53 protein-coding genes and 1 tRNA gene (1 of these 54 running past the window's edge) are annotated in these 57,671 nt (G+C 44.9%); 35 read left to right on the forward strand and 19 right to left on the reverse strand.

The genetic code is table 11. The annotated features are described in order from the left end of the window. Positions 1-128 precede the first annotated feature (128 nt). Both MKHDV_RS16360 and MKHDV_RS16365 read right to left on the reverse strand, forming a co-directional pair. A tRNA-Gln gene (locus MKHDV_RS16360) sits at positions 129-203 on the reverse strand. Between the two features lie 176 nt (positions 204-379). Further along, positions 380-2,092 carry a glutamine--tRNA ligase/YqeY domain fusion protein gene (locus MKHDV_RS16365; RefSeq protein ID WP_160717198.1) on the reverse strand — a complete coding sequence of 571 codons (1,713 nt, stop codon included), beginning with the start codon at positions 2,090-2,092 and terminating at the stop codon, positions 380-382. Positions 2,093-2,751: 659 nt separating this feature from the next. On the opposite strand from MKHDV_RS16365, the gene MKHDV_RS16370 reads away from it, so the two are divergent. The 10 genes from MKHDV_RS16370 to MKHDV_RS16415 all read left to right on the forward strand — a co-directional run bounded on the left by MKHDV_RS16370 (position 2,752) and on the right by MKHDV_RS16415 (position 11,824). Then, entirely contained in the window at positions 2,752-3,873 is a 1,122-nt protein-coding gene (locus MKHDV_RS16370; protein WP_160717200.1) for a branched-chain amino acid ABC transporter substrate-binding protein, read from the forward strand. Positions 3,874-3,999: 126 nt separating this feature from the next. Continuing rightward, positions 4,000-4,908: a branched-chain amino acid ABC transporter permease gene (locus MKHDV_RS16375; RefSeq protein ID WP_160717202.1), complete on the forward strand. Its 909-nt coding sequence runs from the start codon at positions 4,000-4,002 to the stop codon at positions 4,906-4,908. A gap of 60 nt (positions 4,909-4,968) precedes the next feature. Continuing rightward, positions 4,969-6,192 carry a high-affinity branched-chain amino acid ABC transporter permease LivM gene (gene livM, locus MKHDV_RS16380; protein WP_160717204.1) on the forward strand — a complete coding sequence of 408 codons (1,224 nt, stop codon included), beginning with the start codon at positions 4,969-4,971 and terminating at the stop codon, positions 6,190-6,192. Next, the gene (locus tag MKHDV_RS16385) at positions 6,192-6,980 is read left to right on the forward strand and encodes an ABC transporter ATP-binding protein (protein WP_160717206.1); all 789 of its coding nucleotides are present in this window, start codon (positions 6,192-6,194) and stop codon (positions 6,978-6,980) included. The genes livM and MKHDV_RS16385 overlap by 1 nt, the downstream gene beginning before the upstream one ends. Beyond that, positions 6,973-7,677, forward strand: a complete 705-nt coding sequence (locus MKHDV_RS16390; protein WP_160717208.1) for an ABC transporter ATP-binding protein — start codon at positions 6,973-6,975, stop codon at positions 7,675-7,677. The genes MKHDV_RS16385 and MKHDV_RS16390 overlap by 8 nt, the downstream gene beginning before the upstream one ends. 135 nt (positions 7,678-7,812) lie before the next feature. Next, entirely contained in the window at positions 7,813-8,130 is a 318-nt protein-coding gene (locus MKHDV_RS16395) for a DUF6765 family protein (RefSeq protein WP_160717210.1), read from the forward strand. Continuing rightward, a complete protein-coding gene (locus MKHDV_RS16400; RefSeq protein ID WP_216846946.1) occupies positions 8,099-8,929 on the forward strand; it encodes a DUF6765 family protein in 831 nt (276 codons plus the stop codon). Before MKHDV_RS16395 ends, MKHDV_RS16400 begins: the two co-directional genes overlap by 32 nt. Before the next feature lie 119 nt (positions 8,930-9,048). Next, a complete protein-coding gene (locus tag MKHDV_RS16405; protein WP_160717214.1) occupies positions 9,049-10,032 on the forward strand; it encodes an AAA family ATPase in 984 nt (327 codons plus the stop codon). 26 nt (positions 10,033-10,058) lie between these two features. Next, the gene (locus MKHDV_RS16410) at positions 10,059-11,351 is read left to right on the forward strand and encodes a VWA-like domain-containing protein (protein WP_254060502.1); all 1,293 of its coding nucleotides are present in this window, start codon (positions 10,059-10,061) and stop codon (positions 11,349-11,351) included. A 2-nt stretch (positions 11,352-11,353) separates the two neighbouring features. After that, positions 11,354-11,824, forward strand: a complete 471-nt coding sequence (locus MKHDV_RS16415; protein ID WP_160717218.1) for a hypothetical protein — start codon at positions 11,354-11,356, stop codon at positions 11,822-11,824. A 186-nt stretch (positions 11,825-12,010) separates the two neighbouring features. Here MKHDV_RS16415 and MKHDV_RS16420 read toward each other — a convergent pair whose 3' ends face one another. The 6 genes from MKHDV_RS16420 to MKHDV_RS16445 all read right to left on the reverse strand — a co-directional run bounded on the left by MKHDV_RS16420 (position 12,011) and on the right by MKHDV_RS16445 (position 20,163). Further along, positions 12,011-13,009 carry a diguanylate cyclase domain-containing protein gene (locus MKHDV_RS16420; protein ID WP_160717220.1) on the reverse strand — a complete coding sequence of 333 codons (999 nt, stop codon included), beginning with the start codon at positions 13,007-13,009 and terminating at the stop codon, positions 12,011-12,013. 2 nt (positions 13,010-13,011) lie between these two features. After that, on the reverse strand, positions 13,012-13,596 hold the full coding sequence (locus MKHDV_RS16425) for a chemotaxis protein CheB (protein WP_160717222.1): 585 nt from the start codon (positions 13,594-13,596) through the stop codon (positions 13,012-13,014). 19 nt (positions 13,597-13,615) lie between these two features. Beyond that, positions 13,616-14,452 (reverse strand): protein-glutamate O-methyltransferase CheR, encoded by an 837-nt coding sequence (locus MKHDV_RS16430; RefSeq protein WP_160717224.1) that lies wholly within the window; start codon positions 14,450-14,452, stop codon positions 13,616-13,618. 1 nt (position 14,453) lies between these two features. Further along, positions 14,454-18,620, reverse strand: a complete 4,167-nt coding sequence (locus MKHDV_RS16435; RefSeq protein ID WP_160717226.1) for a response regulator — start codon at positions 18,618-18,620, stop codon at positions 14,454-14,456. 489 nt (positions 18,621-19,109) lie between these two features. Further along, a complete protein-coding gene (locus MKHDV_RS16440) occupies positions 19,110-19,730 on the reverse strand; it encodes a TOBE domain-containing protein (protein WP_216846947.1) in 621 nt (206 codons plus the stop codon). Continuing rightward, positions 19,639-20,163: a hypothetical protein gene (locus MKHDV_RS16445; protein WP_160717230.1), complete on the reverse strand. Its 525-nt coding sequence runs from the start codon at positions 20,161-20,163 to the stop codon at positions 19,639-19,641. The genes MKHDV_RS16440 and MKHDV_RS16445 overlap by 92 nt, the downstream gene beginning before the upstream one ends. Positions 20,164-20,313: 150 nt before the next feature. On the opposite strand from MKHDV_RS16445, the gene modA reads away from it, so the two are divergent. Genes modA through MKHDV_RS16465 form a run of 4 tightly spaced genes read left to right on the forward strand, consistent with a single transcriptional unit; the run spans position 20,314 to position 23,178 of the window. Beyond that, a complete protein-coding gene (gene modA / locus MKHDV_RS16450; RefSeq protein WP_160717232.1) occupies positions 20,314-21,048 on the forward strand; it encodes a molybdate ABC transporter substrate-binding protein in 735 nt (244 codons plus the stop codon). A 3-nt stretch (positions 21,049-21,051) separates the two neighbouring features. Beyond that, positions 21,052-21,711: a molybdate ABC transporter permease subunit gene (modB, locus tag MKHDV_RS16455; protein WP_160717234.1), complete on the forward strand. Its 660-nt coding sequence runs from the start codon at positions 21,052-21,054 to the stop codon at positions 21,709-21,711. After that, the gene (locus tag MKHDV_RS16460; protein WP_160717236.1) at positions 21,708-22,472 is read left to right on the forward strand and encodes an ATP-binding cassette domain-containing protein; all 765 of its coding nucleotides are present in this window, start codon (positions 21,708-21,710) and stop codon (positions 22,470-22,472) included. Before modB ends, MKHDV_RS16460 begins: the two co-directional genes overlap by 4 nt. Next, positions 22,456-23,178 carry a Rossmann-like domain-containing protein gene (locus MKHDV_RS16465; protein ID WP_160717238.1) on the forward strand — a complete coding sequence of 241 codons (723 nt, stop codon included), beginning with the start codon at positions 22,456-22,458 and terminating at the stop codon, positions 23,176-23,178. Before MKHDV_RS16460 ends, MKHDV_RS16465 begins: the two co-directional genes overlap by 17 nt. Before the next feature lie 33 nt (positions 23,179-23,211). Here the strand turns inward: MKHDV_RS16465 and MKHDV_RS16470 are convergent, their stop codons facing one another. Continuing rightward, positions 23,212-23,553, reverse strand: a complete 342-nt coding sequence (locus tag MKHDV_RS16470; protein ID WP_160717240.1) for a winged helix-turn-helix domain-containing protein — start codon at positions 23,551-23,553, stop codon at positions 23,212-23,214. Between the two features lie 187 nt (positions 23,554-23,740). Between MKHDV_RS16470 and MKHDV_RS16475 the strand changes: the two genes are divergently transcribed. The 12 genes from MKHDV_RS16475 to MKHDV_RS16530 all read left to right on the forward strand — a co-directional run bounded on the left by MKHDV_RS16475 (position 23,741) and on the right by MKHDV_RS16530 (position 37,156). Next, positions 23,741-24,763 (forward strand): molybdopterin-binding protein, encoded by a 1,023-nt coding sequence (locus MKHDV_RS16475; RefSeq protein WP_160717242.1) that lies wholly within the window; start codon positions 23,741-23,743, stop codon positions 24,761-24,763. Positions 24,764-24,896: 133 nt separating this feature from the next. Further along, positions 24,897-27,614: a molybdopterin-dependent aldehyde oxidoreductase gene (locus MKHDV_RS16480; protein ID WP_160717244.1), complete on the forward strand. Its 2,718-nt coding sequence runs from the start codon at positions 24,897-24,899 to the stop codon at positions 27,612-27,614. Between the two features lie 59 nt (positions 27,615-27,673). Beyond that, the gene (locus tag MKHDV_RS16485; protein WP_160717246.1) at positions 27,674-29,956 is read left to right on the forward strand and encodes a pyridine nucleotide-disulfide oxidoreductase/dicluster-binding protein; all 2,283 of its coding nucleotides are present in this window, start codon (positions 27,674-27,676) and stop codon (positions 29,954-29,956) included. Positions 29,957-29,965: 9 nt separating this feature from the next. Next, entirely contained in the window at positions 29,966-30,181 is a 216-nt protein-coding gene (locus tag MKHDV_RS16490) for a DVU_1557 family redox protein (protein ID WP_160717248.1), read from the forward strand. Further along, on the forward strand, positions 30,178-30,927 hold the full coding sequence (trsM, locus tag MKHDV_RS16495; RefSeq protein WP_160717250.1) for a DVU_1556 family methyltransferase: 750 nt from the start codon (positions 30,178-30,180) through the stop codon (positions 30,925-30,927). Before MKHDV_RS16490 ends, trsM begins: the two co-directional genes overlap by 4 nt. Before the next feature lie 3 nt (positions 30,928-30,930). Beyond that, entirely contained in the window at positions 30,931-31,389 is a 459-nt protein-coding gene (locus MKHDV_RS16500) for a DVU_1555 family C-GCAxxG-C-C protein (protein WP_160717251.1), read from the forward strand. 2 nt (positions 31,390-31,391) lie between these two features. Next, positions 31,392-32,750, forward strand: a complete 1,359-nt coding sequence (trsS, locus tag MKHDV_RS16505) for a radical SAM (seleno)protein TrsS (protein WP_160717253.1) — start codon at positions 31,392-31,394, stop codon at positions 32,748-32,750. Between the two features lie 262 nt (positions 32,751-33,012). Continuing rightward, positions 33,013-34,362: a DVU_1553 family AMP-dependent CoA ligase gene (locus tag MKHDV_RS16510; protein ID WP_160717255.1), complete on the forward strand. Its 1,350-nt coding sequence runs from the start codon at positions 33,013-33,015 to the stop codon at positions 34,360-34,362. Between the two features lie 10 nt (positions 34,363-34,372). Next, positions 34,373-35,407, forward strand: coding sequence for an XdhC family aldehyde oxidoreductase maturation factor (locus tag MKHDV_RS16515; RefSeq protein WP_160717257.1), 1,035 nt, complete (start codon positions 34,373-34,375; stop codon positions 35,405-35,407). 4 nt (positions 35,408-35,411) lie between these two features. Further along, entirely contained in the window at positions 35,412-36,572 is a 1,161-nt protein-coding gene (locus MKHDV_RS16520) for a DVU_1551 family NTP transferase (protein ID WP_160717259.1), read from the forward strand. A gap of 1 nt (position 36,573) precedes the next feature. Continuing rightward, complete coding sequence (locus MKHDV_RS16525) at positions 36,574-36,903, forward strand: histidine phosphatase family protein (protein ID WP_160717261.1); 330 nt, start codon at positions 36,574-36,576, stop codon at positions 36,901-36,903. Beyond that, a complete protein-coding gene (locus tag MKHDV_RS16530) occupies positions 36,824-37,156 on the forward strand; it encodes a histidine phosphatase family protein (protein WP_160717305.1) in 333 nt (110 codons plus the stop codon). The genes MKHDV_RS16525 and MKHDV_RS16530 overlap by 80 nt, the downstream gene beginning before the upstream one ends. A 51-nt stretch (positions 37,157-37,207) precedes the next feature. On the opposite strand, the gene MKHDV_RS16535 is transcribed toward MKHDV_RS16530, so the two are convergent. From MKHDV_RS16535 to MKHDV_RS16545, 3 genes are all read right to left on the reverse strand, one after another. Next, a complete protein-coding gene (locus MKHDV_RS16535; protein WP_160717263.1) occupies positions 37,208-38,071 on the reverse strand; it encodes a patatin family protein in 864 nt (287 codons plus the stop codon). Between the two features lie 296 nt (positions 38,072-38,367). After that, the gene (gene panF / locus MKHDV_RS16540) at positions 38,368-39,852 is read right to left on the reverse strand and encodes a sodium/pantothenate symporter (protein ID WP_160717265.1); all 1,485 of its coding nucleotides are present in this window, start codon (positions 39,850-39,852) and stop codon (positions 38,368-38,370) included. Further along, positions 39,849-40,184 (reverse strand): YhdT family protein, encoded by a 336-nt coding sequence (locus MKHDV_RS16545; protein ID WP_160717267.1) that lies wholly within the window; start codon positions 40,182-40,184, stop codon positions 39,849-39,851. The genes panF and MKHDV_RS16545 overlap by 4 nt, the downstream gene beginning before the upstream one ends. 803 nt (positions 40,185-40,987) lie before the next feature. Between MKHDV_RS16545 and MKHDV_RS16550 the strand changes: the two genes are divergently transcribed. The 9 genes from MKHDV_RS16550 (at position 40,988) to MKHDV_RS16590 (ending at position 50,938) form a co-directional block, all read left to right on the forward strand. Next, positions 40,988-41,428, forward strand: a complete 441-nt coding sequence (locus MKHDV_RS16550) for a MarR family winged helix-turn-helix transcriptional regulator (RefSeq protein WP_160717269.1) — start codon at positions 40,988-40,990, stop codon at positions 41,426-41,428. A gap of 59 nt (positions 41,429-41,487) precedes the next feature. Further along, complete coding sequence (locus MKHDV_RS16555; protein ID WP_160717271.1) at positions 41,488-42,384, forward strand: permease; 897 nt, start codon at positions 41,488-41,490, stop codon at positions 42,382-42,384. A gap of 30 nt (positions 42,385-42,414) precedes the next feature. Further along, positions 42,415-42,579: a hypothetical protein gene (locus MKHDV_RS16560; protein WP_160717273.1), complete on the forward strand. Its 165-nt coding sequence runs from the start codon at positions 42,415-42,417 to the stop codon at positions 42,577-42,579. 76 nt (positions 42,580-42,655) lie between these two features. After that, positions 42,656-42,856: a hypothetical protein gene (locus MKHDV_RS16565; RefSeq protein ID WP_160717275.1), complete on the forward strand. Its 201-nt coding sequence runs from the start codon at positions 42,656-42,658 to the stop codon at positions 42,854-42,856. A gap of 1,070 nt (positions 42,857-43,926) precedes the next feature. Beyond that, a complete protein-coding gene (locus MKHDV_RS16570) occupies positions 43,927-46,782 on the forward strand; it encodes an autotransporter outer membrane beta-barrel domain-containing protein (protein ID WP_160717277.1) in 2,856 nt (951 codons plus the stop codon). Between the two features lie 230 nt (positions 46,783-47,012). Next, positions 47,013-47,696 carry an A24 family peptidase gene (locus MKHDV_RS16575; RefSeq protein ID WP_160717279.1) on the forward strand — a complete coding sequence of 228 codons (684 nt, stop codon included), beginning with the start codon at positions 47,013-47,015 and terminating at the stop codon, positions 47,694-47,696. Positions 47,697-47,976: 280 nt separating this feature from the next. Beyond that, positions 47,977-48,693, forward strand: a complete 717-nt coding sequence (locus tag MKHDV_RS16580) for a LuxR family transcriptional regulator (RefSeq protein WP_160717281.1) — start codon at positions 47,977-47,979, stop codon at positions 48,691-48,693. Between the two features lie 595 nt (positions 48,694-49,288). Continuing rightward, positions 49,289-50,500 carry a hypothetical protein gene (locus MKHDV_RS16585; RefSeq protein WP_160717283.1) on the forward strand — a complete coding sequence of 404 codons (1,212 nt, stop codon included), beginning with the start codon at positions 49,289-49,291 and terminating at the stop codon, positions 50,498-50,500. 45 nt (positions 50,501-50,545) lie between these two features. Next, on the forward strand, positions 50,546-50,938 hold the full coding sequence (locus MKHDV_RS16590; RefSeq protein WP_305794757.1) for a rhodanese-related (seleno)protein: 393 nt from the start codon (positions 50,546-50,548) through the stop codon (positions 50,936-50,938). Positions 50,939-51,732: 794 nt separating this feature from the next. On the opposite strand, the gene MKHDV_RS16595 is transcribed toward MKHDV_RS16590, so the two are convergent. The 7 genes from MKHDV_RS16595 to MKHDV_RS16625 all read right to left on the reverse strand — a co-directional run. Beyond that, positions 51,733-52,308 (reverse strand): LPP20 family lipoprotein, encoded by a 576-nt coding sequence (locus MKHDV_RS16595; RefSeq protein WP_160717287.1) that lies wholly within the window; start codon positions 52,306-52,308, stop codon positions 51,733-51,735. Positions 52,309-52,320: 12 nt separating this feature from the next. Then, positions 52,321-53,355 carry a murein transglycosylase domain-containing protein gene (locus tag MKHDV_RS16600; protein ID WP_160717289.1) on the reverse strand — a complete coding sequence of 345 codons (1,035 nt, stop codon included), beginning with the start codon at positions 53,353-53,355 and terminating at the stop codon, positions 52,321-52,323. Positions 53,356-53,364: 9 nt separating this feature from the next. Beyond that, complete coding sequence (locus MKHDV_RS16605) at positions 53,365-53,964, reverse strand: hypothetical protein (RefSeq protein WP_216846948.1); 600 nt, start codon at positions 53,962-53,964, stop codon at positions 53,365-53,367. A 71-nt stretch (positions 53,965-54,035) separates the two neighbouring features. After that, entirely contained in the window at positions 54,036-55,451 is a 1,416-nt protein-coding gene (locus MKHDV_RS16610; protein ID WP_160717293.1) for a hypothetical protein, read from the reverse strand. Between the two features lie 62 nt (positions 55,452-55,513). Beyond that, positions 55,514-56,209 (reverse strand): hypothetical protein, encoded by a 696-nt coding sequence (locus MKHDV_RS16615; RefSeq protein ID WP_216846949.1) that lies wholly within the window; start codon positions 56,207-56,209, stop codon positions 55,514-55,516. Continuing rightward, positions 56,187-57,164: a hypothetical protein gene (locus MKHDV_RS16620; RefSeq protein WP_160717297.1), complete on the reverse strand. Its 978-nt coding sequence runs from the start codon at positions 57,162-57,164 to the stop codon at positions 56,187-56,189. Before MKHDV_RS16620 ends, MKHDV_RS16615 begins: the two co-directional genes overlap by 23 nt. A gap of 31 nt (positions 57,165-57,195) precedes the next feature. After that, positions 57,196-57,671 carry the 3' end of a hypothetical protein gene (locus MKHDV_RS16625; protein ID WP_160717299.1) on the reverse strand. Its footprint extends 880 nt past the window's final position, so the window shows 476 of its 1,356 coding nt (coding positions 881-1,356); its start codon lies beyond the right edge, outside the window — the gene reads right to left on this strand; it ends in the stop codon at positions 57,196-57,198.

Below are 57,671 nucleotides of genomic sequence, written 5' to 3' on the forward strand. Positions count from 1 at the left end.
AAACTTGCATTTTTTTCTAAAACATACGGCATAACCGCAAATGATAATTCAAATCGAACTAGATATAAACCTAAGTATGATTTGATTATCACCTAGCAACTTGGCCAGTTGCTATTTTAAAAAAAAAATGGTTGGGCCACAAGGACTTGAACCTTGATTAACGGAATCAGAACCCGTCGTCCTGCCAATTGAACGATAGCCCAACAAGTTGTGAGATGTGTATCTATGGAAAACACGGCTTGCTGTCAACGGAAAAACTTTAAAAAAGTACATTTCAATTCATACTTATCAGGCATCCCTTCACAGCACTTTAAAATTACCTATAAAAAAAGCCCCTGTTCCCATGAACAGAGGCCTTAATCGTTTTGACAACCTAACTTTATTTCTGGTTGCGCTCTACACGTTTCCAGCTATCACGCAACGTTGTAGTACGGTTAAATACTGCTTTTTCAGCAGTCATATCGAGATCTGCGCAGTAGTAACCTAGACGTTCAAACTGTACACGCTCACCAGCCTTGCATTCTGCAAGGCGCGGCTCAACGTACGCTGTGATAATTTTTTCTGAATCAGGGTTGATGTAATCAATGAAGGTTTTGCCTTCTTCAACCTTGTTCGGGTTTTCTTTTTCGAAAAGTGGTTCGTACAAACGAACTTCTGCCGGCACCGCGTGCTTTATAGAAACCCAATGCAATGTACCTTTTACCTTACGACCATCTTCGGACCAGCCGCCTTTGGTTTCAGGATCATAGGTACAATGGATTTCAACAATTTCGCCGTTCTCGTCTTTCACAACGTCGGTTGCAGTAATGTAGTATGCGTACCGCAAACGTACTTCTTTACCGATGGCAAGGCGGAAGAACTTTTTGTTCGGCGCTTCTTCACGGAAATCTGCACGCTCAATGTACAGTTCACGAGAAAACGGAACAATGCGCTTGCCGTATTCTTCCAGTTCAGGATGAAGAGGCATATCAAATTCATCTACCTGATCTTCAGGGAAGTTTGTGATCACAACTTTAACAGGATCAACAACGCCCATGAGACGCGGAACAACGGCATTAAGCTTTTCACGCATGCAGAATTCAAGCATTGCTGCGTCAACCATAGAATCAGCTTTTGCTACGCCGATACGGGAACAAAATTCGCGGATAGCTTCCGGAGGACAGCCACGGCGACGCAGACCGGAAATGGTAGGCATACGCGGGTCATCCCAACCATGAACATAATCTTCTTCCACGAGCTGAATGAGCTTACGCTTGGAAAGAACGGTATGTGTCAGGTTCAGACGTGCAAATTCAATCTGCTGCGGACGGTATGCACCAAGAGTTTCGAGCAACCAATCGTACAATTCGCGGTTATTTTCAAACTCGAGAGTACAGATAGAATGTGTGATGTGCTCCTGAGAATCAGAAAGACAATGTGCAAAGTCGTACATTGGGTAAATGCACCATGCATCACCAGTTCTATGGTGAGTCGCTCTGCGGATACGGTACAACGCAGGGTCACGCATGATCATGTTCGGTGAAGTCATATCGATTTTAGCACGCAGAATACATTCACCGTCAGCAAACTCGCCATTGCGCATGCGATTGAAGAGATCAAGGTTCTCTTCAACACTGCGGTTACGGAACGGACTTTCAGTTCCTGTCTCTGTGATTGTACCGCGCATTTCACGGATAGCTTCCAGAGTGGAGTGATCTACGTACGCTTTGCCCATTTCAATCAGCTTTACAGCATGACCGAAAAGCACTTCAAAATAGTTAGAAGTATAAAACGGTTTCTCGCCCCAATCAAAGCCGAGCCATTTTACGTCTTCTTGAATGGACTGAACGTATTCATCTTCTTCTTTCAACGGGTTTGTATCGTCAAAACGAAGATTGCAGATGCCGCCTTCGTGCTCTTGTGCAATGCCGAAGTTCAAGCAGATGGATTTTGCATGCCCAAGATGCAGGTAGCCATTTGGCTCTGGCGGGAAACGGGTATGTACGCGTCCTTCGTACTTTCCGCTCTCACAATCTTCAGCAATAATAGTGCGGATAAAATCCAGACTAGTTCCTTCGTTGTTCTCTTCAGGTGCTACAGGAGCCTTACTCATGAATACGTCCTTAAATCTATTTCTTCGCAATTTTGCGATTATGAACAATTTATAAGCGGATGACATACGGGAAACAACCGCAGCGGTCAATTGGCAGCGATGTGCCTACCTAGTCAAAATACCGATTATTGCCACGTCTAAACATCATTATATACAAGCCGCAACAGTGAACCAAGTACAAATCACGGATTTGATAAAAACACCTCACACCATTGTGCTCGTCAGCAAGTCTGCAGAACATGCGCTCCTCTCCATTTTCTGCAAAAAGAATCAAAATCCTCCTGCCTGATATTTTTTGATATAATCTTGCGTCGATTTTCTGAGAATTTCTGCAATTAATTGAAAAATAAAAATCATATTATCAACTTTTTCGAAAATACTGAGCGCAACATCATTTTTTATCAGTGTGCCACTTTACCTGTTATATCAACAGATAATAAAAAGTATATATAAACTAAATCTGATATATTAAGTTTCTTTCATATATTTTTTACTTTTTTGATAAAAAGAGCAGTTTTCATTTTGACAATTTTAGTATTTTCGGGAACAAAGAATATGAAGGGGACGTTATTTTTTCCCATTCACCCTAGACGACACACGCATCAACAACCATATTGCTAGAATAACAGGCAATACGATTTTCAACGCTGGAGGAACATATGACATTTTCTGGTTTGGTTAAGTCCATCGTAACCGGCCTCGCCGTTACAGCATTGTGTGTACCTGCTTTTGCAGCAGACACTATCAAACTCGGTGTAGCTGGCGCACACAGTGGCGACCTTGCTTCCTATGGTCTGCCAACAGTTAACGCAGCTAAAGTTGTTGTTGAAAAAATCAACGCAGCCGGTGGCGTAAATGGCAAACAGGTTGAACTGCTCATTCAGGATGACCAGTGTAAACCTGAACAGGCTACCAACGTAGCAACCAAACTTATTTCTGACGGTGCAAATGTTGTACTGGGTCATATCTGCTCCGGCGCTACTAAAGCTGCTCTGCCTATCTACACAGAAGGCAAGCTTATCGCCATGTCACCTAGTGCAACCAACCCTATGCTCACCCAGTCCGGTGACTATCCTACATTCTTCCGCACTATCGCATCCGACGATATGCAGGCACGCCTTGGCGTCGACTTTGCTATCGACAAGCTTGGTGCAAAGAAGATTGCAGTACTGCACGACAAAGGTGACTACGGTAAAGGCTACGCAGAATTCGCACGTAAATTTATTGAAGAAGGCGGCAAAGCAGAAGTTGTTATGTTTGAAGGCGTAACACCTGGCGCTCCTGACTACTCCGCAGTAGTACAGAAAATCCGTCGCTTTAAAGCTGACACCGTTATCTACGGTGGTTACCATCCGGAAGCTTCCAAGCTTATCAGCCAGATGCGTAAAAAACGTATTAAAGCAAACTTTGTTTCTGATGACGGCGTAAAAGATGACACCTTTATTAAGGTAGCCGGTAAAAAAGCTGAAGGCGTTTACGCTTCCGGCCCTATCGATGTATCTGACTTGCCTATGTACCAAGAAGCGATTGCAGCACACGTAAAAATGTTCGGTACCGAACCGGGTGCATTCTACCCAGCCGCTTACGCAGCAACCGTAGCAATGCTTACCGCTATCGAACGTGCTGACTCAACAGACTACGATGCAGTAACTGCTAAACTGCGTGGTGAATTTGTTGAAACCCCTATCGGTAAAATCAAATTCAACGAAAAAGGCGACGCGGAAGGCGTTGGCTTCTCCATGTACCAGGTACAAAACGGTAAATACGTAGAACTTAAATAACTCAACAGATTAGCCGCAGCACAACGGGGAGCAATCTCGCATTGTTCCCCGTTTTTTACTCAGATAATTGGCCTCGTACCTGCAACGATTTTTGCAGACAGGCACCTCTCTGACAGGGACATACACATGGATTGGGATTTTTTCATCGAATTGGGTCTTGGCGGATTAACACGCGGGAGTATCTACGCTCTCATCGCGATTGGCTACACGATGGTTTACGGTATTATTGAGCTTATTAACTTTGCCCATGGCGAAATTTACATGCTTGGTGCTTTTACCGGACTCATTGTTGCCGGAGTGATGGGTGTCTACGGATTCCCTGTTTTTGCGATCCTGCTTATGGCAATAGTCATCGCAGTATTGTATTGTGCAGCCTACGGGTACACTATGGAGAAAGTGGCTTACAAACCACTTCGCGGCGCTGCTCGCCTCTCTCCACTTATTTCAGCTATCGGTATGTCACTTTTTCTCCAGAACTACATTATTCTGGCGCAAACATCTGACTTCTTACCGTTTCCAGAATTAATTCCAGATTTCGAATTTATGGAACCAGTTGCACACATCTTTGGTTCTACAGATTTAGTTATCGTAGTTGCCAGCTCCGTATCTATGCTGGCACTGACATTGTTCATCAAATTTACTAAAATGGGCAAAGCCATGCGCGCGACCGCCCAGAACAGAAAAATGGCAATGCTCCTTGGCATTAATGCTGACAAAATCATTTCTACAACCTTCATCATCGGCTCTTCACTGGCAGCGCTTGGTGGCGTGCTTGTTTCTACGCATTCAGGCCAGCTGAACTTCATGATCGGCTTTATTGCTGGTGTAAAAGCATTTACGGCTGCGGTTCTCGGCGGTATCGGCTCCATTCCGGGTGCCATGCTCGGCGGACTATTCCTCGGACTGACAGAAAGCTATGCAGCAGGGTATATTTCCAGTGACTACGAAGACGTTTTCGCCTTCTCACTGCTGGTAATCTTCCTTATTTTCCGTCCTTCCGGCATCTTGGGCAAAGCCCCTGTTGAAAAGGTATAACCGTGTTCACCCGTAACGAAAGAAGGAGTTGCAGAATTTAGTTTCTGCAGAAAAGATACAATGCAAGGACTGAAACAATCCATAATTGCTAGTTTGTGGTTCATGTTCCTTACATTTCCTATCATGGTTGTTCGAGTTAACACTATCGAGAACACCATTGAATGGAGATGGATGAACCTTGCCTACGTCGGCGTAGGAATATTCTTTATATCCTACGTATGGCGCTGGGCCTTGGCTCGTAAAGAAGCCAAACAGTACGAAACTGAATCCACAACTAAACAAAAGAAACAACTCTGGCTCTCCCGTGCAATGGAAGAACCAGCAGTGGCACGCCCTGCTCTTGCAGCAATTTTTGCGCTGAGCGTTGCGTTACCACTTCTTGTAACAACATATCAGACCAACATCTTCATTTCATTTTTGCTGTATGTCGTTCTTGGTCTCGGCTTAAATATTATTGTTGGTGTAGCTGGCCTGCTCTTCCTTGGGCATGCTGCGTTCTACGCAATTGGTGCATACAGCTACGCGCTGCTTAACCACTATTTTGGAATCGGCTTCTGGGTGGCATTACCACTTGGTGGACTATTCGCCTGTCTCGGCGGGATCATGCTTGCCTTCCCTGTTTTGCGACTGCGCGGTGACTATCTCGCAATCGTAACTCTCGGATTCGGCGAGATTGTTCGACTGGTTCTGGAAAACTGGAGTTCTCTGACCGGTGGCCCTTCCGGCATTTCAAACATTGATCGCCCGGGCTTATTCGGTGTGGAACTTTCCGTAGCAGACGCAAACATCTACATTTACTACATCGTTCTCGCGCTTGCTATCATTACCATTATATCTGTGCAGCGATTAAAAGATTCCCGTATCGGCCGTGCTCTTCAAGCACTGCGTGAGGATGAAATCGCTTGTCAGGCAATGGGTATTGACCGCGTTAACGTTAAGCTTATGGCATTCGGGCTTGGTACAGCTTGGGCTGGTTTTGCAGGCGTGATCTTTGCCGCAAAAACCACCTTTATTAACCCAGCCAGTTTTACCTTTATGGAATCAGCAATCATTTTATCCATTGTTGTTCTTGGCGGCATGGGTTCCAACCTTGGTGTGATCCTCGGTTCTGCGTTCCTCGTGCTTATGCCGGAATATCTGCGTGCATTCTCTGAATACCGCATGATCATTTTCGCATCCGCAATGGTACTGATGATGGTATTCCGCCCACAGGGACTTATTGCTCCTAAAGGACGTAAATACCATATTGATGACCCGGATCTTGTCCAAAAAGGAGATTCGTAATGTCTACAGTACTGAACGTTAATGCACTCTCCAAAAGCTTCGGTGGTCTTCGTGCACTCAACGATGTTGATCTGCAAGTGGACAGCGGCGAAATTGTTGCACTCATCGGCCCTAACGGTGCCGGTAAAACAACATTCTTTAACTGCATTACCGGCATTTATGAACCGACTGACGGCGATGTGTTCTTTACTCCTCTCGGAAGTACAGAACGCCGCGTTAACGGCATGAAGCCCAATAAAGTTACTGAACTTGGCATGGCGCGTACCTTCCAGAACATTCGACTTTTTAAGAATATGACTGTGCTGGAAAACGTTATGGTAGCCCGCCATTGCCGCACAAAAGCAGGCATTTTAGATGCACTGCTTCGCCCGCCACATGTGAAGCGTGAAGAAAAAGAAAATATTGATAAAAGCTATGAGCTTCTCAAATATGTAGGTCTAAATCAGCACTACAACGACCTTGCCTGTAACTTGCCGTACGGCGATCAGCGCAAATTAGAAATTGCACGTGCTATGGCGACCCAACCCTCGCTGCTTTTACTTGATGAGCCGGCAGCTGGTATGAACCCGCAGGAAACAGAATCGCTGAAACAGCTGGTGCTTGATATTCGTGACAAGTTCAAACTTGCTATTCTGCTTATTGAGCATGACATGAGCATGGTTATGAGCCTGTCCGATCGTATTTATGTTATGGAATATGGTTGCCTTATTTCTCAAGGTACTCCTAATGAAGTACGTAACGATCCACAGGTTATCAAAGCATACCTCGGGGAGGAAAGCCTTGCTTAAAATTAATGGAATCAACACATTCTACGGCAATATTCATGCTCTGCATGATGTAAGCCTGCATATTGATGAAGGTGAAATCGTAACACTCATCGGCGCTAACGGTGCCGGTAAGTCAACAACCCTCATGTCCATCTGTGGTGGCACACCGCCCCGCACTGGCGAAATTCTCTTTGAGGGAAAACCGATTCACCAAACTAAAATGGATCAAATTGTACGCCTTGGCATCTCACAGGTACCAGAAGGCCGACTCATTTTCCCCGACTTAACCGTTATGGAAAACTTAGAGCTCGGAGCCTTTCTGCGTAACGACAAAAGCGAGATCAAGCGCGATATGGAATACGCCTTCGACCTGTTCCCAATTCTGGAAGAACGCCAGAAGCAGACAGGCGGCACACTCTCCGGTGGTGAACAGCAAATGCTCGCTATCTCCCGTGCCCTGATGGCAAGACCTCGGTTACTGCTCCTTGATGAGCCATCCCTTGGTCTTGCACCTATTATTATCCAGCAGATCTTCCAGATCATTCAAAAGGTTAACGAGTCTGGCACCACAGTATTTCTTGTGGAACAGAATGCTAACCAAGCGCTCAAAGTTGCGCACCGCGGATACGTAATGGAAACAGGACACATTACCATGGAAGATAATGCAGCAACCCTGCTCACCAACGAGGACGTAAAAAAAGCATACCTTGGCTTATAGCCAAACCCATTCGAGAGAGGGCGACAGCTGTTGCTGCGCCCTTTTTTGGTTTCTAATACTCAAAATTAATTACACATATCCCTCTAATATCATGTATGATACGCACAAATAAACATGATACTGGAGGGGTTTCTTATGCAATTAGACATGCATTTCTACGGCACCTACGCACTTGCCCGTGCCGCTGGCATCCCGCAAAAGGATGCATACACCATCGCGTACGCAGCACAGTACGTGGATGACTCCACAAAACAGGATAGCAAGCAGCATGAAGACGGTGGGATTCTCTATGGCATTGCCACATCCCATGAAGGCGGCCAGTACATATTAAAACACCCCAAAGATGTACATGGCGCACGCGAGGAACAACGCCGCGTGTGGGTTCCATTCCACTTCCTTCCCGGTGCGCAAGGCAAAGATTTTGAAGAACAGCTTCTTTGCAAAAAAAAATAGCAAACCTGCTCAGAATATGATGCGTAACCACCTCGCCCTTGCCCAACAAAAAACATATGGTCTAGAGTTGCTTGGCATTGCTGCGCATGTCTATATGGACACCTTCTCTCACTCCGGTTTTTCTGGCGTTGGCTCTTCATTAAACAAAGTTATTGAGGGAAGTATTAAGCCGCTAGATGTCAAAGATCCTAAAATGGCTGATTACGTGCTTACCAAACTTGGACGTTTCGTTAAACGGTTTAAGATTGGCAGTGTGATCAGTTTTTTTGCAGAAGAAAGCACAAGCAGCCTCGGGCATGGTGCCGTTGCAACATTTCCTGACCGTCCGTATTTGAAATGGTGTTTCGAATACGAATATCCGCATGAAAGTTCAGAATCTAATCTTCCGATTGAAGCAGAACAAATAGAAACACGTGATAATAAAATAAACTTCTTTGAAGGATGCGAGCTGCTTTACAGCTATTTCCGCCAACATGCTGAAGACGTATATGACTCGCCGGAATTCATCCCATTTGATGACATTGCAGATGACATTAAAGCAATTATTGCAGTTGAAGAAGACTGTGATGGGCGAGTCGACGAATGGCGCGCCCTGAAATGGAATAATACACCAATCATTGAACCCAAAGTTCGATACAACAAGAGTGATTGGGAAAATCAAAAGTTCGACTTTGAAGACAAAGAAGAAGCAAAAGACAATATTTCAACCAACGTCTATCGATTCCATCAGGCAGCCGCATATCACCGGTACTACGTGCTCAAAGATTTGCTCCCAGCCTATGGGATAGCCGTTTACTAATTACAAACCAATGTCATTCAGCCGCACATATGTGCGGCTTTTTTTATGTGTCCTCATTGTTGCAATTGACTTTGATTATCATCTTCAATACTCTTCGTAAAAACGTAACGGAGAAATGAATGAGACCATCCGAGATTGCATCTGCTTTAGAAACACTGCTCACAGTAAAACAGCCAGCATTCATCTGGGGAGCCCCCGGTGTAGGCAAAAGTCAAATAGTCGCACAGTTGGCAACAAAACAAGGGCTTACCCTTGTGGATATCCGCGCTGTCCTTCTTGATCCTGTTGACCTTAGAGGTATTCCTCGCATTGATGATACAGGTAAAACCGCGTGGTGTGCCCCCTCCTTCCTGCCAACTGAAGGTAAAGGCATTCTATTTTTAGATGAGCTAAACACTGCACCGCCACTAGTTCAGGCCGCATGTTACCAGCTTGTTCTCGACAGAAAACTTGGCGAATACGAGCTGCCCGAAGGTTGGACAATTCTCGCAGCAGGCAACCGCGAATCAGACAAAGCAGTCACCCATAGGATGCCGTCTGCGCTTGCAAACCGCATGGTGCATCTCGATTTTGAAGCAAACCTCGACGACTGGCTCACATGGGCGGACGACAACGAAGTCATCCCGTCACTCAAAGCATTTCTGCGTTTTCGTCCTAAATTACTGCATGCTTTTGATCCGAAAAAAAATGACAAAGCTTTTCCATCCCCTCGATCATGGGAATTTGTTTCCAACATCCTCGCTGCCAACCCTGTAGCCAATACTAAACGCGCCCTGATAACAGGCGCGGTTGGCGAAGGTGCAGCGACAGAATATCTTGCATTCATGACGGCATGTGATGAGTTACCAAGCGTCGAAGCCGTTCTCGCAAATCCTGACACTATTGAACTTCCGGACGATCCTGCTGTTGCATACGCACTCTGCGAATCAGTCGCTCGCAAAGCATCGGACGACGTAATTCCTCAGATTGCTATTTTAGCCGCGCGACTTCCTATCGAATTCAGCGTGCTACTTATGCGTGACTCTGCCGCCACATCACCATCAATTGTGGAAACTCCTTCATTCGCTAACTGGGCATGTGCCAACAGCGATATTCTGGTCTAACTATGCACCAAGCCGCGCAGACAAAAATGCTCAAAGCCCGCATGGAGCTTGTGCTTGATCATCCATTTTTTGCAAACCTCGCACTCCGTTTAGAGTTCCGTGAAGACCCAACATGCCGAACAGCATGGGCAGACGGGCAAACACTTGGGTACAACCCCATCTACATTGATGCTCTCCCATTAGAGAAAGTGAAAGGGTTGCAGTGCCATGAGGTACTGCACCTTGCCTGCTGTCACCATACACGCCGTGGTTTACGGGACGTAAAGCTCTGGAATACATCCTGCGATTACGCAATTAACCCAGTCCTTCTAGAAGCTGGAGTCGAGCTTCCGACCGGCTACCTTGATGATCCTAAACACCACGGAAAAAGCGCCGAGGCTATCTACTCTGCTCTCAAAAACCATAATGAAGAGCTCAAGGGCGGAGCCGACGGTGGTGCAGAACAAGGAGCTGTTGCAGGAGAAGATCTGGAAGGCGGCGGTGACGGCGATGCCATGTCTGAAAGCGAAGACGAAAAATCTGCGCAAGGCAGCGATGGCGAAGCACCGGAAGAAAAAGGAGACGGTGCAGGAGCTGGCGATGATGGTGAGGATGATCAGGATCAGTCAGACGACAGCAACGATCCGGGTATGACTGGCGAAGTACGCGATGCGCCATCAAACGGCGGCGGCACAGATAGTGAATCCACGCAGCAACAGGAAGACGCATGGCGTTCGGCGCTCACTCAAGCTATCCACAAGTCGCTTGAATTTGGAGATCTCCCCGGCAATATGGAGCGCCTGTTTAACAACATCATGTCTCCCACTCTTAACTGGCAGGAACTCTTGCGACAATTTATGTCAGATGCTGCAAAGAACGACTTCTCGTGGGTGCGTCCCAACAGACGCTATATCCACGCAGGCTTGTTTCTTCCCGGTATGCACAGTGAAGAGTTGCCGGAAGTCGCCGTAGCAGTGGATGTATCCGGCAGTATCACACAGCACGAACTAGACATCTTCGCAGCGGAACTTTCCGACATTCTTGAAGAGTTCGATACAACAATCACAGCCATTGCATGTGACACACAAATTTCTGAAGAAAAAAGACTCTCCAAATGGGACTTACCGCTTGAGCTCACAGCCTCCGGCGGTGGCGGGACAGATTTCCGTCCCCCATTCCACAGATTGGAAGAAGAAGGGATCACGCCTGCGTGTCTCATCTACTTAACAGACATGCAATGTAACCTATTTCCAGAAGACCCCGGATATCCCGTACTCTGGGTCAGCACAACACCACAATACAACGCTCCGCCTTTCGGCGAAGTGCTTGTTCTGGAGTAACCATGAATATTGACTGGTCCATCAGTAAAAAGCGAGGCAACTTCCGCCCGATTCTGACCTATGCCATTACCCTTACTGACTTTGAGAAAAGTCTTGCCATGCCGCCAGTGCGAACAACAAGCACCATCCCAAAGCCTCCTGAGGTCGGTTGGACACACTGTTGGCCTGATCAACATGAGCGCACAGACTGGAAGCCTTCAGAGTATTATCAGCTCGCGGCTCCATCACATAAGGAAAAGGAAACACTTGTGACTCTCAAGCTTCCGTGGCGTGAGTCAAACGAGTATCCAGAAGTAGAAGAGTCGCTCGCAATCCTGCGTGACGCGTTCGAAAAAGCACTCATCACTTCTATGAACAGCACCGCAGTCAAGACACAAGGCAGTCTCAAAACCTCTGCATCAGCAAAAGGCATTATCGCCCCTACTTTTGCAGCGGAACGAATTTTACAGTCGGTGGCTCGAAAGACGGCATAATAACTCCTAGCTATTACAACTAAAAAAAGGGCTGTCCTTCGTTTGAAGGACAGCCCTTTTTTCAAGAAAATTTATTTTCTCGGAAAGTCTATTTACGATTCCTCATTGAAAACTGTGAAGAATTCCACACAAAAATATATCTTTCAGAAAGAACAATAAGACCTGATCGGGGGTCAGAACTTACTGTTAGCATTCAAGAACAGCTGAACAACACACGTTACGACCATCGCCTTTTGCTTTATACAAAGCTGCATCTGCGGCTTTTATAAGCGAAAGCGTGTCTTCTTTTTGTGTCGGAACAATAGAAGCAGCGCCAACGCTCACAGTTACATGAGCAGAAACAGGCGAACCGTCATGGGGGATAGCGAGAGACTCAATATTATTACGCACACGCTCTGCAACGTATTGTGCTCCTGCAAGTTCAGTATCCGGCAGGATTATCGCAAACTCTTCACCGCCCACACGCGCCGTTCTATCAACATCACGCTTTACGGTGTCAGCTAACGCCTGCGCGACCTGAACAAGGCACTCATCGCCTTTAGCATGTCCGTAGGTATCGTTGTATGCTTTGAAGAAATCAATATCGATAAGAATAAGAGACAACCAAGATTTGTTTCGGTGTGCCCGCTTCCATTCATAGGAAAAGTTTGTATTAAACTGACGTTTATTCAGTAAGCCTGTAAGACCATCAGTGATGGAAAGAAGAAGGAGCTGTTCGTTTGTCTGCTCCAACTGCTGTTGCAATTCTTCAAGCTCTGCAAGCTTTTGGTCAAGCTCAAGGCTCTTTTTCTCAAGCGCTTCTTTATGATGGAACAGTTCGATAAAAACGCCAACCTTACTTTTAAAGATATGAGCATCAAGCGGTTTAAACAAATAGTCAACAGCACCTGATTCATATCCCTTAAAAACTTGGGCTTTCCCCTTTACCTCTGCCGTTACAAAAATAATCGGTATATGCTTTGTTTTTCTATTACCACGCATAAGTTCTGCAACTTCATAACCGTCCATTCCCGGCATCTGAACATCCAACAAAACTAATGCAAAATCATAATCAAGCATTTGGGCGAGTGCTTCCTCACCCGAGTTTGCCCGAATAATATCTATTCCAGGTTGTTCTAACAGGCCTTCCAACGTAAGGAGGTTTTCTGGCCTATCATCCACTATGAGTACCTTGGCGATTCCCATGGTTATCCTCTATTACTAAGTGAATTCATAAATAGCCCGATTTCATTCAAGGGAAGAATAAAATCTGGACTTGAAGCCGCAAGTGCAGCCCTCGGCATTGTATCAAACTCCGCAGATTTCGGAGATTGAACAATGGTAAGACCGCAGCGTTTTTGTATTGTAGACAATCCATTGGCACCGTCAGAAGTTGTTCCTGTCAGAATAATTCCCACAAGCGATTCGCAATATGCTTCTGACGCAGTCTCAAATAAAACATCAATGGATGGTCGCGATAAATTAACCCTGTCCTGCACAGACAACGCAAGACTTTTGTCCGGCTCCACTAACAGGTGATAATTAGGTGGAGAAATATATACGTTACCTTCTCTAACTTGATCCTTGTCCTCAGCTTCCCGCACTAAGCCCGTGCCGTACTGACTAAGCAAAACTGGTAATCGGCTTTCATAATTCGGACTGACATGCTGAACAATAAGAATAGGCAGTCGAAACTTTTCATCCAGTTGAGAAAAAACACGGTGCAAAGCGGTGAGCCCCCCTGCAGATGTTCCTATAACAATAGCTTCATATTTCCGTGTGCTCTTCTCCATCTACTATCCTAGTGAGTAATTACATGCGTTTTTTACGATAAATTTTCTCACGTTCGGCAACCACTTCGAACTTATGTGCTACGTCTGAAAACTTAATATTTTCCTTTGACCCAAGGCATAGGAATCCCCCCGGACATAAGCTTTCGTAAAACAAGTTCAGCACTCTATTTTGTAGATCTCTATTAAAATAGATAAGAACGTTGCGACAAAAAATAGCGTTCATTTCTCCAAACACGCCATCTGTCACAAGGTTGTGTGAAGAAAAAAGAACCTGTTCTTTTAAAAATCTCTTCATAACAACATTGTCGTAGTCCGCAGTGTAATAATCTGAAAAAGAACTGCTGCCCCCAGCCTGCTGGTAATTTGCGGTATATTCGCGCACCAAATTCATGGGGTAAATGCCATCCTTAGCCTTGGCTAAAATCAGTTCGTTAAAGTCTGTTGCGTACATTTGCACACGCTCTTTCATGCCCTCTTCCCGCAAAACAATGCCCATAGAATAGACTTCCTGTCCGGCGGAGCAGCCTGCATGCCAAACTTTAGCAAACGGGTACGTTTGCAGATACGGGACCACAAACTCCCGAACTTTCTTGTAGAACCAAGGATCTCTAAACATTTCAGTCACATTAATCGACAAATCCAAAAGTAATCTGTTGAAAAATGATTCATCATGTATAAGCAAATGCTGCATTGCTGCCATATTAGGCAACCCTTCAAGCGTACGCCTATGTTCCAGCCTGCGCTTTGTATGGGCACTTGCATATTTTCTAAAATCATACCCGTACTTTAAGTAAATAGCTTCCAGTAGAAGTTTTACCTCTAATCGATCATTTTCAACCTGCTCAATTTCACACATGCTAGTACAACCAAACACGCATCATAGAAAGAAGCTTATCGGTATTAACCGGCTTTGAAAGGTAATCGCTTGCTCCAGAATCAATGCACTTACTTCTGTCACCCTTCATAGCTTTTGCAGTCAGGGCAATAATCGGCAGTTTTGCGTATTCCGGATTCTTACGAATCTCAGTCATTGCCTCGTACCCATCCATTTTGGGCATCATAATATCCATAAGCACACAGTCAATTGATTCGACTTCTTCGAGTTTTTCAAGACACTCGATACCGTTTTTAGCGACAACAACATCCATGTTTCTGTCTTCAAGAACACTGGATAACGCAAAAACGTTACGCATATCATCATCCACAATCATGATTTTTTTGCCATTAAGCACAGATTCTTTATCGTGCACCAGCTTGAGCATCTGCTGTTTGTCATGTGGCAGGTTTGATTCCACCCGGTGCAAAAACAAAGCAGATTCATCAAGTAATCGTTCTGGAGATTTTACCCCTTTGATGATTATGCTATCGGCGTATTTACTAAGTTGCTTCTCTTCATCATGGGTCAAATCACGACCTGTATAGATAATGACTGGAACACGCATAGAAGATTCACTCATTCGGATCTTTTCCAGCAACTCAAAGCCGGACATATCTTCGAGTCCTAAGTCCAGAATCATACAATCGTAATTGCCTCTGGAAAGCTCTTCATACGCAGCCCTGCCAGTAGCAACGTCGGTTGTTTTCACATCACCGTTACCGATTAAATCTTTGATGCTCTTGCACTGAATTTTATCATCTTCAACAAGCAGTAAATTACGCACTGGTTTGGAAATAACATCTTCAAGCGCGCTGAATGCTTCTTCAACATGTTCCATGGTCACTGGTTTTGCCAGATACCCGATTGCTCCCATACGCAAAGCATCAAGAGAATTGTCGTTAGCAGACATGAAATGAACTGGAACATGACGTAATTCCGGATTATCTTTCAGTCGTTCCATTACGGTCCAACCGTCAATTCCCGGAAGACCAACATCCAGAATTATTGCACTCGGTTTGTAATAATCCGCAAAGTGCAATCCTGTTTCACCGTCCTCTGCCACAAGACACAGGAATCCGCGTTCACGACCGAAGTCGCGCATAATTTTTGCGAAATTCCAATCATCTTCAATAATCAGCAGGCTTCGAGATTCCGGAGTAATGGCTACACGGTCATCCTCAACGTATTCACTCTCTTTCGGCGGAGCAGGTTTTTCCTGCGCTGGTATTGAAACAACCGGCGCAGACGTTCGAGATGATCCAGCCTCCCCGTCACAAGCCACCTTTTCTGTAGAAGCAAGTTCAGGCTTGGCAAAGCCTTCACCGCCTGCTGCAAGCGGCAGGTCTATTTTTTCAAATACGTCGGCCTGTTCAACAGTCTCTTGGTAGAATTCAGGGAGAACCACTGTAAAGGTGCTGCCTTTTCCTTCATCACTTTCAAGATAAATAGCGCCCTGCAACAATCTGGAAAGCTCGCGAGAAATGGAAAGTCCAAGTCCTGTCCCGCCATAATTTCGGCTCGTGCTGCCATCTGCTTGTTGGAATGCCTGGAAAATAGCAGTCTGCTTATCGCTGGCAATACCAATTCCTTCATCAGATACAGCAAAGGCCAATGCATTGCTGGCATCAATTCCCAAATCATCAGTCATAGCCTGAGGTGGCCTTGCGATGGATAAGGAAACTGTTCCCTCATGCGTGAACTTAAAGGCATTGGTAAGTAAATTACGTAAGACCTGCTGCAATCTCTGAGAATCCGTTTCCAGTGCTGCCGGAACATCCTGTCCAACAGTTATTTCGAAGTTAATTCCTTTGTCTGCGGCTATATCTCTATAAAGACGATTAATATCCTGAATCAAATTGGAAACGCCGACAGGTTCAATAATTAGCTCGACTTTTCCTGCTTCAATTTTTGAAAGATCCAAAATTTCATTAATAAGAGTCAACAAATCTGAACCGGAAGAATGGATCGCATAGGCAGATTCAATCTGCTTATCACTCAAGTTGCCGTCTTTATTTTGACCGAACAGCTGAGATAAAATGAGAATTGAGTTCAGAGGAGTGCGTAATTCATGCGACATATTCGCTAAGAATTCAGACTTATACTTACTTGCCACTTCTAAATCTTGGGCTTTCTGCCTTACAGCTTTCTGTGCTTTGACCAGCTCAGAATTCTTTACAGCAATGGCAGTCTTCTGTTCTTCGAGTGCTTTTGTACGTTCTTCAAGCTCTTCATTGATAACACGAAGTTCTTCCTGTTGTGCCTGAAGTTCGGATTCGGATTCTTTAAGAACCTTAGCCTGCCCTTCAAGCTCTTCGTTCGTTACTCGAAGCTCTTCCTGCTGTTGCTGCAATCGTGACTCAGATTCAAGCAACGCATCGGTCTGTTCTTCCAACTCTTCGTTGGTAACACGCAGCTCTTCCTGTTGCATCTGTGCCTGTTCCAACAATTCATGCACGAGCTGACGGGACTGCGCAGCGTTCATCAAAATCGCCAAGTTTTCAATATTCTGCTCAATAAATTTTCTATGTAACGGCGAAAATGTGTCGAGAGTTCCTAATAGAATAACTCCAACAACTCTGTTCTCAAAAGCAACCGGCACTGCCATATATGCATTTGAAAGAACTTCCCCCACGCCGTAGTTCACAGCAGGAACATCTTCAGTAACATTTGAGAACACAATAATTTCGTTTTCAAATGCCGCCTGCCCTACGATCCCTTCACCCATCGCAACACGGTTAAAATTACCTTTGCGGTCAGTAAAAGCATAACTCGCTCTCAGCTCCAACATGTCATCGACCAACGCATAGACTGCACCAAGTTGTGCGCCCATGTGCTTACAAAGATATGCGATAGATGTTCGGGCTAATTCCTGAGGAGTATGCTCCCCACGCATGGAGTCATCCAGCCCTTCCTTGCCGGACTTCAACCAGTCCAGCTCCTGAAGATTACGAGCCATACTATCTAGAGAACGGGCAAGATCACCCAGTTCGTCTTGTTGATCGACTTCTATCGTTGCGTCAAGATTGCCATCTGCAATGGCCTGAGCAAATTCCATATCCGCAATGATCGGGCGAGTGATTGTACGGGAAAAGAAGACCGCAAGCAGACCCACAAGAAGAAGTAAAAAACCGGACACAATGCCGAGCACTTCATATGTCTGCCTGATAGGAGCAGTAACTTCGTATTTATTAATCTTGGAGATAAGGAACCAACGGATACCGGCAATACTCAGTTCATTATAGGCAACAAGAACCTCTTGGCCTGAACTGTCAGTATAGGTGCTATGACCACCGGATTCTCCGGCAGCAGCAGCGTCTTTCCAGTAATCCAATGGGCTCTGGAGAGAATAGCCGACAACAAAAGCACCATTTCCCATAGTGCGCAGGTTGCTACGAAATTCATATTTATTCTGAGCCAGATTAACGCCCATAAGATACGATTCGCCCGTGCTCCCCATTCCCTGACGGGAATCAACAACTCGAGTAATAAGCTTTGGGGTCAACTGGAAGATGAGAACACCGACAACTTTGCCGTATTCGTCACGGATGGGTTCTGCAATAAAAGCCGCTTCGACTCCACCGCTTGGTTCATACCTTGCAAAATCGACAAGTGTTGTTTTTCCAGAAGTAATAGCGCGCTTCCACGCATTCCCAAGTCCGCTATTCCTGTACTGACCGAGCTTTAAATTCGTTCCCAGATCTTCTTCACGGGCAAGAGAGAAGAGCACGTTCCCCTCGTCAGCATCAACAAGGAACAAGTCATGGTACCCATAGGCACTGATATATTTTTTTAACGGGGATACAAAGCTTCGGAATTCTTCTTGATATTGCAAAGAATGCGCATCTTTGACCAAAGAGTGATCTTTGATTTTCTCCAGACGATGTCTGGTCAGTAACCGCATCATTTCTTGAATTCGTTCAGAGTCTGCTAAAATACTGATCCGAGCAAAACTTGTCGTAAAGAAATCTTCTATTTGCCCTTTACGAATCGACTGTACTGTTATCAGCTGATTATACGATTTTTCCATCAATGCATCTGTTGCCAGCTTACTCCCCACAATACTCACAATAAGCAGAGGAATAGCACCGACAGAAACAAGTAAAAATACAAGTTTAGGTCTAATACGGATATCTGAAAGACGGATCATCAAAGCCCCCCCGAGCATACGCAAACACTTACATACGTTTCATTGAAACAATGAAACACTCTTCTTCATAGCAACTACGTATTCATAATTATTTTAAGACGTAAGATTAGACCAACGACTATGTTCTAACTTGAACAGAAAATCAATATTATTAACTCAAAACCATGTTTTTTATGAGTAAACAATAAACAGTGGGAGTGTCAGCCACCTAAAAAAGCGTTGCAAAAATGCACAACAAAAACCCTGACCACCGTTCACCATTCCTGATTATCAATTTATCATCATCTTTTTACATAGAAAATATAAATACACATTCATAATTCACATTATTGGATGAAATACTATGTAAAATTTTAAATAAAAAAACCTCTGCATTGAGTGCAAAGGCTTTTCATTTCTTCTGAATAGATAGCAAAATTGAGTTTAGAAAAAATACATGATCAAGTCACATTTCATTAAATACTGTAACCAGATAATACGTTGTTTTTCCTAATATACAGAATGGAGTACAACTGAAAGCTCTTTAAAATAGACGTCAACTAAACTTCCAACATCAATATTTAAAGAATCAATCACGTTTTTAGAAACAAGTGAACATATACCGCTACCATCTTCCAGATGGCCCGTTACCTCAGATAACACTTCTGTTGATGCAATACGTTCCACACTGCACGTAAATTTATTCCTGCACCCCTCATTATTACAAGCGTATTGCTTACTAATATCAATATAAGGAGCTTTAATAGTCGCAACTACAGGAGTCCCGATACAAATTTTCAAAGTACGCAAACTTTCTTCTGTGATCAGAGAGAAAATGGACATGCCGGATTCGGTTACAACCTCAACTTCAGCCATTATGCCATCAGCTGACACTCGCGCTACATGCCCCACAAATGAGTTACGGGCACTTGTCCTACGCTGCATCTCATTATGCGCTTTGCGGACGATCGAAGTCACATCATCATTTGTATAATTTCGAAAACTGGCCAGAACATCTGCGGACAGATGCCCGAGCACGTTACTGACTACCAGTAGCGGGACACCGCCGCGCACCATTTCCAGAGCACGGCTGTACCGCAACACTCTCGGCGTTGCCAAAGCTTTCGGCAAACCGCAATCCATGGCACGGGCATAAAAAATTCTCCGCACATACCCCGGGTCCATATGAAAAAAAATGTCCGCGAAGACTGTATCCCATGGAACTTTCGAGTACTTCCTGTATCGAATCACTGGCAAAGGTTTCCAAAGGAACATCCCGTTTGGTTTCCCCATGCCCTAAGCAGACAATTTTACGTGAAAAATCAAATGCAGTTCTGTCATCCAGCGTCAAAACTTCCCCGAGCCTCGCTCCGGTAAATCGTAACAACAAGAACAATGCACGCATACGCTGACGGGAACGTACATACTCCTGCCTGTCCGTTGCCGCACACCACGCGTTAAAAGACTGGAGGAAAACTTCAAGCTGTTGCGGCTCAAGATATCGCAACGAATCAGAAACAGTAAAAATAGTATGCGGGGATAGTGATCCGACATGTTCAGGCATGACAACTCCACGGGAAGTCACGGTTTCAAATTTTTCCGTGACGTGCTTGTTCTAAATAAGCAATCTTCATAGAAGCAGATACAAAAGTAAAGTCATGAAATTTTCAACGGTTACAAACTTCCTATTTCTCAGAATATATGGAGACTTCGTATGAAACTACTGCTTACCCTTATGATGGCTCTTTGCGTATCTCTGCCAGCTAATGCACAGGCAGCTAATCTCATAATTGCTCAGGCTGCGAACTTTATGCCCGCGATGCAAGAGATTATTCCTGCTTTTGAAAAAGAAACAGGGATCAAAGTGCAGGCAACCTACACTTCCACAGGCAAGCTGTACGGACAGATCATCAGCGGTGCTCCATTTGACATGTTCCTTGCTGCCGACACTCTTCGCCCTGAAAAATTATTTGCTGAAAACCTTGTGCAGGAACCTTTCATCTATGCAAAGGGACGTATTGTTCTTTGGACACGTAATGAAAAGCTCTGTGGAAAGTCGTGGAAAGAGAGCATCAGCTCCCCTGATGTTACCCACATTGCCATTGCTAATACAGAGACTGCTCCATACGGCACCGTGGCGAAGATTGCATTGGAAAAAGAACAACTCTGGACAACTATTCAGCCCAAACTTGCCATCGGACAATCAATCTCTCAGGTGTTCCAGTATGTGGCTACCAGAGCAGCAGATGCAGGTTTTTGTGCGTACTCTTACATGTTCACACCTGAAGGAAAAAATGGATGCTTTGTCCCAGTGAAAGAAGCACCAATGGTTATCCAGAAAGCATGTATTCTTAAAAGTACACCCAATAAACAAGCAGCAGAAAAATTTGCAGCATTTCTCGGTTCCCCGACAGTAACGGCCATCAAAAGTAAATACGGGTACGAATAAACTATGACGCTAGAGCCTCTCCTCCTCTCAGCAAAACTAGCGTTTTGTACTATGGTGCTCATTCCGTTACTTGCGTTTCCCCCTGCATATTTCCTCGCCTTTGGAAAATGCAGAGGGAAAAGCATTCTGGATGCTCTCATCACGCTGCCCATGGTTATCCCCCCAACGGTTCTCGGTTTCGGGCTGCTCATTCTTATGACACCCTCGGGAGCCGTCGGTTCAACATGGCAGAGCCTGACAGGCGACAGGCTCATATTCAGCTTTGCGGGTATTCTATTTGCGTCCCTCATTTTCAATCTACCCTTTGCAGTGCAGCCACTGCGAGCGTCGTTTGAAAAACTGGACAAACGATTACTGGAAAGTGCGGCAGTCTTAGGACTGTCTCCATTCCAAACGTTTTACCGTGTCATACTCCCAAACTGTGTAAGCGGCATCGTGGCAAGTTCCATTTTGGTGTTCGCCCACAGCCTTGGGGAGTTCGGTGTTATTCTTATGGTCGGCGGCAGCATACCGGGGCGGACGCAGGTTGCATCTATTGCAATCTTCGAAGCAGTTGAAGCACTTCGATATGATGACGCCATCTATATGTCTGCGGCACTGGTACCTGTATGTTTTGTCTTTCTCTTAGTCATCAACGCCGTCAACGGGAGGCAGCAGTCATGACGCTTACACTTTCCGTATCCAAACAGCTTGAAAACATTACCGTACAGCTTGAAACAACCTGTCCGTCTAATACGTTGACAGCGATTGTCGGCCCTTCCGGCTCTGGAAAGACAACCCTTATCCGTATGCTTGCAGGACTTGAGACTCCGGACAGCGGCACTATAAGCTGTAACGACAATGTCTGGTTTTCCAGCACATCCGGCATAGCAGTTCCCCCGCAACGTCGGCATGTCGGACTGGTATTTCAGGACTACACGCTCTTCCCGCATCTTACGGTAGAAAAGAACATTCTCTTTGCCGCAGTAAAGCCGGAAACCGTGCCTGAATTGCTACAGACGTTTGGAATTGAGCACATAAAACACAAAAAGCCGCACTCCATTTCTGGTGGAGAACGGCAACGGGCAGCATTCTGTCAGGCACTGGCACGGGAACCAGTGGCACTACTATTAGATGAACCGTTTTCGGCGCTTGATGTAACAACACGTCGGAAACTTCAACACTTGCTGTTAGAAATAAAAACGCGACTTCCGATCCCAATTATCCATGTGACACATGATCTGGAAGAGGCTACCCTGCTTGGTGACACCATTATCGCAATGGAACAGGGAAAACTTTCTCCAAACTGGCTTAATACACAGTTGCTTGCGGCGCATCAGGCCGCTCAAAGCAACATCATGTATGAACAATGCCACCACTGTGGCATGAAACCCATAACGCCGATCACAACGTTAAGCGAGAAACAGAATGCAGGCATTAGCTAATATCCACGAGCAGGCTCTTTCCCATTGGAAAGAACAAAATATTCTTCATGAAAAAATTGTCGTCTCCGCCAAGCCGCTCACCGCTGAGGAAGCTATCGGTAAGCCCGATGATCTGGACTACCCAATTCAGCAGGGCAAAGAGCATCTGATGGAAGCCACATTCAACGGCTACAAAGGTCAGGCTTTCACCGGCAGCCGCGGCACCTTCTCCGGAACACTTGCAGATATTGCAGCCCTTCCGCTTACCGACGATTTTAACCGCGCCATCTTTGTAGCAACACTCAATGCCGTAGGCTGTGCTTATGACAACACAACCAACACCATTCACTGTAAAGACAATGAACCAAAAGAGTGTGCGAAACAGCTTCGCGAATATATTCAAAAAAAATACGGAAAATGCCGCATCACAATTATCGGTTTCCAGCCAATGATGACCGAAGCGCTTCAGTCAGACTTTGAAGTCCGTCTTGTCGATCTTGATCCCAACAACATCGGACAAGTAAAGCGCGGCGTGATGGTAGAGGGCAAAGAAAGTACAAACGAGGCAATAGCATGGGCAGACCTGCTACTGATAACAGGCACTACGCTTGCCAACAACTCCATCGATCTCTTCCTCACCGACAAACCGGTTATCTTTTATGGAACCACCATTGCCGGTGCTGCACCATACATGAACTGGGAACGCTTCTGTCCTATGAGCAAATAGGACTTATCGAGCTCAAACTGACCGAGCCCAAATTTACCGAACCCAGTTGAAGCAGTCTTTCATAATTTTTTGAGCTGCTTGATCCATTTTCTTTTCCGCTTCTCTATAGGATGTAATAAACCGTCTTCCAGTTTCTGTAAGGCGGTATCCTTTTTTGTTTCCCCCGACTTTTGTCACCAAGTCTTCCCCGATACTTTCTTCCAATTTCTTTAAGCGTCCCCACGCCCTTCTGTACGACATCCCCAATTCTTTCGACGCTCCAGAAAGAGATCCCAGCGCGTCAATTTGCTCAAGCAGTACCGCGCCACCTGAACCGAACAGCATTTCGCCGTCCTTTTCCAGCCACAGTTTGTACTTTACTCTCTTCGCTTGCATCGCTCACTCTCCTTATTGCTGCTCTCACTCGCTTGTGAATTTTTTCTTAAGCAATTTCACGCCCATGCTATTTTTTTTTAATAAAAAAATGTTTGACTTATTATGTCCCCGTGGACATAAGAAAAAGCACCAGTAATCGCCTACTCACTACTTTTTTTATCAACCTGAATCGCAAAAAGAGATTACAATGCAGGCAGTTCCAGTTCAAAATTCAATTGGTATGGTTCTTTGTCACGACATCACTCGGATCGTTCCGGGCGAGGCTAAAGGCCCTGCGTTCAAGAAAGGCCACATTGTCAAAGCTGAGGACATCCCGACCCTTCTCGATATTGGTAAAGAGCACCTCTACGTGCTTAATCTTACCGAAAATCAAATTCATGAAAACGAAGCCGCTGCCCGTATAGCAAAAGCCGTTTCCGGTGAAGGCATCACTCTAAGTGATGTTTCTGAAGGACGAGTAAACCTTATTGCAAACAAAGGGCTGCTGTCCATCGATGTTGAAAAAGTACATGAGATTAATGCCATTGAAGAAGTTGTGCTCTCAACAATGCACGACGGTTTGCATGTTATGACAGAGCGCCCTGTTGCAGGTACCCGCATTGTTCCTCTCGTTACCGATCGATCCAAGGTTGAAGAAGTAGAAGCTGTTTGCGCCAAGGGCGGCCCTGTTATTCAGGTTAAGCCGTTCAAACATCATAGAGTAGGTGTCGTTACCACCGGTAGCGAAGTTTACAATGGTAGAATTACAGATAAGTTCGGCCCTGTAATCCGTAAAAAATTTCACGAACTCGGGTCAAGCGTTGCGGAACAGGTTTTTGTTCCCGACGACCAGCAAATGACAACAGATGCCATCACCTCGTTCCTCGATCAGGGAATGGATTTTGTTGTTGTAACAGGCGGCATGTCTGTTGACCCAGATGACAGAACACCCGCCAGTATCCGCGACACCGGAGCAGATGTAGTTACCTACGGCTCCCCTACCTTCCCCGGTGCCATGTTTATGCTCGCCTACAAGGATGGCCGACCTATCATCGGACTTCCCGGCTGCGTCATGTACTACCGCGCCAGTATCTTTGATCTCATCGTACCACGCATTCTCGCAGGCGAAACCATTACCCGTAGAGATATTACGAACTTAGGACACGGCGGCTTTTGTGCCGGCTGCGACACATGCCACTTCCCGCTGTGTTCCTTTGGTAAATCGTCATAATAATTGGCTGGTTCTGCTGTAGAACCCTCCTGCTTTATAACCTATATGTGGTGGTACCTTTCACAGCATCAACAACCTTCGCCTTGTGTTGTATCGCGCTGTTTGATCGTCTAGGTACCCGAGAGGAGCTTCCATGTTAAAAAAAATGCTTCATGTTAACGGCGTAGACCGGATGGTCATATGCGAACAAGATGAAACACTTGCGAACGTACTTCGTGAGAATTTGAATCTTACCAGTGTAAAAATTGGTTGTGGTTCAGGCCAGTGCGGCAGTTGTACCGTTGTTGTAGACGGTAAGCTGAAACGTACTTGTACAATTAAAATGAAGCGCATTGCAGAACACACTAAGATTGTTACTGCTGAAGGTGTGGGCACACCGGACAATCTGCATCCTATCCAGCTTGCATGGATTGCTCATGGTGGCGCACAGTGTGGTTTCTGTACACCTGGCTTCATTATTTCTTCCTACGCACTTCTTCTTGAAAACCAGTCTCCAAGTCGTGAAGACGTTCGTGACTGGTTCCAGAAGCATCGTAACGCATGCCGTTGCACAGGCTACAAACCTCTTGTTGACGCTGTTATGGATGCTGCTGCAGTTCTGCGCGGTGACAAAACACGTGATGAGCTGATGAAAGACGTACCAGTAGAAGGCCGCATCTTGGGTACAAAATACCCACGTCCGTCCGCTGTTGCAAAAGTAACCGGTACTCTTGATTACGGTGCAGACTTAGGTCTTAAACTTCCTGCAGAGACTCTGCGTTGTGCTCTTGTACAGGCAGAAGTTTCTCACGCAAAAATTATTTCCATCGACACTTCCGAAGCTGAAAAAATGGAAGGCGTTGTAAAAGTAGTTACACACAAAGACGTTAAAGGTAAAAACCGCATTACCGGTCTTATTACCTTCCCAAGCAACAAAGGTGATGGTTGGGATCGTCCTATTCTGTGTGATGAAAAAGTATTCCAGTTCGGCGATGCAATTGCTATCGTTTGTGCTGATACCGAAAAGCATGCAAAAGCTGCTGCTGAAAAGGTAAAAGTAGAACTCGAAGAACTGCCAGCATACATGAGCGCTCCTGAAGCAATGCAGGACGACGCTATTGAAATTCACCCTGGCACCCCTAACACATACTTCGTACAGAAAGTTGCCAAAGGCGACGAAACTGCACCTATCTTTAAAGACGCAGACGTTACCATTGAAGGTGACTACTACGTTGGCCGTCAGCCTCACATGCCTATCGAACCAGACGTAGGTTTTGCATACCGCAACGATGAAGGCAAACTCGTTATCCATTCCAAATCTATCGGTATGCACCTGCACGCTGCTATGATTGCTCCTGGTCTTGGTGAAGAGCTTGATAACATCGTTATGGTTATGAACCCTGCCGGTGGTACTTTCGGGTACAAATTCAGCCCTACAATGGAAGCATTGGTTGGCGTTGCATGTATGGCTACTGGCAAACCTGTGTACCTCAACTACACATGGTACCAGCAGCAGACTTACACTGGTAAACGTTCCCCATTCTTTATGAACGTTCGCATGGCTGCTAACAACGAAGGAAAACTCCTTGGTATGGAAACTGACTGGTCTGTTGACCACGGTCCTTACTCCGAGTTTGGTGACCTTCTTACACTTCGCGGCGCTCAGTTCATCGGTGCTGGTTACAACATCGATAACATCCGTGGTGAAGGCCGTACCGTTTGTACTAACCACGCATGGGGTTCTGCATTCCGTGGCTACGGTTCACCGCAGTCTGAGTTTGCTTCCGAAGTTCTCATGGACGAACTTGCTGAAAAAATCGGCATGGACCCATTAGAACTGCGTTACAAAAACGTATACCGTAAAGGTTCTACAACTCCTTCCGGTCAGGACCCAGAAGTATACAGCTTGCCTGAACTTCTCGACACTATCCGTCCTAAATACGAAGCTGCAAAAAAACGCGCAGCAGAACTTTCCACTGCGGAAGTTAAACGCGGCGCAGGTATTGCTATCGGCGTTTACGGTTGTGGTCTTGACGGTCCTGATACTGCAGAAGCAGCAATGGAACTTACCGAAGACGGCATCATCACAGTTTACACCACATGGCATGACCATGGTCAGGGTGCAGACATCGGCGCTTTAACCACTGCTCATGAGGCTCTCAGCCCAATGGGTATTCCTGCTGAAAAAATCAGAGTTTGTCTGAACGATACCAGCAAATGCCCTAACGGTGGCCCTGCTGGTGGTTCCCGCTCACAGGTTGTAATCGGTCGTGCTATTAAAGCTACCGGTGAAGCAATGGTTGCATCGATGACAAAAGCAGATGGTTCCATTTACACCCACGCAGAAATGGTAGCAGAAAATATTCCTACCCGCGTTGATGGTAAATGGTCAGCACCTTGTACTGATTGTGATGAAAACGGCCAGGGTAACCCGTTCGCATGTTACATGTACGGCGTATTCCTTGCTGAAGTAGCTGTAGAACTCGCTACCGGTAAAACTACCGTAGAGAAAATTACAGCAGCATCCGACATCGGTACCATCATGAACCAGCTTGCTGTTGAGGGCCAGATGTACGGCGGTCTTGCTCAGGCTATCGGCCTTGCGCTTACAGAAGACTTCGAAGACATCAAAAAGCATTCAACCATGGTTGGTGCTGGCTTCCCATACATCAAGCAGATTCCAGACGATATGGAACTCATCTTCATTGAGTCCAAACGTCCTGAAGGCCCATTCGGTGCATCCGGTGTTGGCGAGCTTCCACTCACCAGCCCGCACGCAGCTATCATCAACGCTATCTACAATGCTTGTGGCGCACGTATTCGTCATCTGCCTGCACGTCCTGAAAAAGTACTCGCAGAACTCAACAAGTAATATAGAATAAAAAACCGTCCGTGCTGTTTAGGCAGCACGGACGTATTTAGTAGAGCGCTATGGAACAACACGAACTACGCCAATGGGAAGCACAGTGTACGCAAGAAGAAGCGCCACACTGCCAAGCCCAGTGTCCCCTGCACATTGATGTCCGCACCTTTTGCAAAAAATTTGCTGCGGGTAAAATTAATGAAGCATGGGCTGTTTTGTATAAAAGCATGCCTATGCCGCATATTACTGCCAACTTATGCGACGGCTCATGTATGGAAACATGCCTGCGTAAAGACCTTGGCGGCAGCATTAATATGCCGGAACTTGAGCGATGTTGTGCAGCCAATGCAACCAAGAACCCGCCTGTGCGCCCTCTTCCGTCCAAAGGAAAACGCGTTCTCATTCTTGGCGGCGGACTTAGTGCGTTAGCAGCCGCGTGGGATCTAGCTAAAAAGGGCATCAGCCCAACCATTCTCTCTACTGAAGCATACGACGACATTGCGTCCCGTATTCCTGAGGACGCATTTGCACAGCATGAACAGGCAATGGAAAAACTTGGTGTCATTTTCTCCAATGAAGAACCACCAGCAGATCTTACCAAAGCTTGCGCCGAATGGGATGCCGTGTTGTTAGCATCACCGGAAGTTGCAGATCAATATGCGTGCGAACTAAGTGATCCTAAAATATTACAAACAAATATTTCCTCCGTATTCTCCGTTCCGTCCCCTTGTATTGCTACCACGATAGAACGTATTGCCCTTGGCAGAACGTTAGCATTATCTGCGGAACGGTCTATACAAAATGTATCCCTCACTGCAGGTCGAGACATGGAAGGATCGTACGGGTCCCGACTGCAAACCGCAGTCTCCACTGTCTCCTCACTTCCACAACTTCCTGCAGGTGATGAGGGATATGATGAAGCGACAGCTATGCTGGAAGCCGGAAGGTGCATACAATGCGAATGCATGCAGTGTGTAAACAACTGTGTGTATTTGGCAGAGTTCAAAAGCTATCCGAAGGTATACGCGCGGCAGATCTATAACAATGCCGCGATCATCATGGGTACACGACATGCTAACAAAATGATCAACTCCTGCATGTTGTGTGGCTTATGTGAAGAAATTTGCCCTGAAGACTTTGCAGTTCAGAACCTCTGCCTGTCAGCTCGACAAGAGATGGTGGCAGCTTCCACAATGCCATCTTCTGCACATGAATTTGCAATCCGCGATATGGCGTTTGCCAATACCGCGGGTAGGATCGCAAAGAATGCACCTTCCGCTTCCACTAGCACGTACGCTTTTTTCCCGGGATGCCAGCTTCCTGCAATATCACCCCATCTGGTTGAAAGTACCTATGCATACTTACGGGCATCTCTCGAAGAGCCTGTAGGATTATTCATCCACTGTTGCGGAGCCCCTGCACACTGGTCGGGGCAAAAAGAGCTGACGGAAACAACAACTGCTCAGATCCTTCAACAATGGGAAGCCATGGGAAAACCGCAGCTGATTACCGGCTGTCCGACATGCACAACAATGTTTGCAGAACTGCTGCCGCAGATTCCAACGCGCTCATTGTGGGAGGTTATGGAAGAAGTGGGATTGCCTGCGCAAGCACGCTTACCACAACAGCCATACGTTTTGCATGACCCGTGCTCCACTCGTCATGACGAGCCTATGCGTACGCATGTTCGCTCCATCACAGAAAAATTGACAATTTCAACTACAGAGCCACATCTTTCCGGTTCATTGACCGAATGCTGCGGCTTTGGTGGTTTGCTCGATTCAGCGAACCCTAAGCTTTCACGCAAAGCATCTCAACACAGGGCGGATGTGCTCTCTCAGTGTACAGAAGATGAGCAAGACGTGCTCACTTACTGCGCCATGTGTCGTGATATGCTTGCCAGAACAGGCAAACGCACAATCCATCTACTGGATATCCTTTTCCCTGAAAGTAACCCTGCGCTCACATGCTGCAATGCCGACCCTGCCGCTGTTCCTGTTACAGGCTTTTCTGAACGTCGCGAAAATCGTATGCGTCTTAAAGAACACCTGCTCACAACCTTATGGAACGAGGCAGAATCTCCAGCGGAAGAAAATGCGCCAGTAATCACATACACAGAACAGGCTGCGGCCAACATGGAAGAGCGTCGTATTCTGCGAAGCGACATCCGCAAAGTTGTAGACCATGTTGAAGCAACCGATGAAAGTTTATTCAACACAGAAAGCCAGCTTCACGCTGCCAGCTTCCGGCCGGTAAGTGTTACGTACTGGATGGAATACACGAAGGATGAAAGTGGATATTTGATCCACAATGTATGGTCGCATCGTATGCAGATTATTCCTCCTAAATAAGAGCACGCCATGAAAACGTTACAAGTTTTACACGACGATTATTCACATTGGAAATGCACCCAGTGTAACGAGCAGCTTGTCTTCAAAGCTGTAGACCTGGTGTATCTTGAAAGTAAATTTTCGGTTGAATTACCAGTATGTCCAGCATGTGGATACGTACTTATACCTGAATCTCTTGCCTTAGAAAAAATGGCAGAAGTGGAAAGTTTACTGGAAGACAAATGAGTACTCCGCTTTGGCAGCATCCTCTTATGGCAACATTGGAGGATGGCGCACTTCGCCCCGGTGGTCTCGCGCTTACCCGCAAGGCCTACGATGGATTGAAGCTTTCGCCTTCCACTCGTATTCTGGATGCAGGATGCGGCACTGGAGTCACAGGCGAATTTCTCCAACAAGAATATGGAGTCCACGTCACCGGACTTGATCTTTCCGCTCAGAATACGCTGCAAACTCAGGAAAGACACATTCCTGTGGTGCAGGGAACAGTTGAACAGCTTCCTTTTCCCAACGCTGCATTTCACATTGTTAACTGTGATTGCGTACTCTCCCTCAGCAGCTCTTTGGAAACATCAATCCTAGAATTTTCACGTGTACTCTGTGCAGGCGGCACACTTGTTTTGTCCGATCTTTACAGACGCGGAAAAAACGTCGGGCTTTCTGCTCCAACAACCTATTGTGACTTACCGCAAGAGGTCGCCCGCGCTGAACGCTCCAGTTCTTCATGTGTAGTTGAAGGATGTAGCAGTTCACCGATAGAGCTTAAACAACTTTTTGCCGTGCTTATGAAGGCAGGGTTTACACACACATGCAGCACAGACTGCACAAAAGAGCTTAAAGAGCTCACAGCAAAGCTTATTTTTTCGGGCATTGCATCCTGCTGCCAAGGCAACACAAACACTGCCCAAAGCCGCACTGCATCATACGATAAAAGTATTGGGTACATACAAATCAAAGCCGTCAAAAAGGAATAACACATGCTTTCCGACATCCAACTGCAATTGCTTCAATGGTCTAGCAAGGGATACTGTTGCAGCCAAATTCTCGTCGGTATGGCGCTCGAATTTTCAGGCATTGAAAATCCACCACTCCTAAGAGCAGCGGAAGGATTATGCAGCGGTATGTCCGGTTGTAACGGAACATGTGGTCTGCTTACAGGCGGATCATTGCTTCTAGGTTTATACGCGGGGCACGACGCTGAAACTGAAGAAAAGAACGAACATCTTCCTCTTCTGCTCGAGTCATTCATAGACTGGTTTACACAAAAAACAACAGAGCAGTATGGCGGCATTTCCTGTGGTCAAATTCTTGGAGAAACCTGCGACTCCCCCCTGCCGGACACCTCAAAATGTGGTTCCCTGCTTGCGGAAACATTCTCCTATATTGAATCTCTACTTGCCGAATACGACTACGATATTTCTGCATTAAAAGAGTAGTTATGTCTGATCACATTTCCCATACCGAAAGCGTTTGCCCTCAGTGTCTTCAGCGTATTCCTGCTATGCGTGTCACCAAAGGGGAAGAAACCCGCCTTGTAAAACACTGTCCGCAACACGGCGCATTCTCAACTCCTGTCTGGCGTTCAACTCACATGGCAACGGCCTTTAAAAACTGGTTACGCCCTAAAATTCCATCCACACCGCCTACTGTTTCAACATCTGTCGACAAAGGCTGCCCTTTCGACTGCGGTCTATGCGAAGATCACCGTCAGCACAGCTGCATGGCGCTTATTGAAGTGACATGGAATTGTAACCTCTCCTGCCCTGTCTGCTTTGCATCAGCAGACAACAAAGGAAAGCCGTCCACCCCGAAAGACCCAACCAAAGAAGAACTCATTCAGCTGCTCGAAACCACCATGCGCACCACAGGCGGGTGCAATCTACAATTTTCCGGTGGGGAACCGACAGTACGCGATGATCTTCCTGAACTCGTTGCAGAGGCAAAACGCATCGGGTTCCCGTTTGTGCAAATCAACACCAACGGAGTTCGTGCTGCACAAGATCCTGAATATGTCGCGAAGCTTGCGGCAGCAGGTGTTGATTCCGTATTCCTGCAATTTGACGGATTACGCGAATCAACGTGGAAAGCGTTCCGCAATGCTGATCTTCGAGAAATCAAAGCAAAAGCAATTGCAGCGTTTGCAAAAGCAAACATCGGCATCGTGCTCGTACCGGTCATTTCGCCCGTCATCAACAAAGATGAAGTGGGCGATATTATCCGCTTTGCCATAGATCACGCACCAGCAGTACGCGGTGTTCATTTTCAGCCAATAAGTTATTTTGGGCGCTATCCAGTTGCGCCTGCGGATGCAGAACGCATCACGCTTCCGGAGCTGGCTGACGAACTTGAGCGGCAGACAAACAACCTTGTCGCAACAGGGGACTTTGTGCCTCCCACCTGTGAACATGCGTTGTGCTCATTCCACGCCAATTACATTATCAATGATGACAAAACGCTTCAGCTTCTGTCTGTTCCTAAAAATTCCTGCAACTGCAAGCCAAAGCCTGCAGCTGAAGGGGCAGAAAAAGCACGCTCATTCGTACGCAGCCAATGGGCAGCAGCGGAGCAAGAAAAGAAACCGCAGTCACTGTCCAATGAGCTTGATTCGTTTATTCAACAAGCATCAACACGGCGCTTTGCCATATCAGCCATGGCTTTTCAGGATGCATGGTCTCTTGATATAGAACGGTTAAAAGGCTGCTGCATTCATGTGGTTGCGCCGGATGGAAGGCTTGTTCCTTTCTGTGCATACAACCTTACAGCAGCTGACGGAACGACTTTGTATCGCGGGAAGTAGTTTTGAAATACTGCTGAGAATGAAATCAGTAAGTTGCCTCCGGCGGGTCTCCGACGGGCAAGGGCTCTGCCCTGCACCCGCGAGAGGGACGCCCTCTCGACTGCGAAGTTGGACTACCTATTTATGGTTATTATGAGGTACTGAGAAGTTCGCAGTATTGGCAGATAAGACAGTACTTTTAGATTGGCATAGTTAGGATAAATTACGGTAAGTACCTTTAGGGGCACCCCCTTAAAATGAAGAGTCTCTTTACAGGATCGCAATGCAAAAGACTTTCGTAGAAAATGCACAGCAACGAATCGTTATCGGGGCAAACCCGCTAGACGCACCAGCTCAAGAAGATATGGGTTTTGATGCATCTGCGCGCTCGTTCTCTCATGCTCAAATTGAAGCATGGCAGCTTAGCAAACTCAAAGAAGTTTGCAGTTATGCAAAAGAGAACGGAAGTTTTTACGCTGAACATTTTCGCGGCTTGAACCTAGATTCCATCGCGTCCCGTGAAGAATTTTCAAAACTTCCACGAACTACATCAGCGGATATCAGTGAAGCACCTTTCAAATTTCTATGCACTTCGCAAGACGACATTGCACGTGTTGTAACGCTGACAACCTCCGGTTCCACAGGCAAACCCAAACGTCTCTATTTCACGCAAGATGAGCTAGACGAAACTACGGCATTTTATAACCACGGTATGCGTTGCCTCGTTAATGCGGGGGACACCGTTCTGGCGCTCTTGCCTGCTCCCAAACCAGACAGTGTTGGTGCATTACTCGCGGATGGGTTACGGCAATTAGGTGCAAATCCTGTACTGAATCAAGATCCTGATGACGTTACAGCTTCGCTGACGATGCTTAATGAACATAGCCCTGACTGTGTGGTGGGAACCTCTGCACATGTCCTTGCTTTGGTAAAATTATGGAAGCACCAAGGCGGAATGAATTCACCAGTAAAAAGTGTTTTGCTTTGCTGGGATGCAAACTCCCGCTCAATTCGCAAATACATTGAAAGAATCTGGGATTGCCGAGTGCACACACACTGGGGAATGACAGAGACCGGACTCGGTGGTGCTGTAAGTTGCGCACACAGTAAAGGAATGCACCTACGCGAAACAAATTTATATCTAGAAATTACAGACCCAGAAACGGGAATGGTTCTGCCGGATGGTGAACGCGGCGAAATAGTTGTTACGACCCTTACGAGAAAAGGGATGCCGCTTATCCGCTACCGCACAGGCGACGAGTCACACATTATGAAAAATGCCTGTCCGTGTGATTCCCCGTTACGTCAACTCAGCCCGAATATTCGACGGATTGTTCAGCCGAACGATACGCCGGACTGGTTCCAGTTCGTCACTCCGACGTCTATCGATAGGCTGTTACTCTCTGTTCCAAATTTTCTTGCCCAGCAAGCACAATATTGGGTGGCACCAAACAAGCTGGAAGTAACTGTTGACATGAGTGAGAACTCACCCCAACAATTAGCCAGCGTAAAGGAGCTATTATGCGATCTTGTTTCTCCGTTGCATAATGCTCCGGATATATTGTGCTTGCCGGGCAGAAATGACGGCAAAATTTCTATTGGATTCGCAAAACGCAAAATATGCGTAACGTAACGAGGTTACAATGCATTCTATTCTTTCAGATATCACCAAAAAACTCTCAGCGCATAACTGCGTTCTTGCCACCGTCATATCCAGCACCGGTTCAACGCCTCGTTCATCCGGCGCACACATGCTTATTTGTCCGCAAGGCGAATTTTATGGAACCGTCGGTGGTGGTCTAATCGAAGCTAAAGTTCAAGAAACTGCCGCAAAATTTCTCGCTGGCAACACAGGTGCTGCTTCCCTGCATTTCTACGAACTGGATAATACCAAAGCTGGCGCGCTCGGCATGTCTTGTGGCGGAGCACTGACCGTATTGTTGGAACGACTGATTCCAGAATACCATGCGGAATTTGCACAGCTCGAAAATGATGTTCGCAAAGGCAATGCAAGCTCACGCGAAGCCTACTATGTTCAGTCCGGTGACGACTGGAATCGTATTGATGCAGATGAACTGACAAATACATTGGCAGATGCGGAATATGCTAATGCCATGCAGTCCATAAGCACTGCTAAAGGTGCAGCAGCTAGTGGCGCTTCCCCGTTACTCTTCAATGAACAGCCTCTTCAATATTTTTCTGAAACCTACCATCCGTCAGCCACTGTCATTATTGCCGGTGCAGGACATGTTGCGAAACCTACAGCAGAAGTCGCCCACCTTGCTGGATTCTCTGTCACTGTATTGGATGACCGCGACGACTTTGCGAATGCCGAACGTTTTCCGAATGCACACGTTCTCGTTGTGGATTCATTAGAAGATGTGCTCTCTGAAATTACCGTTCACAAAGATTGCTATATTGTAATCGTAACCCGTGGACACGAGCACGACAAAACAGTGCTGCAACAGATGCTCACAACTCCTGCAAAATATATTGGTATGATCGGCAGTAAAAGCAAGCGTGATGGGTTATATCAGCGTCTGCGTGAAGAAGGCGTCACTGATGAAGCCATAGCCCGTTGTCATTGCCCGATTGGGCTGCCACTTGGCGGCAGAACACCTGAAGAAATTGCGGTAAGCATCATGGCGGAGATCATTCAAACTAAAGCACAGGGTTAAGCGCATGCTTAATGCCTATGCAATAATACTGGCGGCCGGATACGGTTCCCGCATGAAACAATGCAAACCCACGTTGCACCTTGGGGATAAAACCGCGCTGCAGACACTTGCTGATGCCTTTATTCATGAAGGTGTTACCCCGTTAGTCGTCACCGGCTACGCCAGAGAAAAGGTTGACCAGGAATGCCAGCGTCTCAAGTTACGCACTATTCATAATGCAAACTTTGATGACGGAATGTTTTCCTCTGTTCAAACTGGCTGCAATGCTCTTCCTGATGATGCAGATGTATTTTTTATTACTCCGGTGGATATTCCACTTATCCGCACTCGAACTATTGCTATGCTGCTTGATAGCGCCACACAAACGGATGTTGATGTGATCCATCCTATTCTGGATGACAGTTCATTATTGGCGCTTCCGGATTTTCTTTACGCAACAGAAGCTAAACGAGGACACCCCCCATGTATGCGGGCATCCCTCAAGCAAGCAATTCTGCAATACAGTGGTGAGGGCGGACTAGCGAATGCGTTAGACCAGCATGTTGGTTCCACCCAGTACATCCCTGTTATAGACAGTGGAATGCTGCTGGATATGGATACCCCTGCGGATTACGAAAATCTGTGTGCCATGCAAAAGCTCTACACCGTACCCACCATGCAGGAATGTTACGCCATCTGGAATACTGTTTCGCTGCCCACACACATCAGGAAACATTCAATGTCAGTCGCTGATGTCGCCCACATTATGCTGAAAAAACTTCCCGCTATTTCCCCTCTTTTTAAACAGACAGTTATCGCCGGTGCTATGTTGCACGATATTGCGAAGGGTATGCCGCAACATGCTGCAGTCGGTGCCAAGCAAGTCACCGAATTCGGCTTTCCGGCACTTGCGCAATGCATTGCAGACCACTCACATCTTATACCCGCAAAAGGCGCTGTCACAGAATCAGAGATCATTTTTTTAGCGGATAAGTTTGTAGAAGGCACAAACAAGTGCACTTTAGACAGAAGGTATAAAGAGAAAATGGCATGTTATGCCGAGTCCCCAGAAGTTGTTGCAGCAATTCAACAAAAACTTCAGGAAGCACAAGCAGTACTAGATAAAGTAAATTTAGCAGCCAAAGTTGATTTCAACACACTGCTCACTGCAAACGGGACTACCTAGTATGATTTATCTCGTTCGCCACGGCGAAACCGTTCTCCATAAAGGAATTTGCATAGGGCAAACAGACATTCCATTGGCTGAAAAAGGAATTGCGCACGTCTCTCAAAACACACTACCGCAATTACTTGCTCTACAACCGGAGAATCCACGGATCATTGCCAGCCCACTACGGCGCACGATGCAAACTGCTGAGATTTTGGATAACGAGCTTGGGGCGGGGATTGAAACGGAATCTGCTTTAAAAGAAATAGATATGGGAAAATGGGACGGCCTCACGTTTTCATACATACAAAAAAAACTGGCCGGAAGCTTACGAACAACGCGGCGATGACTTTGCTCACTTTCGAACACCAAAAGGTGAATCCTTTTTTGATGTTCAACAACGGGTGCTGGAAGTAGTTATTCCACTATGCCAAGTGCCTGAATCGCTTATTTTGGTAACTCACGCCGGAGTCATACGCACCCTGCTCTGCGCCGCAAACCAGACACCATTACAAGAGCTGTTCACCTATAAGCCTGCAACGGGTTCCATCACGTTACTCAGCAAGCAAATATTCCTCGAAAAGACACTCTATCTGGAATAAAAATTTCATATAGAAATCCCCCGTCACTCATTAATGTAACGGGGGATTTTTTTATGCTGAAAGAAATTCCTGTAAGGCAGCTGTATGCTTTAGTGCCATCGCATAGCCATCATCATACAATTGATACAACTTACGCTGATCGCGGCAAACACGCCCGACGCCAAGAGTACTTTCAGGCCGAATCACAAAGATTTCGCCCTGCTTTTCCTTCGCCTCGATTACTGCCAGTTGATCATTATATGCTTCATGGCGATGCTCCAGCACTCTGATCAATCCTGGAAATTGTGGATACCGCCATTTACATAGTGCTAACGATTTGCTGGCATGTTTGCGATAACCTTCCGGTTGCGTAAGAACCAAAACCGGCTTTTCACCATGCTCCAGACACTGCTGAAGCGGGATAAAGTTCGCAATGCCACCATCCATATACACCGAGCCGTTATATTCCACAGGCTTGGCAATAAGCGGCAAGCTTGCCGATGCCCGCATAATAGTCAGCACGTTCTCCCGACTTCCAAGCATGCTCTTTTCAAACATCACGGCTTCACCGGTATAGCAATCAGTTACACCTATCCAAAATTTGATCGGATTGTTTTTAAACGTTTCATAATCAATCGGTACGATGTGCAATGGCATATCTTCAAAAATGAAATCCATTCCGAACAAATCGCCGCCTTTTAACAGACGTAAAAAGCTTAGGTACCTTTTGTCGTTAACAAAACGTATATTTGCTATTCTGTTTCGCTCCGGCTGGTTGGAAATAAGATTGGCACCGTTACATGCCCCCATAGATACCCCGTACAAGGAAGAAAACGAAAAACGCATGTCCATAAAATGCCGAAGTACACCAGCAGAGAAATTTCCCCGAAGTCCTCCGCCTTCAAGAACAAGTCCGGCGGTAACAGTTGATTGCATCGGTAAAACCTCCTGAGGAATTGCTTGGTAAAACAACAACTCAACCTTGGAGGTGTTGTATAGTATTTGGAGAACATAATCGAAAGTGTCCTGAGAGGACAGTAGCAGAAAGAAGATTCTCTATCATGATAATTGTCTACACAAAATAACTAGTATTTTTTCAACACCAACGTTCACGCTAATTACAGAACAAAGGCTCTCACATTTTCATGTAAGAGCCTTTGTATATATTCAAGCTTCTCTGCATTCAAAACAGTGAATAGCTGTTCCTTTCACAGAATAAAGAAGTTGTTACACTATCGCTGTTCACCCCAGAATAAGGCAATAACCCTATCATTCGGAGCACGGCCAACATACGATCCTGCAATAAAAGCGCTGAGTGCTATCAACGTAGTCGGCACAATTGCATGCACTCCGCCCATCGCCGGTTTCATCATGCTGATTGTAATGAAGGATACAACACCAAAGGTAATCGAAGCCACAGCACCAGTTGCGTTTGCTCGCTTCCAGTAAAGTCCAAGAAGAATTGGCCACAGGAATACAGCTTCCAACCCACCAAATGCAAACAAGTTAATCCACACGAGCAGATCTGGCGGCTGAATAGCAGCAAAAAAGACTATCAGCCCGATGACGGCAGTAGACATCAAGCTCATACGCTGAATGCTTACAGAAGGCATCAGAGAGGCATCGCCTTTTAATCTGTAATGCACATATAAATCTTTAATAATCGCGGCAGAAACAAGCAGAAGCATGGAATCAACGGTGGACATGATGGCAGCAAGAGGCCCTGCAATGAACACCCCAGCCCAGAACGGTGAAAGCAATTCCATAATCAACGATGGCATTGCAAGGTCACCCGCAGGAAGATCAGGAAGAATCGCACGTCCCAACGCGCCGGAAAGATGCGCACAGAGGATAATGAATCCGATAATAAGTGTACCGATGATCATAGCATCATGCATCGCACGGGAATCTTTGTAGCCCATGCAACGTTGCGTTGTCTGCGGCAGGCCTAATATCCCCAAGCCTACAAGAATCCATAAGGACATTGTAAAAGGCTGCGGAACAGCATTTTTGGGCCCCGTTGGAGTAATCAAACCGGGATCAATATCTTTAAGTGCTGTCATGCACTGTTCCATTCCCCCACCGGCATTAATGATTGCCAGCAGGATAACGACAACAGCCACAACCATAATAACACCTTGAATGGCATCAGTAATAACTACGGCACGGAAGCCGCCCACGGCAGTGTAAAGAACAACGGTAACACCAAACAACACCAGTCCGACAATGTACGGATATCCGGTTACTGCCTGAAAAAGTCGTGCTCCGCCGATAAACTGAGCAAGCATGGCTGCCATGAAAAATACGAGTAACGCAACTGAGCAAAGGATTACAACGGCATCGCTTTTATATCGAGCGCGTAAAAAGTCCGTAATAGTCATGGAGTTGGTTTTACGGGCAATAATGGCAAAACGTTTACCGAGAACACCCAGCGTAAGAAAGGTGGTCGGTACCTGAATCATTGCAAGAAACACCCAGCTCAAACCGTAACGGTACGCAACCCCGGGGCCGCCAACAAAACTGCTGGCACTGGTGTAGCTTGCGATAATTGTCATAGCGAGAACAAAACCACCCATGGAACGACCACCGATAAAGTAGTCTTCCATAAATCCCTGAGAAGATTTGGATGATGCTTTGTTACGCGCCCAAAGCGCCACAGCAAATGAAAGTGCCAGATACAGCACCACAGGGATTATTGTAATCAGCGCATCACTCATGCGATATTTCCTTTATTGGAATCTACGGCATGCTGTTCGCTTTCCGCAGTGCCCAATTCATCGTCAGATACTTCATCATCAAGCGGCATTTCTTTAAAAAAGAAACGCACAATTCCCCAGAGTAGAATGGTAATTAAAGGGTAGCCGACAATACAGCTGTAAAAAAACCATTCCGGCATACCGAACACATACGCATACTGTTCTGGATCGCCGTCGCCCATTCCGTATCCGAAAATGAACCACCAGAAAAAATACAGAGCGTAGGCTCCCAAAGAAAACAACGCCTCTTTGTTGGCTTGAGCAAAACGCCAGTCCTGTGTCTGCTTATTCATATGATACACCTGTAAAATTTAAGAAACGAACACTGCAAGCAAGGCATGAACGTTAACAGCCCATTATCAATACTAAAAAAGATACCAACAGCACTTTTACACAGTGTCGGTATCAATACGGTAAGGCGGAATAAAATTGCCTCACATTTTTGCTATGCAGTCTAAGCGTTATGCAAACTCTTTAAAAAAAGAACACTAAAGGACATTAATTCCTTCAGCACAAAAAATAACACCAATTGCTTGAAGCCTTCTGCCCTAAAGCACTCAAGAAAACAAGCCATCGGACGCTGTTTTCATTCCCTTATTTTCCTCTTCCAACCACACCTGCTCCACACAATAGAAACACCAATTCAGTAGAAATTTTGCAATTCAATTTTTACAAGCCAACCTACTTCAACGCTCGGTACTATACAAAAGCAAACAAAGTTACACTTGGACAAAATTGCCCCGGCTTATACAAAAACTATCACTTCATGACGAGGGTTATTAACGACAAGCAAAAATGAAAAACAGAAACAGAACCATATCCCACTATTCTGGACAGAAAATATGAGTCCTCATCGATCAGAAACCTTTTCCGCTCAAAACTGGCAGAGTTTCATTACGTGTTATGGTCACAGCAACAAAACCTGATTGCTGTACTTTGAATTAACAGCTTAGAGCGACTAAAATTATGAGTAAAAACACTTTTATCTTATTAGATTCAATATTAAAGTTTTTATTCTTAAATAATTTTTAGAAATTTAGTTGACGCTATCAACCTTTATGCTTATTTTCTCTTTTAGAAAAAACGGAGCTGACACATGAAACAATTAACGACAGCAAACACAGTTGTTGAAAACATATTAGAAATAGCGTGGCACTTTAGTTCCCGCGGTATTAATGGTGCATGTTGTGCAGATTTATCTCTTGCGGAATTTAGAGCTCTGCAAACAACTGCCATTACACCTAACTGTTCTGTTCAGCACATAGGTAGAATTCTAGATTTCACGAAAAGCGGCGCAACCCGCATCGTTAATCGATTAGAAAAGCAACAACTGGTAACAAAAGTTCGCTCCGCAGCGGATGCCAGAGTTTGTTGCGTTACCCCTACTCCCGCCGGACTAGAACTGTTGCAAGACGCAATGCAGTGTACCAATGATCGTCTGGAACAGGCTCTACGTAAGGTAACTCCATCTGAGCGGGATGATATTTCCAACTCTTTGAATTTACTAGCGAGAACACTCACTTCATTGGATAAATAAAGGGCTCGTCCCCCTTTTTTAAAATATTAGTTGACGATGTCAACTAAAAGGAGACCAACATGAACAACCTACAAAAGACTTTAGAATATTTTGCCTTCATCAGCGTTGAACTTACGATTTTATTCCTTGGAATCAGCACCGCAGTCGCGCTAGCCCTCATGTATATCCCACAGGAAAAACTTAAGGGCTGGATTTCCCGTAAAGGCATATGGGGCAATATTCTCGGAGCACTGGTTGGTGGCCTGACTCCATTTTGTGCCTGCTCGACCATTCCGATGACCCTTGGACTCCTCAATGCAGGGACACCGTTCGGCCCAGTAATGTCCTTTGTAATCGCCTCGCCAATTCTTAACCCGATTATTTTAAGCATGATTGCTACCTTAATGGGTGGGAAAGCGGCACTTATGTACGGTATAGTAACATTCGTTGCTGCGGTAACATTCGGCTTACTTTTAGATGCATTCGGATTTGGTAAACTTGTTCGCAACGTACGTCTTCAGCAGAGCTGCTGTGGTGGGGAAGCTGAAACAGTACCCCCAACATTTGGGGGGAAAAGCAAAGCAGCCTTTAGTTCAGCTTTGGGAGATTTTAGACGCGTGTTCTTCTACCTGTTCATAGGTGTCGCAATTGGTGCGGGTATCTATGGCTACATGCCACAGGAACTCATTGTAGAGTGGGCAGGCCCTAGCAACCCGCTTGCAATTCCTATCGCAGCTCTTGTTGGTATCCCTCTTTATATCCGTGCTGAAACAGCAATTCCAATTGGTTTAGCGCTTGCGGGAAAAGGCATGGGGCTTGGAGCTGTCATCGCGCTCATTATCGGCGGTGCAGGGATGGCTATTCCTGAAATGAGTATGCTTGCTTCTATCTTTAAAAAACGCCTTGTTGCTGCCATCGTTCTAGTCATTTTTTCAACGGCTGTTGTGGCTGGTATTTTCTTCACCACCATACTGTAAGCACTCAAACAACCTTTAAGGGAGATTATTATGGAAGATACTAAGAAAAAAAGCCTTTGGGCTCGCTTAACCGGCACGGGCTCTGATTGCGGATGTTGTTGCGGAACAATCATTGAGGAAACGCCTGAAGCTGAAAAAGAAAGAACTCAGCCGGATGAGGGCAAAAAAACTCAAGAAAAAACCGACACCAAGTAACACATACAGCTGCATCCCTCTGTACATCGACTAAATCTGCAACCCAACTCACACTCAACTTACAAAGAAACTACCCATGGATGCTATTTTAGCTGAAATGGAATTTGAGGCGCTTGCCAACGGCGAGTTCATAACCTCTGCAGAAGGGGTACGAAACATTATTGTTAATAAAAGTGTTCTACTCTTGGATGTCCATACTGGAACAGAAGCCCCACATTGCAGCTATCCGTTCGCGAAGAACATTCCTCTGGAAAAATCTTCCAGACCGCATATGTGAACTGCCTACAGACAAGATAATTATCACGCTGGCAGCCTCTTCATTTCAAGATGCCGTTGGTTTCTTTTACCTGCGTCAAGCTGACTTTGAGGCAGTAAAAACCATGGTCGGTGGATCAGAGCAATTGCTACTATTTTAAAGCCTGCCCCACTCTACGCACGCATGAAAAAATCATAACTCGTTCTTCTAATTTTACTTTGAAAAACTACACAACAGAGACTCCCAGAATCAATATTCATACCCCTCTGAGAGAACTGAGCTTTGAATACTTAGCGAGTGGTAAACACTGCGTGACCGGAAAAGAATTTCTCAGTCTCATTGCATCCAATGAAGTTTTATTTTTAGATGTGCGAACAGATGAAGAACAGTACAACTCCGTGCACCCGTGGGCGACGCACATTCCATTACATATTCTTCTAGAAAGAATTTGTGCCCATTTTAGGATTGATGAACTTTAAAGCGTAACAAATTGCATCAATAACAGCACTGGTTGTTCCGGTTTCATCTTTCTCTGGATTTCTAGTGTACCTTCAAATGGGTGACGTAACCTTTTGGGTTGCTGCAACTTGCGGAGGTATGGCAGTAATTGGGGGATATGTAGAAACCAAAGTAATGGATCGCTGTTTTTCACAAACTGTTGTTCGTAAATTCCTTGCGGTTGTTATGCTGTTTCTCGCAGGCAAAATACTTTTTAATTCCTTTTAATCAACTGGGAGGAAAAATGATGATGCAACTGCGCCTAACAACAACCACGCGACCTTTTACGACTTGAACGTCCCTCTCAACATTTGAACAAAAAAAAAGCTCTTACACTTTCGTGTACGAGCTTTTTTTTTGCTTGTTCTATCCAAGAGGATTTATCCTCATGCCGCCTGCGTAAAAGGCAGGTGTAATCTTCTAGACAAGAATTTCAGTATTCACTCTAAAACCACAAGAACAACAAACGTGACCTACCCTTAAAACAGGTAATTTCTCAAAGCAAAAACGGAACTCAACCCATCCTATCGAAATCGATAGTAGTTAACTAGTTACCCCTGTGTATATGATGCTTGGCAAAAGGGGGACTAACAATGCTCATTACTATAAAAGATTACGCTCAAGACTTTCTAAAATTACTTCTCTTATCCTGCATTCTGATTGTAGTGCCGACAAAAATGGCTAGCGCGGGACAACTTATACAATCCCTTGAAAAAGATTATGTTAATTATGATAACATTTACGCCCCAGCCAATATCTACGGTGAAAAGGCCGGCATTGGTGTCGTAAATCCATCTAAATATTCTATTACAAATTATGGAACAATTTCTTTCGTAGAAATCAATTCGGATTCAAGCCCTGAAGTATACGGAATTGTAGCTCACGAAATGATAAAAAACTATGGAGACATTACCGTTTCGTCCCTATCTGCGAGCACTGCTTCAACAAAGCCTACTGATGCGAGTGCAACAGCTCTAGGGATTTACTCATCTATTGGTGTGGAAAACCATGGGGATATTACGATACAAGCAAGAGGTGGAGAGTCAGTTAGTCTTAACACCATCTCGAGTAGCTCTGAAACGGAGGGGGTTGGACTTCAAACAAAGGGCGTTATCACGAACCATGGTGCGATCTCTGTATCTTCAATAAGTGGAAACTCATCTCTCACCTATACTTCACCCGATATTATCGGCTATTCCAGAATACACAACAATGCTAAAGCCTATGGTATTATGTCTAAAAGCAATGTCACAAACTATGGTAATATTTCATCACTAGCTGTTTCTGGGATTACCCATATAGTTGCCGACGATTTTTCATTAAATTACGACAAAGCCTACGCGTATGGTATAAAAACACTCGGCAATGTAACTTCCTATGGATCAATTTTCTCAACGGCAAAAGGGGGAAGAGCTTCCACTAACGCAACGGTATTTACCGACGCCAATGCTCATGCTTATGCCTATGGAATTTACACCGATGGAACAGTTACTAACTATGGAAACATAACAGCTACCGCTCTGGGGGGAACCGCCTTTAACAATGTTAGTACAAGTAACACTGCCCGTTGTTATGGATCAGCTGAAGCTAAGGGTATCTATTCTGAAAAAGCCGTAACTAACTACGGTACAGTTATAGCTAAGGCTGTTGGTGGCAAAGCTACTTATACTACAAATAAATGGGGTTCCGCTGTTGCTGATGCTGATGCTGTAGGCATTTACTCTAAAGGCAATGTATCAAGTTATGGCGACATCATCGTCACAGCTCAAGGCGGAAACGCAATTGCTTCAGACTCGGTTATCATAATTGATAAATACAACACGGGAACGGATGCAGAAGGCTATGCCAAAGGGATCATAGCTTCCGGTGATGTGTTAAGTACGGGCAATATAACAGTAACCGCTACTGGTGGAGTGAAAAAGAGAGCCGGTGTGCTGACAAGCGATGTGTCAGAAGCAACGGGTATTCAAATGAATGCTACTGGTAGACTGGATTCACGAGGGATTATTAGTGCTTCAGCTTTTCCAGCATCAGGGTATGCTTTTGATCCAACAAAACATATTGCCAGACAAGTTTATATTGCAAAAGGGGTGACTACACTGACGGGCTACGGCATGAAGTTTTCCAATTCAAACAAAGCATTAACATCGGAGTTTGGAGGAAGCATCCATGTAAATAACGACGCTTCGGCAGCTGCAGATCTCCTTTTTCAGCAAGCTGTACTCTACGCCCATCAGGGAGTTCATTTTGCAGTTGGAGTCTATGAAATCCCAATGATTGAAAAAGGAGCAACACATTCAGACGCGACAGACGACCAGTTCGTCGATGTTGTTGCATCCCACCCAGACATAAAAGCAGCTCTCACGGCAGGAAACAGTGGTAGACTGCAACAAGTTACTTTTACTTATGCTCCCAAAAGTTCGCCCTCCCTTCTTTCTACCCGCGCTGCTGCTGATGCACAGATGAAATCGCAATATACAATTGCAAACGAACTTTCAAACATGTTGTTCGCATCTGCACGCCCCTCTTCTGTGCAAGAAAAACAGGTTGCTGGCATTAATGACAACACAAGCCACATGGTAGCGTCCTCAGATGCTACAGTTATTCCTACTATAGAATCTAGTTCTGACAACACACACACTCTCTTCCTCCGCCCAATCGTTGCAACTTCTGAAGATACGTCTACATATGGTTATGATTCTAGAACTGCAGGCTTTGTACTCGGGTACACACATAAATTTAGCGATGCTTTTTATCTTGGTGGACATGCAGGCTATACCCGCAGCAATGTGGATTATACTGACGTTGGCACTGGATATTCAGACCGTGAAGAGGACATTGATACTTATTACGGTGGGATTCATGCAATTGGTCGGTACGACAAAAATTGGATTTTCACCGGAATGTCTTCCTTCTTCATCGGTGACAATACGTATTCCAACAATGACCCAGCATTAAAAGAAAATGCAACGTATTCATCCTATGCATTGCGCACCAAACTTACTGGCGGATACCTGTTTGCAATTGGGGAAAATCAGTTTTTGCCTGAACTTGGCCTTACTCACACTTGGCAACACCACGATGAATACTCCACCAAAAACACCACCACGTTCTCGACTACATACGGATCACTGGATGACAACGAACTGTACGGCACTGCTTCCATCAAATGGCTTCGCAAGTTTAAAGTAGGTAACAACTGGTTATTTACCCCACAGCTTGGCATTGGTATTACGCAAGTGCTTACGGATGGTGAAATATCTGTAACTCAACGCGCCGCTGCAGCGGCACAACTTATGGTTGATTCAGAAGATAAAACGACCATTACTCCAGAACTAAGCTTAACCATGCAACAAGACGATTTTTCTCTCACTCTCGGCTACAACGGAGGCTTCTCAGACACCACCCGTAATAACCAGTTCTGGGTGCAAGGAAGCGTAGATTTTTAAGACACAACGTGTCTTTTCTCATAATCCAAACGGCATCGGATCAGTACTTTCGGTGCCGTTCATTTATTCTAGAAACAGCCTCCACCCACTTGATCAATTTATACTCCGGACAACGTATTCCTCATTGCTGCAAGTAAGAGCCGTAGAAGGATTATCCCCCCTGTACCCAAAGGTAGATTTTTATATCCACACACTTTGCCTTCTTACTCTTTTACGATTATGCCAAACAGATGCACGATAAATTTCTTTTTTTTATAGCATTATTCACAGGTGGTATCACTGGTCTTCTCATTTCATTAATTGCGAATAAAACAGTTTGCTCTGTTCGTAATAAATACAAGATGACCCCCGTACTACCCAACACAAAAGACATTCCTGAAGAGCCTTCTTTAACAGACCTTCTACAAGGATCAACTTTAGTAGTACTTTGTTGTATCGTAAGCTTGGTCTCTGCAATCCAGTTCGGGATTAATCTGGAGTGGGCAGTGGGGATTCTTTTTTCTGCAACTCTTCTGCTGCTGGCAGTGGTTGACCTTCGAACCCACTTTATTCCAGACATGTTAGTTCTACCTGCGATACTTATTGGAACCATTTTCTCTCTAAGGATACTGGGAACAGACCCATATGACATGACGCTTGGCGCTATTGTCGCCAGTTGCAGCGCGCTACTGCTGCGAAAAATTTATGCCATGATGTCTGGCAAGATTCCTGTAGGATGGGGGAATGTTAAATTGCTTATCTGCTGTGGAGCTGTAAGCGGACTATATGGGTTGCCCAAGCTCTTTTTTGTCGCATTTTCAATGGCATGCCTTTGGATTATTGCGCGCGCTATTCTTAGAATAAATACAAATACAGACTACATACCAATAGGCCCTTGCTTAATCGCAGGCACCTTTTTTCAAATGTTTTTCTAATATTTTTCTATCTGGTTACAGACTAAATGCTTGCTCATTCTAAAATGAGACTGTTTCTCTCATGGCTATAAGCTTATGCCGCTCGTTAATCCACGCAGACATAACGCTCAAAACAGCAGGTGTAACTATCAAGATTATTAACAAAATTGACAATTACTTTAGCCAATTATATCATTCATCATAAACGATAAGATTACCTTTTTCGCTGAAGTGTCTTTTCCATGCTTCGGGACAAAACTCACAACCACAGAAAACTTTTATTTGAAGAAAAGTTATAACTATGAATTATGACATCCTCGAAGAAATCAAAAAATCACAATCCACTAAAGAACTATGGGGAATTCTAGCGCAAAACATGATGCGCTGGGGTGTGCCATATGTTGCCTCGTGGGTAGGGTCTGTCCCCGGTAATGCACAAATAGAAACAAATCGTCCAGAATGGTGGATGCAATACTACCTTGAGCAGCATCATCCAATTAATGACCCTGCTATCCAGCATTGCCTCTATCACAAAGGATTCTTTTTTTACTCTACAACAGATGACCAGCCTTCCCATATCCCCCCGGAAGGTGCTCGTATCTTGTCTGAAGCAAAAGACCTGCTCGGTTTTAATTCAGGCTTGGTATTTCCTGTCTTTTGTAATGAAAATCGACTGGGCGGTATGAGTATTTCGTTCGAGACTCCTTTGCAGGATCTCGAAAAAATGCCCATTAAAGATTTTAGCGAAATGCTCGTATGTTGCAATGTAGCGTTCGAACGGTTTGCTCAGATTCACAACAAAAAAATTACTCCGGAAGGTGGTCTTGTCTCACGAGAAATCGATTGTTTATCTTGGCTTGCTCGTGGTCTGCGCACAGCTGACATCAGCAAAAAACTAAACATCAGCGATGCCACAGTTAGCTTTCATCTGAACAAGGCTAAAAAAAAACTTGGGGCAACCACTAGAGAACAAGCAGTAGCTCGAGCAATTGTTCTGCAAATCATTACCCCAAACTAACGCTTCGTTACATACTAGCTCCCCCCACCTCTCCAGCACCTTTGGGCACATCAAAAATATTATCCAGATATTCAGTAGCCTGAGAGCGTGGGTCTGAATGATAAATGCTAATGATAAAATTAGGCATAGACTTTCAGGAAATATCGGAATCAAACCCGCTCTCCCGCCTACCTAGGGCTACCATTGAAAAAAAGTGCACACACGACATGCCACCTTTAGGAGGCGTGCATAGCCACCAAAAGGACGAAAATTTAGCGTGTATAAAAATTATTTTTTTGCAACATATCCTGAAAGATCCTTAACTGTATCGCATTGTGAATTCAAATAATTTGAAGACACTACCTAAATAAAAAAGATAGACTTTGACCTTCTAGACCGCTGATCGAGATTTAGATTTTTTCTGCGGCATGCCTGAAAACATAGGTATACAGACTTTCTATCTGAATACCTTTTTCTTTTTTCAACCATACTTCCATTTAATACAATATATTTGTGTTCAGTATTACCTCAGACTTGATCTCACCCCCGTAGTCCATGTTACAGTTTCAGTGACTTCAACTGTAACATCATGGCTCGTGTCTATTGAGACGGAGTAATGCGTGAGGTAAATATGTTAACAGCGGCCTTGCTCGCAATGGGTTTTCTGCTTTCCCCCAGAGCTTTTATGATCACAGGAAGCGGTATCGGCCTGGCTGGGAACTGGTATTTTGTAGTCGCCGCAGTTCTTCTAGCAACTCAAATAGTCACTATCTCCCCACGAACTTCAAACCGTGAAGGCACCTACACCAATGCACTAGAATCATTTGGCTATGGTGTCCGCTTTTTTTCACTAGTGTTCTTTTCATGCTCGATATTGGGGATTGCCGGCTATGCTTTCAACGAAGTATTCCTATACTGGTTTCCCAACTTCCTTTTCAGTTTCATCATACTAACATGCTCATTTCTCACCTGCCTGGCACCTTCCTGCTACGCTAGAAAGATACAACTCATCGTAATCATAACGATACTTGTCGGTATCATTTTTCTCTCTGTTGCCTCACTATGGGCTCCATCTCCAAAGGAAGCGAATTCACCTGACTTCTTTTTGCCGTATGGACTATCTCCTTTCTCCGAAGGACTCTTTTTCATGGCCCCCCTTCTGATTGGTTATGAACTCTATGCTTCATCTTCCACCAAGAACAAAGTTTCCGGTTCTTCATACGCTCTGGCTCTGGGCATGGCAGCACTGTTCCTGTCCATTTTTGCCTACGCCGCATTGAGCGTATCCGGTACGGAAAAATTGGCTGATTCGACTGTCCCTTATATGATCGGCGCCAGAAAGATACTGGGTCAAACCGGACGGTATATAATGGGAGGCATCATCATTTTGGGCAGTTATGTTGCTTTCAATACAATTCTCTTATTTCTCAAAACCCCATTCATCACGCTTATGGATTCCCACTTTTTAACTCGACTTCCTAGTCGCAATCTGGGCAAGCAAGTTGTTGCGACAACCATTCCAACTCTGACGGTTTCCATTCTGCTCCTCCGTGGTTATGCCGGCGAACCAATTACCGAGTCATATATCGCTGGAGGCTTCGCCCTTTGGTTTGTGTTCTATGGATTGTCCACAGCAGTTTCCGTAACAGACACGGATTCACTTCTTTCCAAGTTGTTAAAAATATGTGGTATTTTTTCATGCTCATACCTCGCGTATGCAGTATTACAGATGCCTGAAGCCCCTCTCAAAGGACTCATCACGGCAGGTGTCGTCTCAATTTTCATCACTGCAGTGGGCATAATAGGCAGGAAAAAGTTGTTGCCCTAAAAATATATGGTACAATGCAAAACAAATATTCATAGAGAGGTTACCATGAAACCAATTAGACTAGCCGCCTTGGTCATAATAATCTTGGCATTTGTAGCTACAGCATTTGCCGACGACGTTCGGTCTATAGACAAAGAAGCTCTGAAAGCAGATATGGGTTCCTACACCATTGTCGATGTCCGCACCGGCTCGGACTGGAAAGGAAGTGAATTCAAAATACTGGGAGCTGTTCGTCTCAAAGGAGATATTGTTGATTTCGCCAAAAGCAAAGGCTGGGCAAAAGATGCGAAAATTGTTCTTTACTGTGCCTGACCGAATGAAGCTACAAGCGTCCGGGAGGCGCAAAAATTGATCGATGCAGGCTACACAAATGTTTTCGCTCTGGATGGCGGCTGGAAGGATTGGTATAGAAACAAATATCCTGTCGAAGAAAAATAGGGCAAAGTCGAAGGTAAAATAAGTCCGTACATTTGATGACACTATCTAATCAACATAACTCAAGCACTAAATATTTTCTGTACAGACAGACTTTACTTTCCCTAAGTCAAAGCAGCATATGGACTACATAGAATTTGTTGGAACCATTTTCTCATGCCTATCTAGGTGGCAGATGTTGGTTCGTAGAAAACTTTTTTAACCGTCTGTTTCAAAAGAAACAGACGGTTAATATTTAGCTAGCTGAATGCTGATGGATACTACACTTGCTATATGATTGGTGAGCTGCTAGCTGACTTGCGGCTTTTCGTCATTCTTATTGCCCTCACTTACCCATCAGCAATGAAATGCGGATAATTATATAAACATTGCGGTGTGGTAAGAAGAAAGATGAAGAGAAAGGCAAAGCAAATTCAGCTCAAAATGGAAATTTTAAAACTCACATCCGTGATGGGATAAAACAAAAAAAGCTCTTACACTTTCGTGTAAGAGCTTAAATTGCTTGGCGTCCCCAAGGGAATTTGACTCCCTGTCGCCTGCGTGAAAGGCCGGTTCATACCTAGCAGAAACTGCTTATTCCCCAATTTACAAGGCTCCTACAGAAACACAGATACCATTAGCGACATTAAAAACATAAGGTGCTTACACCTCACTTGCGGCAGTAGGTAAGATTTAACCTAACTTAATTTTGCAGATTAATCCTGTTTTGCATCTACATTCCTCATGTATACTCAAAAAACAACTGTGGTTAAAGTAGCGCTAGCCTTGCCGTTGAAATAGCACTATTCCGGCATAACTTATTGCAACAAAGCGTCAACCTGACTGTCTAATTCTTCGAATGCTTTGTTCGCTTTAAAGTCATCATACAAATTTTTCTTAATCGCTTCAGTTTTTACGTCTTTCTTAACTTCTTTTTTGTAAGACGCTGCCGGATAGAATGCTAGTGAATGAACTGTTCCATCCGGACAGAACTGGCGTTTTGTAACACGTGCACCACGAAGAACTTGAGAAGAAACAGATTTACTTACACTTTGTACATATTCAAGCACAGAAGCATCATCGCCAAACCCGCTCTGTTGCATAAAATCCTTCAGCATAGAATCTGTTTTACTTTCTACCTGACGACCAATCTCACGCATGGCTCGAGAATCAGCTGTTTCACGACTAAGTGCAGCAAGTTTAAGTTGAGCCTGACCACTGGCATAAAAACCATCAGAAGCACTTGGCGGATTAGTTTCCCATTCTGGAATACACATATCTGCAGGTGCAGCAGCAACTGGTGCCGGAGGAGCAGTTTCTACCTTATACTGTTTTGCACAACCGACAGAGAATACCATTACCATAGCCATCATCAATAACAGAAACTTTTTCATACATGTACTCCATTAACTATTACTATACAGTCTCGACCGTTCCACAACTTTTTTTACATACTGTTTCGTTTCATTATGTGGCAAATTATTCAGCAAGGCGGTATACACCTCTTTTGCAGTCATAGTGTTTACCTTTTGCACTGTTTTCGAAAGATTAGTGGTCCCCGTAAGGGTACGTGCAACATTCCCCGGCCCAGTATTATAAGCCGCTACTGACACAAGGTACGAAGTCATTATGTCTTTGACACCCTTAAAATACACATTCTTTAGCTTGCCTAGATACGCCACACCTAATTGAATGTTGTTCTTTGAATTATATAAATAGGCGGCAGTTGGTGTTACAGACTTTTTGAACACATATTGATAAGCATCACGCCCACCAGACTTTGGCACCAACTGCATAAGCCCAAAGGCAGGTACATGCGATCTTGCAAATGGGTTAAAATACGATTCAGTATGAATTACTGCGAACACAAATTTGGGATCAATGCCATATACAGCAGCATTTTTTAGCACATCTCTTTTGTACTTAGCAGCAGACTTTCTCAAGTAATCTGAAGGCAGCGGAATGCGTACTTTGACAATTTTCTTACCGTTTTCTGTTGACGGCTTAAGAATGATGGCTTTCTTTTGTATATTAGGTTTGTTAGCCCCTGTTGACTCAATAGAGAACCCCGCCTGCTTATTGCATTTCGAATCAATCTTATGCAGATGCTTCTTAATAGCCGGAAGCGCAGCTTTTACAGGAGACTGAGTAGTTACAGGAACCAGAGATTCAATTTCAACAAAGCCTTTCTCAAAATTTACTGTGCTTCGTGTTGAGAGATTCTTGCTATAGTCCACCCATAACTTTGGAGTTGAGCCTTTAAAGCCCCCCCACTCTTTAACAATCTCTTTTTCAAAAGCAAAATAGCTGTTGGTTTCTTTATCCAAATACTGCGCAAAACCATCTAACTCTTCCTTTTGAAAATCATCAAATGATGAAGCAGCCAAACAGGGTGAAACGCATAATACTAACAAAACAATTTGGTATAGAATTTTTCGCATTCACTCCCCCTAGTTACCGGAAACAATTTGGCCTTCTAACTTCACTCCCTCCCAATATACCTCGCGAGGGGATGCACCTTTATACATTACGACAACTCGCTCCCGAACAGAGAGATCCTCATTCGTTTTAAAACGCACTTTTCTACCTTCATCTGTCTTCAGCCACACAATATTATTACGTAAACGATACACAAGAGCATGTACCTCCCGCAGCATAACCTTGTCGTACTTCAGGGGAGCATCTTTAACCCACTCTGAACTTTTATCCTTTGGAATACTTACTCGAGCCCATAGCTGATGCCGATCTTCATCAAACCACAAGGCGGGAGGATTTGTGCGTAGCTGTAGCTTTGTCTTAAACTGCCCCTTACTATAGACGCTCTGTGATGATTGGCCATTGCTCTCTGACATACTGTCACCAGTCTGCGAAGACACAACAGATTCAAACTGACGAGCCAAGGCAACCTTTGCCCTTTTCTCCACATCACTAATTTCAGATTGTGTTGGCGTAGAGCCTTTAATGGAAATGAATGCCACGCCTGCATACTCTGCAAACTGGCTCACGTTACCCGAAAAGTACTCGGCTACCCATATTGGCTTTATGGCCAAACTCACACTCGGAAAACAAAGCAGAAATAAAAAGCACATATAGATAAAACGAGGCATAACTTATCCCCTTCTTACATATAGCTAAAGACGAGCTGCCCATTCTTAGTGCCACAGGCACCAAGGCGGCGTAGCCTAAATTCTCTGGCTTTTTTCATAACATCTACCTGCAATGAATCAGGATTTCCCAAATAAATAAGTTCAAACTCAATACTATGCTTCACAATAGGTCGAGACGTGACACTCTTAGTTAAGGGAAGTGCTTCAAGGCATCGCTGAAACTCATTAATTTGATCCATATTTCGAAAACCAGTCAACTGAACAAGAACCTTTGCACCGTTGTTAAACTGCTGATTAAGCGTACGATTAATCGCTGAAACAAATTCTTCTTCAATAGTTTCTAACGCATACCTATATGAATTGCGTTCCAGCAGCTCCATATTGGCAGAAATTTCCACACTATCCTCGGGATCATTACTTATCTTGAACAAAACATCACGCACATTTTTACTATCGCTCACAGAGATGTTAATTTCTGTACGCATCCCTTTCATAGTTGAATTTGCTGGGATATCGTACTGTTCTTTGTTCACATGAGCAGCAACGATGTATCGCGCAGAGCTTTTTTGTGATGTTACTGGATAATCAGCTTTTGAAAGAGCAGATTGCAACATACGAGTTAATCGCCCATCTTTTGTTGCAATGTAAAAAGAAGGTCGCCCAAGACTCTCTTTCACAGCATCAAGAGAGTGCTCATTTTCTTTTTCTGAAATTCGTGCTGCTATCTCGATGACATACTGTTTTCCTTTAACATACTCCTTAAGAATGGAGTATTTCTCGACCTGTCCATGAGAAATTGCAGCAACACCACTATGTAATTTTCCATTATTCTCAACGGTAGAGCGTGAAGCTGTTTGTACACCGGCATACTGCTCAACGGCATTGCGTAACGCCTGTGCAAGCGCTAATTTTCGCGCCTTAACAACACCAGGTTTCAATGAGGCTACACCACGAGCCTTTACTTCGTTAGAAGTATCAAGCTGCATAAGCGAATCACGCACAAATTGATTTTTCTCCGTAATAGCGAGGGCTACCCATGATTCACGTCCGGAATCACCACTTGCTACAACCTTGGTACTCTTTAAAAACGCTTGAACATTAGATGACACTTTTGAGAAAAAAGACTCTTTTGCTATGCCATCCTGATACGACATTTGAGCCGATTCAGAACCAGATACAGTTTCACCACCTAAAAAGGCTCCAAGCTGCTTTAAAGCATCAAGGCGAGCAATTTCTAATGCCTTGTTTGGACTTCTATGGCTGCCATGCCCAATACTAATGATCCCCAACCCAGTTTTTTTACTTTTAAAAACTTCTACCCCTGCACCTCTATCCAGCATTTCATGGGCCTTTGCTTCGAACATATTCTGAGCAAACGCAGGTACAGACATGATAACAACCAACAACAGTCCAGCAATAAAACGTAGCATACACATCCTCAAAAACTTGTGCAGGTAAAGCTCATCTACCTGCACAAGTTCCTTTATTCTAGTTACCAGTCAAAGCTGTCTGAACCAGCACCGCCCTGTACAGCAGATTTGTTTCTATAAACATTCTTCTGCCCTTTTGCAGGAGCCACTGCACTAGAAGAAGTTGAAGTTTTTGCAGAACGAGCAGACATCTTTTTTGCCTGTTTAACACTTTCTACATATCCAGCTTTGGTTGTTTTCTTACGTTTCTGGTCAACAACATCCATGATCCGGCTAAGGTAGTTTGATTTTTCCATTTTCATTGCCTGCCGTGCAGACTCACTAGTCAAATCAAAAATGGCCACATACATTTTCTGGCCAGAAATAGGATGAATCAACTCTTTACCGTACACTTTGCCTAATCCGCTAATCTGTCGATTTTCAAAAGACTGCTTAAGAGTTGAAGCATAGCTTTGAAGTGCAATGGATTCATCTTTGCCATTCATGTTGTATGTCTTTTGTGCAAGATCGGCACGTTCGTATGCTGCTACATTCGCAAACAATGCTGTTGCGACTTCTTTACGCGCCATCATTTCTGCAATACCGCGGCCAGCCTTTCGGCTTGTTGATGATGTCCCAAGAGCAGCTGCACCAATGCCAATAAAGTGTGTTTCACCCTTATTGTCCTGGAATTTGCGTCCACCAATAGAAGAGCTCCAATCCTGACTTGTAAGCCATTCCGCAAGAGATTTTGCTTTAGGTGTTTTTTTTGTATTCAACACCTTTCAAAAAAGCACGGACAGCTTTCTCGTTAGACTTACTCCAAGCAATCACAGTAACCATTTCAAAGCGTTCTTCAGACTCTACCCAGCCTTCAAACTGAGCCACAGTCATAGCACCTAGTAATGGCATGGCAGAACACAGTTGAGCTGAACTTGTAAGAGTTTCCTTTTCGGTTCCTTCGTAGCTTTTCATGGTATTTTGCAAATCTTCAAGTTCCTGATTTGCTTCGGTGTATCTTTTTTTAATTTTAGCTAATTTTTCATGCTTCTGAGCATCAATTTTGCCAGCATCAAAGTCACTATCGAGCTTTTTGATAGCAGCCTCTATCAACGCATTAACTCTGTCGCCAGTAGTTACACCTGCATTTGCTTCAACCTCTGCCTGCTCCTGCTGTGTAAGTAGTTTCATTACTTTTGATTTCTGAGCATGAATTTTTTTATTCAGCTTATCGAGCTTTTGATTAAACTGCTCATACAAGTCAGTGCCCGGTGTAGACACCTTGTCTTCAATACTCATATTTGTACGAATATATTTAATAACACTCGCGCGCGCAGAAAGAGTTGCTTCCATGGCTTTCAATGAACGCTTAATTAAAAAACTGTCATCGTATGAAGGATCTTCGCAATCGACACTTGCTTCACCAATGGCAATGAACACTTTTTTATCGCTGTTCCACCCTTCGGTTACGCCGCGCTTTGTCAAAAATTCCTGTACCTTGTCTAATGCATTAACTTCCTGAGCCTGAGAAACATCTTTAGGCGCTTGCAGCAAATCCTGAACAGTTGCATCTGCGACTGCATCTTCCATTGCCACCTGCGCGTTTTCGGCTACAGCTTGTACGTCTTGAACCGGATTGTTTTCTTCATACTCAACAGCAAAAGAACTTACTGTCATGCACAACGTACACATAGTGGCAACTACTACGATTTTATAATAATGACTGATAACCATCACACTCTCCCAGAACGTTATAAAAAGAAGTTTATACATCAGTTATACGCTGTGTAATTTTTTTAATTACAGCGCGATTTTTAGGCGTAGCCATTGCACGTGCTGTAATGCAAAGCCATTTGGCATGATCAGTAAATCCAAGATGCCAAACGCTCTCTGCATAACTAGCCATTGCTTCTCCATTGGTAGGTTGAAGCATTAGCAACTGCCGATATACAGCTGCACTGTCTCGCCAGTTCTTTTTTGCTTTAAAAACTGCACCTAAATAATCCCAGCACGATGCATTGGCAGGGCTTTGACTAATTGCTTTCATTAACTTTGTCTGAATAGCCCCAACAGGCTCACGCTTCGCAAACATTTTTCGAGCAGATTGAAAACTAATCGTATCTATTGCTGTAACAGAAGGGTCCATAAAAAAGCACCCACCACTATCCAAGACCATTGACACAATATGTTCTGGTGCAAGTTGCAAGGATGAGGGATGGTTTAGTAAAAAAGATGTGAGAG

The sequence above is a fragment of the Halodesulfovibrio sp. MK-HDV genome, assembly GCF_009914765.1.
Taxonomy (GTDB): domain Bacteria; phylum Desulfobacterota; class Desulfovibrionia; order Desulfovibrionales; family Desulfovibrionaceae; genus Halodesulfovibrio.

Coding starts and splice junctions, on each gene's coding strand:
- MKHDV_RS16425 (WP_160717222.1), bottom strand. CDS start 13,596: ATGGAGAAGAGCACACGGAAATATGAAGCTATTGTTATAGGAACATCT.
- panF (WP_160717265.1), bottom strand. CDS start 39,852: ATGAGTGATGCGCTGATTACAATAATCCCTGTGGTGCTGTATCTGGCA.
- MKHDV_RS16560 (WP_160717273.1), top strand. CDS start 42,415: ATGGAAGATACTAAGAAAAAAAGCCTTTGGGCTCGCTTAACCGGCACG.
- MKHDV_RS16515 (WP_160717257.1), top strand. CDS start 34,373: ATGCATTCTATTCTTTCAGATATCACCAAAAAACTCTCAGCGCATAAC.
- MKHDV_RS16385 (WP_160717206.1), top strand. CDS start 6,192: ATGTCTACAGTACTGAACGTTAATGCACTCTCCAAAAGCTTCGGTGGT.
- MKHDV_RS16555 (WP_160717271.1), top strand. CDS start 41,488: ATGAACAACCTACAAAAGACTTTAGAATATTTTGCCTTCATCAGCGTT.
- MKHDV_RS16470 (WP_160717240.1), bottom strand. CDS start 23,553: ATGCAAGCGAAGAGAGTAAAGTACAAACTGTGGCTGGAAAAGGACGGC.
- MKHDV_RS16435 (WP_160717226.1), bottom strand. CDS start 18,620: ATGATCCGTCTTTCAGATATCCGTATTAGACCTAAACTTGTATTTTTA.
- MKHDV_RS16405 (WP_160717214.1), top strand. CDS start 9,049: ATGAGACCATCCGAGATTGCATCTGCTTTAGAAACACTGCTCACAGTA.
- MKHDV_RS16565 (WP_160717275.1), top strand. CDS start 42,656: ATGGATGCTATTTTAGCTGAAATGGAATTTGAGGCGCTTGCCAACGGC.
- MKHDV_RS16545 (WP_160717267.1), bottom strand. CDS start 40,184: ATGAATAAGCAGACACAGGACTGGCGTTTTGCTCAAGCCAACAAAGAG.
- trsM (WP_160717250.1), top strand. CDS start 30,178: ATGAGTACTCCGCTTTGGCAGCATCCTCTTATGGCAACATTGGAGGAT.
- MKHDV_RS16595 (WP_160717287.1), bottom strand. CDS start 52,308: ATGAAAAAGTTTCTGTTATTGATGATGGCTATGGTAATGGTATTCTCT.
- MKHDV_RS16370 (WP_160717200.1), top strand. CDS start 2,752: ATGACATTTTCTGGTTTGGTTAAGTCCATCGTAACCGGCCTCGCCGTT.
- MKHDV_RS16580 (WP_160717281.1), top strand. CDS start 47,977: ATGAATTATGACATCCTCGAAGAAATCAAAAAATCACAATCCACTAAA.
- trsS (WP_160717253.1), top strand. CDS start 31,392: ATGTCTGATCACATTTCCCATACCGAAAGCGTTTGCCCTCAGTGTCTT.
- MKHDV_RS16460 (WP_160717236.1), top strand. CDS start 21,708: ATGACGCTTACACTTTCCGTATCCAAACAGCTTGAAAACATTACCGTA.
- modB (WP_160717234.1), top strand. CDS start 21,052: ATGACGCTAGAGCCTCTCCTCCTCTCAGCAAAACTAGCGTTTTGTACT.
- MKHDV_RS16395 (WP_160717210.1), top strand. CDS start 7,813: ATGCAATTAGACATGCATTTCTACGGCACCTACGCACTTGCCCGTGCC.
- modA (WP_160717232.1), top strand. CDS start 20,314: ATGAAACTACTGCTTACCCTTATGATGGCTCTTTGCGTATCTCTGCCA.
- MKHDV_RS16620 (WP_160717297.1), bottom strand. CDS start 57,164: ATGGTTATCAGTCATTATTATAAAATCGTAGTAGTTGCCACTATGTGT.
- MKHDV_RS16520 (WP_160717259.1), top strand. CDS start 35,412: ATGCTTAATGCCTATGCAATAATACTGGCGGCCGGATACGGTTCCCGC.
- MKHDV_RS16475 (WP_160717242.1), top strand. CDS start 23,741: ATGCAGGCAGTTCCAGTTCAAAATTCAATTGGTATGGTTCTTTGTCAC.
- MKHDV_RS16575 (WP_160717279.1), top strand. CDS start 47,013: ATGCACGATAAATTTCTTTTTTTTATAGCATTATTCACAGGTGGTATC.
- MKHDV_RS16410 (WP_254060502.1), top strand. CDS start 10,059: ATGCTCAAAGCCCGCATGGAGCTTGTGCTTGATCATCCATTTTTTGCA.
- MKHDV_RS16445 (WP_160717230.1), bottom strand. CDS start 20,163: ATGCCTGAACATGTCGGATCACTATCCCCGCATACTATTTTTACTGTT.
- MKHDV_RS16535 (WP_160717263.1), bottom strand. CDS start 38,071: ATGCAATCAACTGTTACCGCCGGACTTGTTCTTGAAGGCGGAGGACTT.
- MKHDV_RS16600 (WP_160717289.1), bottom strand. CDS start 53,355: ATGCGAAAAATTCTATACCAAATTGTTTTGTTAGTATTATGCGTTTCA.
- MKHDV_RS16415 (WP_160717218.1), top strand. CDS start 11,354: ATGAATATTGACTGGTCCATCAGTAAAAAGCGAGGCAACTTCCGCCCG.
- MKHDV_RS16420 (WP_160717220.1), bottom strand. CDS start 13,009: ATGGGAATCGCCAAGGTACTCATAGTGGATGATAGGCCAGAAAACCTC.
- MKHDV_RS16500 (WP_160717251.1), top strand. CDS start 30,931: ATGCTTTCCGACATCCAACTGCAATTGCTTCAATGGTCTAGCAAGGGA.
- MKHDV_RS16375 (WP_160717202.1), top strand. CDS start 4,000: ATGGATTGGGATTTTTTCATCGAATTGGGTCTTGGCGGATTAACACGC.
- MKHDV_RS16585 (WP_160717283.1), top strand. CDS start 49,289: ATGCGTGAGGTAAATATGTTAACAGCGGCCTTGCTCGCAATGGGTTTT.
- MKHDV_RS16480 (WP_160717244.1), top strand. CDS start 24,897: ATGTTAAAAAAAATGCTTCATGTTAACGGCGTAGACCGGATGGTCATA.
- MKHDV_RS16490 (WP_160717248.1), top strand. CDS start 29,966: ATGAAAACGTTACAAGTTTTACACGACGATTATTCACATTGGAAATGC.
- MKHDV_RS16610 (WP_160717293.1), bottom strand. CDS start 55,451: ATGCTACGTTTTATTGCTGGACTGTTGTTGGTTGTTATCATGTCTGTA.
- livM (WP_160717204.1), top strand. CDS start 4,969: ATGCAAGGACTGAAACAATCCATAATTGCTAGTTTGTGGTTCATGTTC.
- MKHDV_RS16570 (WP_160717277.1), top strand. CDS start 43,927: ATGCTCATTACTATAAAAGATTACGCTCAAGACTTTCTAAAATTACTT.
- MKHDV_RS16430 (WP_160717224.1), bottom strand. CDS start 14,452: ATGTGTGAAATTGAGCAGGTTGAAAATGATCGATTAGAGGTAAAACTT.
- MKHDV_RS16510 (WP_160717255.1), top strand. CDS start 33,013: ATGCAAAAGACTTTCGTAGAAAATGCACAGCAACGAATCGTTATCGGG.
- MKHDV_RS16550 (WP_160717269.1), top strand. CDS start 40,988: ATGAAACAATTAACGACAGCAAACACAGTTGTTGAAAACATATTAGAA.
- MKHDV_RS16485 (WP_160717246.1), top strand. CDS start 27,674: ATGGAACAACACGAACTACGCCAATGGGAAGCACAGTGTACGCAAGAA.
- MKHDV_RS16465 (WP_160717238.1), top strand. CDS start 22,456: ATGCAGGCATTAGCTAATATCCACGAGCAGGCTCTTTCCCATTGGAAA.
- MKHDV_RS16525 (WP_160717261.1), top strand. CDS start 36,574: ATGATTTATCTCGTTCGCCACGGCGAAACCGTTCTCCATAAAGGAATT.
- MKHDV_RS16365 (WP_160717198.1), bottom strand. CDS start 2,092: ATGAGTAAGGCTCCTGTAGCACCTGAAGAGAACAACGAAGGAACTAGT.